Origin of the sequence: Arthrobacter sp. B2a2-09 (assembly GCF_027587375.1) — a bacterium.
Classification (GTDB): domain Bacteria; phylum Actinomycetota; class Actinomycetes; order Actinomycetales; family Micrococcaceae; genus Arthrobacter.
This window is the reverse complement of the sequence record NZ_JAMXIC010000005.1, coordinates 1-57,671: the sequence shown is the minus strand read 5'-3', so window position 1 is coordinate 57,671 and position 57,671 is coordinate 1. Positions and strand designations below refer to the sequence as shown.

The following is a 57,671-nucleotide window of genomic DNA, read 5'->3' as shown; positions in this document are numbered from 1 at the left end:
TGGACTTGCGCACAGGCAGGACCCACCGCGGATCCACCACTGTGGAACTGATGCCTTGGGATCCGAGCCGGGACGCGACGTCGAGGGCGAGCTCGGACATCGCGCCGACGCTGACGATCAGGACATCGTTCTCCGTGGAGCCTTCGGGACGACGCGCCAGCACGTCGACGCCGTCGGAAAGCCGTTCGACCGCTTCGATCTCGCTTCCCACGCTGCCCTTGGAGAAGCGCACCACGCTGGGTGCGTCAGCGATGGCAACCGCCTCGCGGAGCTCTTCCCGCAGGCGGCTGGCATCCCGCGGAGCCGCGAGATGCAGCCCCGGAACGATCTGGACCATCGCCATGTCCCACATGCCGTGGTGGCTGGCCCCGTCCGGGCCCGTCACACCAGCACGGTCCAACACGATCGTCACGCCAGCTTTGTGCAAGGCAACGTCCATGAGGAGTTGGTCGAAGGCGCGGTTAAGGAACGTGGCGTAAACGGCGACCACCGGGTGCAGTCCGCCGAAGGCCATACCTGCGGCCGAAGTGAGGGCGTGCTGTTCGGCGATGCCGACGTCGATCACTCTTCGCGGGTGCCGTTCCGCGAACTTGTGCAGTCCGACAGGGATCAGCATGGCCCCGGTGATGCCTACGATGTCTTCGCGTTCATCGGCAATGTCCGCGATTTCCTCGGCGAACACCGACGTCCAAGAACGCGCTCCACCGGCTTCGGTGGGTTCGCCGGTCTCGGGATCGATGATCCCGACGGCGTGGAACTGGTCCGCCTCGTTGGCGAGGGCAGGTGCGTAACCGTGGCCCTTTTCGGTCATCGCGTGGACGATCACGGGGCCGCCGTAATTGCGGGCAGTAGTGAGCGCGTGCTCAAGGGCACGCATGTTGTGGCCGTCGACAGGGCCGATGTACTTCATGCCGAGGTCTTCGAACATGCCTTGCGGAGCCCACCAATCCTTGATGCCCTTCTTCATGGCATGCAGGCTCTTATAGGTGAACTGGCCGATGGGTCCGCCGCTCTGCAGTTTCTTCTTCCACCAGTCCAACACCACCTCGTAAGTGGGCGCCGCGCGGAGGGAATCGATCGTGGGGCGAAGGGAAGCGAGGTAGTCTGCCACGCCGCCAACGGTGGGAGCATAGGAGCGCCCATTGTCGTTGACGACGATCACCACGCGGCGTCGCTTGTCCGCGGCGATGTTATTGATCGCCTCCCAAGCCATCCCGCCCGTCAGGGCACCGTCACCAACGACGGCGACAACGCAGCGATCGCCCTCACCGGTCAACTGGCGGGCCCGGGAGATACCGTCAGCCCAGGACAAGGAAGAGGACGCGTGGGAGCTTTCCACGATGTCGTGCTCGGACTCGGCACGATCGGGGTAGCCGGACATGCCCCCTTGCTGCCGGAGGGTGCTGAAATCCTGCCTGCCGGTCAACAATTTGTGGACGTAGGACTGATGGCCGGTATCGAAAACGATGCTGTCACGCGGCGAATCGAAGACCTTATGGATCGCCATGGTGAGTTCCACCACGCCAAGGTTCGGTCCTAGGTGTCCACCCGTTTGAGCGACGTTGGTGATGAGGAAAGTCCTGATCTCGCCTGCAAGCTGCTCCAACTGCTGGCTGGTGAGCTTGCTCAGGTCCTGCGGGTTCCGGATTGTCTCCAAGAGTCCCAACGGCCCCTCCTTAGGGTGATTGACGTGCTATACAACTCTAACGCCTTGGCCGGAACCAAGCCGCAGGAAAGGCTACAGCCCCGGCCGGTCGATGACCAGCCGGGGCTGTAGCTTGCCTTTTAGCTCAGGCGGAGCCTGTGCTGGTTTCGGCTAGTGTGCCGAAATTTGGCGCAAGACGTACTGCAGGATGCCGCCGTTGCGGTAGTAGTCCGCTTCGCCCGGGGTATCGATGCGCAACACGGCATCGAAGGACTTGGTGCTGCCGTCCTCGGCCGTTGCCGTGACCTTGAGCGTCCGCGGCGTCGTGCCGTCGTTCAGCTCGGTGACGCCCTCGACGGAGAACGTTTCCGTGCCGACCAGGCCCAGCGACGAAGCGGATTCGCCGGCCGGGTACTGCAGCGGGAGGACGCCCATGCCGATGAGGTTGGAGCGGTGGATGCGCTCATAGCTTTCGGCGACGACAGCCTTCACGCCCAGCAGCGCGGTTCCCTTGGCAGCCCAGTCACGGGAAGAGCCGGAGCCGTACTCCTTGCCAGCCAGGACCACCAGCGGGGTGCCGGCTGCCTGGTAGTTCTGGGCAGCGTCGTAGACGTAGGCCTGGGGGCCATCCGCCTGGGTGAAGTCGCGGGTGAAGCCACCCTCGACGCCGTCGAGCAGCTGGTTCTTGATGCGGATGTTCGCGAAGGTTCCGCGGATCATGACCTCGTGGTTGCCACGGCGTGAACCGTAGGAGTTGAAGTCCTTGCGCTCCACGCCGTTGGCCAGGAGGTACTGCCCTGCCGGGGTGTCCGACTTGAAGGAACCGGCCGGGGAGATGTGATCGGTGGTGACCGAGTCGCCCAGCTTCAGCAGAACGCGGGCACCGGCGATGTCCGTTACCGGTTCCGGCTGCGCCTTCATGCCTTCGAAGTAAGGGGGCTTCCGCACATACGTGGACTTGGCGTCCCAGGCGAAGGTGTCGCCTGCCGGGGTGTCAAGTGCCTTCCAGCGGTCGTCGCCGTCAAAGACGCCTTCGTAACCGCGGGCGAACATTTCCTTGTCGATCGAGGAATCGATGACCTTCTGGACCTCGACGGGGTTCGGCCAGATGTCCTTCAAGAAGACATCGTTGCCGGCCTGGTCCTGGCCAAGGGGATCGGCGTCGAAGTCGAAGTCCATGGTGCCGGCCAAGGCGTAGGCGATGACCAGCGGCGGGGAGGCAAGGTAGTTCATCTTGACGTCCGGGTTGATGCGGCCTTCGAAGTTGCGGTTGCCGGAGAGGACAGCCGTGACGGAAAGGTCGTTGGCCTGGATGGCCTCGGAGATTTCGGCGTCGAGCGGTCCCGAGTTGCCGATGCAGGTTGCGCAGCCATAGCCCACGATGTAGAAGCCGAGCTTCTCCAGGTAGGGAGTCAGGCCCGACTTCTCGTAGTAGTCGGTGACAACCTTGGATCCGGGAGCGACCGAAGTCTTGACCCACGGCTTGGAGGTGAGGCCCTTGTCCACGGCGTTGCGGGCAAGCAGCGCGGCAGCCAGCATCACAGAGGGGTTGGACGTGTTGGTGCAGGACGTGATCGAAGCGATCGAAACGGCACCGTGGTCCAGCTCGAATTCGCGGCCGTCAGCTGTTGTGACGCCCACCTTGTTCGACGGACGGCCGTTGGACTTCGGGCCGTGTGCGTGCGGGGCTACGTCGGCCAGGTGCGTCGCGGAGGCGGTGAACGACGGCGAGTCGGAGGCCGGGAAGCTCTCGTCAATCGCTTCGTCCAGGCTTCCGTCGGCCAGGTCTTCCTTCACGTAGTTGCGCAGGTCCTCGCGGAACTGGGCCTTGGACTCCGTGAGGATGATGCGGTCCTGGGGACGCTTCGGGCCCGAGATCGAGGGAACAACCGTGGACAGGTCGAGCTCGAGGTACTCGGAGAACTTGATCTCGTGCGACGGGTCGTGCCAGAGGCCCTGCTCCTTCGCGTAGGCCTCGACCAGGGCGACGTTCTGATCGGAGCGGCCGGTGAGGCGCAAGTACTCGAGCGTGACGTCGTCGATCGGGAACATTGCTGCCGTGGAGCCGAACTCCGGGCTCATGTTGCCGATGGTGGCGCGGTTGGCCAGCGGCACAGCCGCAACGCCTTCGCCGTAGAACTCCACGAACTTGCCGACCACACCGTGGTTGCGCAGCTGCTCGGTGATGGTCAGGACGACGTCGGTGGCGGTAGCGCCCGCGGGGATGGAGCCCGTGAGCTTGAAGCCCACAACGCGCGGGATCAGCATGGAGACGGGCTGGCCCAACATGGCAGCCTCGGCTTCGATGCCGCCTACGCCCCATCCCAGCACGCCCAGGCCGTTGACCATGGTGGTGTGGGAGTCCGTGCCGACGCAGGTGTCGGGGTAGGCGCGGAGGACGCCGCCAATTTCGCGGGTCATGACGGTGCGTGCCAGGTATTCGATGTTGACCTGGTGGACGATGCCGGTTCCCGGGGGAACAACCTTGAAGTCGTCAAAAGCAGTCTGGCCCCAGCGCAGGAACTGGTAACGCTCGCCGTTGCGCTGGTATTCGATCTCCATGTTGCGCTCGAGGGCGCCGGAGTTGCCGAAGACGTCGATCTGCACGGAGTGGTCGATGACCATCTCAGCCGGAGCCAGCGGGTTGACGCGCTTGGGGTCGCCGCCGAGGTCCTTGATGGCTTCACGCATGGTGGCAAGGTCAACCACGCAGGGAACCCCGGTGAAGTCCTGCATGATGACTCGGGCCGGGGTGAACTGGATCTCGGTGTCCGGCTGGGCATTCGGATCCCAGCCGGCCAGGGCGCGAACGTGGTCGGCCGTGATATTGGCGCCATCTTCCGTCCGCAGGAGGTTTTCAAGCAATACTTTAAGGCTGAACGGAAGGCTGTCTGCGCCCTCAACGGAGTTCAACCGGAAAATTTCATAATCGGTGCCGGCTACATTCAGTACGCCTTTGGAACCGAAGCTGTCCACAGTGCTCATGGCAGGACTCCTCTCGCAACAGCTTTCATCTTTGTCGCGTGGTTGACCGCTAGCTAGTTAGGCAAACCTAAGCTGAGCGACTGCCGGCCGGTGGAGAAGTGAAGCGCGACGTAGGACTTCTCCACCATCGTAGTGGCGGCTATGCCGCGGGCACCAGCAACGCAACGGTCTCCAGGTGATGTGTGTGCGGATACAGGTCAAAGGCCCGGAGGGATTCAAGGCGCCACCCGCCGTTCCGGAAGTACCCCAGATCACGCGCGAAGGAGGCCGGATCACACGACACATAGGCGATTGCCCGCGGCCCGGACTCGATGAGCTGGCTGATCACGGCTTTGCCCGCACCAGCCCGCGGCGGGTCGATCACCAAGGCGTCGAAGCTCCGGGGGCGCTGCCGGAGGACACGTTCCACCCTGCCCTGGACAATTTCCACGTGGGTCTCTCCATGCAGATTCTTGCGGGCGTCCCGGCTGGTCCCGGGCGATCCTTCGACGGACAGCACCGAACCGGTGATCCCCACCGCATCCGCCAAGGGCGCCGTAAACAATCCGGCTCCCGCGTAAAGATCGGCGACGGCCGATCCCGGAAGGAGGTAGCCGCCGTCGTGCAGGAATCCCGTCACCGCGCCCACCAGGGTCCCGGGGGCATCCTTGTGGATCTGCCAGAACCCTTCTCCCGTCACGCGGTATTCGTGACCGGCGGCCGATTCCTGGACCCACGTCCTGCCCCGCAGCTGCAGGACTTCTCCACGGACGGAGTCGAAGCTGGCCACTGATACTTCATGCGGGAGCTGGCCCAGGATCCGGTTGAGGCGCCGGGCATCGGTACCTTCTTCCGGGGCGAGAAGGACGAGCGGACGCGATCCGTTGGCAGGCGCGGCCACTTCCACCCGCGAGATCCCCCGCAGATCGATGTCCCAGAGCCGCAAGTCGTTAATGCCCGGCACTGCCAAGGGCATCTCGTGGACCGGAATGACGACGTCGGAGCGGTGGGCATGCATCCCCAGCCGGCCATCGGGGGTGACGGCAAAGCTGGCGCGGGTCCGCCAGCCGAGCCCTGTATCGCCGCCGGAGCCAGAGTCACCAGCGGCCGCCGGCTCCACTTCGACATTGAGTTCGACGCCGGCGAGCCGCTTCAGCTGCTCGGCGAGGACTTCGGATTTGAGCAGTCGCTGCCGTTCCAGTGTCACGTGCCCGAGTTCTGCGCCGCCCACGGGCGGACCGCCCTTGCGCCAAGCGGCAAGGGAATCGGCGAGTGGCCAGAAATGGCGTGTCCGGTCGTCCGACGCTTCCAGGACGTCGACGACGTCGGCACGCCAGAAACGGGAAGACTCTCCCGCGTCGGTCAGCCGGATCCGCACCTTCTCCCCCGGGATGCCGTGCCGCACAAAAATGACCCGGCCTTCGTGCCGTGCGACAAAGTGGCCGCCATGGGCGATGGGGCCAAGGTCCACCACCAGCTCCGTGGCAGCTCCGTCCTGGGCCGTGGGCGAGCTGGATTCGGTGTTGCTGGGGTGGGTCATTAGGTATCCTGCAATGCCTTTGCTTCTTCGGAGGACTTCAATTGCCATGGAACGCTGGCCACCATGACGCCGGGTTCAAAGTGAAGCCGGGCCTTGATGCGCAAGGCGGTCTGGTTGTGGACGAGCTGTTCCCACCACTTGCCGACGACGTACTCCGGGATGTAGACGACGATCAGGTCGCGTGGGGAGTCGCGGCGCATGTTCTTGACGTAGTCCAGGATGGGCGTGACGGTTTCCCGGTAGGGGCTCGCCAAGACGGTCAACGGGACCGGGATGTCCAGCTTTTCCCAGGCCTCGACGGTGTGCGCCGTTTCCGCGTGGTCGATGTCGACGATGATGGCGTCGAGCCGGGACGGCCTCGATGCCCTCGCATAGGCGAGTGCGCGCAGCACCGGTTTGCGGACATGGGACACCAGGAGCACGGCATGAACCCGGGTAGGCAACGCGCGCGGGGAAGAGTCCTCGTCAACGGCCAGTTCCTTGGCCACATTGTCGTAGTGCGCCCGGATGCTCCACATGATGAGGAACAGCACGAACATCGCCAGGAGGGCGATCCAGGCGCCCTGTTCGAACTTGGTGATCAGCACGATGGTCAGCACCAACGCGGTCATTCCAAAGCCGACCATGTTGATGGTGCGGGACTTCACGATCCTGCGGCGGACCGCCTTGTCCTGCGCAAGCTTGAGTTGCCTGCCCCAGTGCCGCACCATGCCCAGCTGGCTCATCGTGAAGGAAATGAAGACGCCAACGATGTACAGCTGGATCAGCTTGGTGACATCGGCGTTGAAGGAAATGATGAGGACCAGGGCCCCGGCCGCAAGGGCCAGGACGCCGTTGCTGAAGGCCAGGCGGTCTCCGCGGGTCCGAAGCTGGCGGGGCAGGTAGCCGTCCTGGGCGAGGATGGAACCCAGGACCGGGAATCCGTTGAACGCAGTGTTGGACGCGAAGACGAGGATGACGCCGGTGGCGGCGACAACAATGTAGAACGGGATGGACCCGGCGCCGAAGATGGTCTGTGCAATCTGGCTGATGGCCGGGTTCTGGATGTAGTCATCCGGGAGCGGTTGGCCGTGCAGGAGGAATTCCTTGGCCGGATCCAGCACGATGTGGACCTTAGTGGCGTTGGCAAGGTAGATGATGCCCGCGAGCATGGCCGAGGCGATGACTCCGAGCAGCAACAGCGTGGTGGCCGCGTTCTTGCTCTTGGGCTTCTTGAAGTTCGGCACACCGTTGCTGATGGCCTCCACACCGGTCAGGGCGGCAGCGCCGGAGGAGAAGGCCCGCAGGAGCAGGAACGCCCCTGCCAGGCCCACGAGGCCCTGGTCGAATCCCTCTTGCGGGACGATGGTGAACGCCGCCGAGGGAGCCTGGCCGAGTTGGCCGGTGGCCGCTTGGAAGATACCCACGGCCGTCATGCCCAGGATGGAGAACATGAAGATGTAGGTGGGAACCGCGAAGACACTGCCGGCTTCCTTGATTCCGCGCAGGTTCACCAGGGCCAGGATGACGACGCCGACTGTGGCGATGAGCGCCTGCTGCCCATGCCAGGCCGGGATCGCGGTGGTCAGGTATGCCGCTGCGGAGGACATCGACACAGCGACGGTGAGGACATAGTCCACCAACAACGCGGCCGCAACGGTCAGGCCCGCGAACTTTCCCAGGTTGACGTTTGCGATTTCGTAGTCGCCGCCACCGGAAGGGTAAGCGTGAACGTTCTGCCGGTACGAGGCAACAACCGTGAGCAAGACCACCATGACTGCGAGGCCGACCAGTGGCGAAATGGCCACGGCACTCACGCCCGCGAGGGCCAGCGTCAGCAGGATTTCGTCGGGGGCGTACGCCACAGAGGACAGGGCGTCCGAGGCGAAAATCGGCAGCGCAATGCGCTTGGGAAGCAGGGTGTGGGCCAGGCGGTCGTTCCGGAACGGCCGCCCCACCAACACCCGCTTCGCGGCGTTGAGAATTGTCAGCACTCCGCAAAGCTACTCTGAATCGAACGCGATGTCATGACGGCGGACTGGCTTCCGCGACTTGCCCCGGTAGAGTCTTACCGAGCGGCATGCATAAGAGTGAAGGAGAAACCGTGGCTCACTTTGTGATCATGGGTTGCGGACGAGTAGGCGCAACGTTGGCGCACACCTTGGAAGACGCCGGCCATTCGGTGGCGATCATCGACCAGGACGATCGTGCCTTCCGCCGTTTGCGCAGCGGATTCACCGGCAGGAAAGTCACGGGCGTCGGCTTTGACCGGGACACCCTCAAGCAGGCAGGTTGCGAAGAGGCGTACGCCTTCGCCGCTGTCTCCAGCGGTGACAATTCCAATATCCTCGCCACCCGGGTAGCCCGTGAAACCTTCCATGTTTCGCATGTTGTTGCCCGGATCTACGATCCCGGCCGCGCCGAAATCTACCAGCGCCTGGGCATCCCCACGGTAGCCGCCGTGCGCTGGAGCGCGGACCAGGTCCTGCGCCGGATCCTGCCCGAGCAACACTTGGCAGGCGATTACCGCGAACCCTCCGGTCGGCTGGTTTTGTCCGAAGTCGACCTCAACGAAGGCTGGATCGGGCACCCGTTGACTGCCATCGAAGCAGCATCCGGAATCCGTATCGCTTTCCTTACCCGCTTTGGTGAGGGCGTCCTGCCCCAGGCCGGAACGGCGTACCAGGAGGGCGACACCGTGCACGCCATGTTGAATCTGGACCGCAGCGCCGAGGTGGCGCGCGTCCTCGCCAGCGCACCCGCCAAGGAGTCTGAGTGAAAGTCGTTATTGTCGGCGCTGGCAGCGTCGGTTCATCGATCGCGCGGGAATTGCTCGCCCACAAGCACGAGATCATGCTGATCGACCTCAAACCGGAGGTCATTGGGCGCAGCGGCCTCCGCGGGGCCCGTTGGCTGGTGGGCGATGCGTGCGAATTGAGCACGCTGCAGGAAGCGAAGTTGGAAGGGGCCGACGTCGTCGTGTCCGCGACCGGCGACGACAAAGTCAACCTTGTGGTGTCCTTGCTGGCCAAGACCGAATTCGGTGTGGGCCGAACGGTGGGCCGGGTCAATAATCCCAAGAACGACTGGATGTTCAACGATTCCTGGGGCGTCGACGTCGCCGTCAACACCCCGCAGCTCATGACGGCGCTCGTGGAAGAAGCCGTGGAAATCGGTGACCTCGTCCGCTTGCTGACCTTGCAGACTGGTGTGTCCTCGCTCGTGGAATTTACGGTTCCGCACGACTCGCACATCATCGGCAGCACTGTGGGCGGCATCGAATGGCCCGAAGACGCCACCTTGGTGGCGATCCTCCGGGACCATGCGCCCATCACACCGAGCCGCGACGACGTGATCGACGGCGGCGACGAACTGTTCTTCGTCACGACCATTGCGGCCGAAGACGGCCTCAGGTCCCTGCTCTCTCCGTCCGCCGCGGACCATGGTTCAGTTGACGTCGAGGAAGAGTTTTCGGATCAGTCCGACGACGACGGTTTCGACGGCTGAGTATCACGGACCGGCTTCTGGCCCGGCGCCGGCCGGGTCAGGAGCCACGCAATCCAGAGACCCAGGATGTACAGCGGAGCGCCCATGATCAGCCTCATGGTAGCGAGCGCGGCGAGGCCCGGCTCACCCATGAAATACAGGGGCACCTGGACCACAAGCCGTAGTGCCAGCACCGCAATGACCACCCACGTTCCGATGACATAGGCCCGCAAACGCTCCGGTTTCTTCCGCCATTCGAAGCCTTCGTTGCGGACGAAGCCGAACAGCAGGCCGGCGATCGGCCACTTGAGCAGGATCGACAGCACCATTCCCACGATGTAGGCGACATTCGTGTAGAAACCCAGGACGTAGAAATCCTCGGCCTTGCCGGTGGTGTTCGCGAGCCAAGCGGAGATGGCGACGCCGGCGATCCCGGCAAGCGCCTGGGTCAACGGGCGCCGCTGGACCAGCCGGACCACGGTGAAGACGGCTGCCGACGCGAGAGAGGCAATCAGGGAGGCCGGAAGGTCGCGGGTGACCATGAAAGCGATCAGGAATACGAGGCCCGGCACGATGCTTTCGGCTATCCCCTGAACACCCCCGGCCGATTTGAGGATGTCCACGTGCCCGTGGCTGTTGCGTTGGAGTCCGGCTTTTTCGGCGTAGCCTGCGGCGATGTCCGCAATGCTTGGCCCCTGGGTGCCCTGCCGGGAATCCTCTGCCGGGCCAGGCTTTTCCTGCGCTGGCTTTTCCTGCGCTGGCTTTTCCTGCGCAGGCTTTTCGTGGGGGCCGGATCCGTTGGCGACGGTCATTGGTGCTCCTGCCGGGAGAGGATTTCATAGCGCGGATTGAACATGGTGGGCATCCCGTCCCGCGGAGTGACCATGCCTTCGAGCCGTAGGACAGTCCCGGGTTCGATGCCGGGCACCTTGCGGCGCCCGAGCCAGATGACGCGCAAGCGGGTCAACGGACCCGTGTCGCCCCTGTGCGCAATCCGATCGACGACGATCGCCGAGAAGTGTGCTTGCTCATTGGCGGGCTGGTAGGTCACCGACTCGATGAAACCCGTGCAGTCGACTCGGCCCCGCACGGGGAGCTCAGTGAGGGGCCGGGACGCCGGGCTGCCGGGGTCGGCAGCGGCGCGAGCCGCTTTGTCAGCCAATCTGGGTGATCTCCGGGCCGCGTTCGGGTTGCTGAAGCTCCGGCGTTTCATGGGGAGCACCCTGCTGCCCGGGGGCTACGGCGTCCTTGGGCAGCTTCAGCTGAAGCAGCTCACGGGGCGGCATGGGGTTGTCTCCGCGAATGACCACAACCTTGCGGAAGAGGTTCTCCAGTCCTTCGGCCGCGTCCCGATCCAAAGCGGCGTGGCCGCCGATGACACCACGGAGGAACCAGCGGGGTCCATCCACGCCCATGAATCGAGCAGCCCGGAAGCCACGCCCGCCGTCGGCGGATTCGGTAGGAAGTTTGGCGACGAGTTCCGTGCCGAAGGTGCCGACGATTTCTTCGACTTCGCCTCCTTGGCTGGACACGGACTGGCCGATTTGTTCGCGGATCTCGTCCCACAGCCCTTCGGAACGTGGAGCGGCAAACGCCTGGAGCTGGAGGCTCGAGCCATCGAGGTCCATGGTGACCGCCACTACCCGCTGGGTTGCCTCTTCCACCTCGAGGCGCAGTTGAAGGCCCTCGGAAGGTTCGATCAGCAGGGCGCCAAGATCCACGTAGCCATCTTGGCTATCAATTTCGCTGGCATCCAATGGCCCCCTGGACAGACGGAAGTCGCCCTTGGCGGCTCCACTGGCTACCGTGCCGGCGTCCTGCCGCGACGCCGTGGCATCGGCCTGCTCAGTGCCGTTGTCTTGCGGCTGCTCAGCCTTGGACTTCTTTCCGCGCCCAAAAAGCATCGGGTTGTCTCCTTAGTAGTGGTCTATCCCCCCAGTAAACCGCAGACTGCCCGTCAACTCGCGGGCAGCATGACAATCAGCTCCGTACGGCGCCGATTGCCCGAGGGTTGTTGCTAGCTCACGGCCGGCGCGAAGCCTCCGGTGGATCCAAAGCCGCCGGTGCCGCGCGAGGTGTCGGACAACTCTTCCACGGAAACGAACTGCGCATACTCGACACGCTGGATCACCATTTGAGCAATTCTATCGCCGCGCTTGAGTTCGATTGCCTGGTTTTTGTCCGTATTCAAAAGCGTCACGGAAATTTCACCTCGATAGCCCGCATCAACCGTCCCGGGAGCGTTCACCACCGTGAGTCCGTGCTTGGTTGCCAGCCCTGATCGGGGGTGGATCAGTGCGACAAAGCCATTTGGCAGGGCGATTGAGACGCCCGTAGGAACGAGCTTCCGCTCTCCCGGAGCGAGCGATACGTCCGCGCGGGCGCGCAAGTCTGCGCCGGCGTCACCGGGGTGGGCGTACGACGGCGCTTCCAAACCGGCGTCGAGCATTTTCAGTTGGACCTGAAGGGTCGGCGCACCGTATTCGGCGGAGGTGTCTGCTGGGTTGGCTACTGCTGTCTCGTGGCTCACAGTCACATATTCTATCGTCCGCGGGATACTGCCCCGGTTGCGGTCGCAGGGCGGTCGCAGGGCGGTCGCCGGGCAAGGGCGCGTTAATTCCGGGGGCCACAGTCCCGATAAGCTGGTGGTATGCCTGAATCGACTGCTTCCGTACCCGTGCCGCACCATTCCTCAAGTGAAACGGGCGTCCTGTTTACGGAAAAGCTGTGGCCTTCCGCCTGGATTTGGATTGTCGTGGTCGGCTTCTCCGCCGCGGGCATCCTGATGTTCGCGCCGATCAGCATCACCGCGGGCATTATCGCCGCGCTGGTTCTCTTCGCGATCATGACCACCATGCTGGTGTTGTCCACTGCCGCGATTGTGGTGGACCGCGACACCGTCCAAGTGGGACGCGCCAGCATCCAGCGCGAGTTCGTCGGCGCTGTCACCGCATTCCGCAAGGACGAAGCCACCGCAGAGCGCGGTGTCCGCCTCCATGGACTGGCGTTCCTGTGCCTCCGCGGCTGGATAGATCCCGTGGTGCGTATCGAAATCACCGACCCGGCGGACCGCACCCCTTACTGGCTGACGTCCACGCGCCGCCCCGAAGAACTCGTGGCAGCGCTGTCCAAACCGGCTGCCGCCTAGGGCCGCCCCTTAGGCCCGCCCCGCCTCATTTGCCTGCCCCGGGGATCAGAACAGTTCCCGCGGCTAGCTTTCGCATTCCTTGCAGTAAAGATGCCCGTCCTTCTCCCGCGCAATCTGGGAGCGGTGCTTAACCAGGAAGCAGTTGAAACAGGTGAATTCGTCCGCCTGCGGAGGCAGGACGCGGACCAGCAGCTCTTCGCCAGACAAGTCCGCCCCGGGGAGCTCGTAGGCATCAGCCAGATCAGTCTCATCGATGTCAACAGCCGATGATGACTGTTTCTCGGTGCGATGCGACTTGAGTTCCTCAATCGAGTCCTCGGTGTCTTCTTCCGTCTTCCGAGGGGCATCGTAGTCCGTTGCCATGGTCCCTTCTTCGTTCTCCCTGGTGTTTCACGCAGGCCTTGCGGCCCTGTCGACCAGAACCTGCTCCGGTCTAAGGATGTAACGCGGCAAGCCACATTTTTGTGCCCGATACCGGGCAGATTGTCCTCCCGGCAGACTCGAATGTCCATACCCCCAACGGTGGTCTCCTGCGTAGGTGACTGCCGGAAAATCGCGGAATATCGCGGCGCGCCCTTTGTCCTAGTAGGAAAAGGTCCTACCGGGTGGCAGAGTTTCGAATGTCAGATAGGCCATGGTGGAGGATTTTATGCGGGATCTACGGCTGGTTGGCGTCCACGACGACGGCGGACATCTCCTGTTGAGCGGTACCGGCGGCGAGATGTTCCAGCTTCCGATTGATGAGGCGTTGCGGTTTGCAGCGAGCCGGACACCTGCCCAGGTGGCCGCACGCGCCTCCATCACGCCCGTCGCCATGTCCCCCCGTGACATTCAGTCACGTATCCGCAGCGGCGCTACGGCCGCGGAGGTGGCGGAGCTGTCCGGGCTGCCGCTCGCCAACGTGCAGCGGTATGAGGGTCCCGTTCTTGCCGAGCGCGAGTACATCGCCCAGCAAGCCCGCAAAGTCGAAGTCGCCGCCCCGGCCCCCGGCCAGGACACCTACCGCGCAGCATTCGGCGACGACCCCGCAAGCCTGGGCGAGATGGTTGCACACCGGCTTAGGGCCCACGGGATCGATTCGTCTGCGGTGGAGTGGGATTCCTGGCGTCGGAGCGATGGGGCGTGGACCGTCGTCGCACGCTTCGAAACAAAGCCGGGCAGCCTGGAGAGCATCGGCGAAGAGCCACCCGCGATGTGGACGTTCCATCCCGCCCGCAAAACCATCCAGAATGCCAACCGCTGGGCCCAGCAGCTCAGCGAACTGGAACCCCTTGATGGCCCTGTACCGCCCCGACGACTCGCGGCCGTCTCTGACCGGCCCTTTGATTTTGAGGCCGACGCCGGGACCGCCGCCCGTGCGGCCGCCGCCGCAGCCACCAAGGAAGCCGATGGGCTCCTTGACATGCTGCGCTCACGTCGCGGACAGCGGCTGGGACTTGACGAAGACAGCGATGACGCCTTGGCCCTGCTTCTGAGCAGCGGCGTTCCGGCTGCGCATCCGCGGCCCGGCGACACCGAAGACGGACCCGCGGACCAGGAATCAGCTGACAAAGAGTCACAAGACACAGACACGGACGAGCAGGTAGAAGCCGAATCCGCCCCCAGCCGCCGTGACGCACGTGCATCCATGCTGTCCCGGTTGAGCTTGGCCCCGAAGCATGACGACAAGGAAGACGACTCCCTCCATCTTCACGATGGCGTCAGCACGGATACCCGGGAAATTACGGTGATCCCAAGTCCCCTGCGCCCCGTGACGCTACTGCGCGGCAGGAACGACAACGACGCGCAGACCGGCCAGGACGAGGCGCCAACCCAGGGACCAGCTTCACCGCGAGCCGGCTTGGACGAACTTCTCGGCGGAGGCCCCCGGCGGGAACGCGAAGAGCCGAAGCCCACCCCTTCTGGCCAGAAGGATGAAGAATCTTCCGATGCGGCGCCGGCCGAGCGTCAACCGTCACGGCCCAAGCGCTCCAGCATCCCGAGCTGGGATGACATCCTCTTCGGAACGCGCGGGGACTAGGCAGTTTTCAGTTCGCAGCAGCTTCAGCTGGCGCCGTGCCAAAGGCAAGCGTCGACGTCGAACGGCAGCAACTGATCCCGGCTCGCCATGAGGTTGGCCCCGTGTGCCGTGACCCTGCGCATGTAGTGGCGGCGGCATAGGGTCTCGTATCCGACGACGGGTTGCGATGCTTCGGCTCGCTCCGGAATAGCCTCCGCTCGGTCGGCCTCCATTCCACCGTCCATGGCGACGTCGCCCACCACGACCTGCTCGCCTTCGACCACCATGATGCCGTCCACCGTCCGCGCATTGTGTGTTGCCCGGCGGCCGCACCAACAAAGCGCTTCAACCTGCAGGACCTGGACCCTGTCCGCGAGCTCCACGAAACGCTGGGATCCAGGGAACAGCCGCGTGCGGAAGTCCGACGTGATTCCGAAAGCGAACACGTCAACGCCCATCTCATCAACCACGCGCGCCAACTGTTCCACTTGCTCCGGCGAGTAGAACTGGGCTTCATCACAGATCAGGTAGTCCACCTTGAGGCCCGTCGTCCGGCGTCGGACAACTTCGTCCCAGAAATCGGTAGCGTCAATGACCTCCACCGCGTCCGTCTGGAGCCCGAGCCTGCTGGAGATGACGGAACCGCCGGCGCGGTCGTTGCAACTGAAGCGGACCCCGCCCCGGCCGCGGGCACGGTGGTTGTAGTCCATCTGCAAGGCAAGGGTGGACTTGCCGCAGTCCATGGTTCCGGAAAAGAAAATGAGCTCAGCCACGGCGGCCTTTGGGACCTCCGGCCTGGAAGCAGAGCAGCGGAACTTCGCGCTCCGCCTTGGTCAGCGAACCGTGTTGCCCCACCACTTCCAAGGCCGTGGGGCGGACGCGGCGGACGTCATAGAGCGCCAAAGTGTCCCGGGCGGCGATCATGACATCTCCGATCCGGGGCGAAACCTCCGGTCGCAGGACCCCGAAGAGCCCCGCCTCAAGGGCCTGCTCACGGGTGAAGGCCCAGATCCGGTCGCCGAAGCGGGCGCGCCAGGCATCCAACAGGGCATCCCGGTGAAGCTCTCCCGCGTCGGGTTCCAGGTACAGGTGGACCATGCGTGGCTCGCCTGCCGTGTGCCGGACCCCGGCAATAAGGGCGGGATCGGCGGAGTAGTCGATGCGCTGCGACTCCGGGACGTCAAGCATTCCATGGTCGCCGGTGAGCAGGATGGTTGTCCCCGCGGGCAGTGAGGCAGAGAGCCTCTTGACCGTTGAGTCGATTTCTTCGAGCTGGTGCTCCCAGCGATCGGACTGGCAGCCGTAGCGGTGCCCGGCCTTGTCCAGCTCGTTGACGTAGAAGTACATGAGCGAACTGGTTCCCGCGGCCATTTCCTCCCCCGCCGCTGCCGTTCGGGCGTGGAGCGAGCTGCCACCCACGAACCGGCTTCCGCGGAGCGCCGCGCGGGTCATCGGTGACGCGCCGAACTGGGGCAGGCTCACTGTGACGACGTCGGCGTCGGCAGCCACTCGTTCGAAAATCGTCGGGAACGGCTGCCAGCGCAGGGGGTCGACTCCAGCGTCCCAATTGCCGAGCAAGTTGACTACCTTGTCCTGGGCGGGATCCAGGACGTCATAGCCCACCATGCCGTGTTCACCCGGCGTACGGCCGGTTCCCAGGCTGGCCAAGGACGATGCCGTGGTGGAAGGAAAGGCTGAATCAAGCCACACCGGAACGGCTCCCTGCCCCGAATTCGCAATTGACCTCAGAAACGGGGTGTGGGCTGCCTTCTGCTTCAGAAGATTGCGTCCCAGGCCATCAGCGAGAACCACGCAGACGCGTTGCGATGCAGGCAATTGCAGTTTGTTCTCGAAGCCGGGCAGGCCCATGCTCGCTGCGGCGCTGGTGAAGACCTCGGCGATCGATTTGCTGCCATACAGCGGCGCGCCGGGAAGCTCAGGGACGGTGCTGGAAACAGGGACGGTGTCCTGGGCGACGGGTTCCGACGTCGTCATCAGCGCTGGTGCCCGCGGCTCAGCCTGTTGCCGAAGACGCCCGAGCGGAGTCGCGGACCGGAGAGGGTACCCGGGTGGACTGCAGGCCCGGGAGCGCCAGTGTTGACAGCCCGCAGTGCGCGGGCAAAGATCTTCGCGTCCTGGACGGCCCTGGGTCCGTCGGCCTCGGAGCTGATCCGCAGCACGATGTCCTCCTGGGAAATGGTGCCCGTGTACCCATGGTCGGCTTCGCACTGGGGATCGCCGCAGCTCGCGGGTCCCACATCCAGGCGTTGGCCACCGGACCAGGCAATCGAGAGGGTCAGCTCCCTGACGGGGTCGCTTGGAGTGTAGTTCTGCGGCTGCGCATACATGTAGCTGAGGACCACCGAGCGGATCTGTGCCACGGGCACGGACTCCGTGGAAATCTGGGCAACGATCTGCTCGCCGGCTTCGTCAAGCTGCTGGTCGTCGACGTGGGTGATCACCAGCATGTCCTCGGTGAGGACCAGGACCGTGATGTGCCGCCGGACCTCGGCACGGTCGAAATGCGTTTCCAAATGCACCAGGTGCGCAAGGCAATCACGCCCGTCCAAGGCGTCGGCCACAACATCGGCAACAAGGACAGGATAGAAACCTGCCCGCTGAAGTGCCTGGTCCAGGCTCTGCCCCTGCGAGCTGTGGTTGTGTGCTGCATGGTGCCCGGTGGTAGCCGGACCGGACGGAGGCGTCGGGGACTTCGAGCTCATTCCCCCATTTTCACAGATCGGCTGGGGACTTCATAACCGTCCGGCCCTCGTAGGGTCAACTGTCCGGTCAGCTGAGCATCGCACGGCGCGCGCTGTCGGTACGCTGTGCGGCGTTCCCGATCCATACCTCGGCGGCAAGGATTTTCGCGCCCCGGGTCCCGGCCAGGACGGGATTGAATTCCACCAGGGCAATCTCGGGGTGTTCATCCTTGAGGCGGACCAGCCGTGCGCCGAGGTCTTCGAGGGCCGCCACGTCCACCGCGGGCAGCCCTTGGTAGCCGAATAGTTTCAGCGAAGCCCGGGGTGCCCGGATGAAGTCGTGGAGGTCGGCGGCGGACAGCGGGGGCACCCGGTGCGCCCAATCGTCCAGGAGGTTCACTGCGTCTCCCGCCAAACCGAAAGAAACCACCGGCCCCAGGAGTGGATCCTCGATGGCGCGGAACGTGCAGCCCTGCCCGACGGAAACCATGGCCTGCACCTCGATGGCGGATGAACCGTAGGGCTCAAGGGTGCGACGCATCTGCGCGATGTTGCGCCGCAGCGAGTCCGCGTCCTCGATGTCCAGCCGCACACCACCGAGGTCCAGGCGGTGCCGGAGGGCAGGATCCGTGGTCTTGAGCACCACCGGCCAGCCGAGCCGTTCGGCGGCGGCTACCGCTTCGTCGTCACTCTCGAACACAGTGGACGGCACCACGGAAATGCCGTAGCGGACCAGCAGCGCGGCCGCTTCGCCGTCGTCGAGCCGGACCAATTGTTCCCCCGGGACAGAAGACAAGAGCCGTTCGATGTGTTCGCGGGTACCTTCTCGGTCGCAACCCGCAGGCTCCACGAACATGCCTTGATCCCGGTCCAGCCACTTCGCGTAACGGACCACTGCCGCCAAGGCCGCCACCGCACTGCCCGCGCTGGAGTAGCAAGGAAGGGACGGACCGGACTCACCATTTGGGGCGAGCAATCCATCCAGTTGCACGGAACTATCAAGGATTCCCGTGAAAGCCGCCACGACCGGCTTGCCGGCCTCTGCCGCGCATTCGGCGAGCACTCCGGCGATCGCTTCCATCGTGAGGCTGCGGGACGGCACCATGGCCGCCACCACCGCATGCACGGAATCGTCCGCAAGATTCTCGCGGAGGCTGCGCCGCAACCCCTCCAGCGCAGCGGACTTCCCCGTATCCAGGTCTACGTCGGTGACAATCCTGTCGACGACGAGTCCCTGGGGCGCCGCGTTGTCCGCCACGACCTTCCCGAAGGCCGCGGAATTGCTATAGACGGCGAGCGCCGGACCCTTGGGCAAGGGCTGGCTGGAAACGATCTGGGCCACGTCCATGAGCTGCTCGATGGTTTCGACGGCGATGACCCCGGCCTGGCGCATCATCGCGTCCAGGGCCGCCACAGGCGCCAGCGTGGTCCTGACCACGTGCCCCGGCGGAAGGCGCAGCCCGGTGACATCCGATTTGGCAACAATGACCGGTTTGCTGCGCGACAAGCGGCGGGCCAGTCGGGAGAACTTGCGCGGATTGCCGATCGACTCCAAGTAGAGCCCGACGGCGACGGTATCCGGATCGTCTTCCCAGAACTGCATGACGTCATTGCCGGAGACATCGGCGCGGTTGCCGGCAGACAGGAACGAGGAAAGGCCCAGGCCCCGGCGGCTCGCTGCCGCGTAGACGGAAACGCCAATGGCCGCGGATTGCGAAAACAGCCCCAATCCCCCGCGCCTGGGCAGGCTCGGGGCCATCGACGCATTGAGGGAAACGTCCGGGTTCGTGTTCACGATCCCCAAAGACTCGGGACCGATCACGCGCATCCCATAGGACCTGGCCCGGCGCACCAGGTCCCGCTGCCTCCGCAGCCCCCGTTCGCCGTCGTCGGCATACCCGGCGGTGGCGACAACCAGCCCTTTGACCCCTGCCGCCCCGCACTCGTCCACAACTTTCGGCACTTCTTCGTATGGCACTGCGATGATGGCGAGCTGCACCGGTCCGGGGACGTCGGCGATCCGGGCGAAGGACTTCATGCCGGCCAGTTCGAAAGCCTCGGGGTTGACCGCATAGACCGCGCCAGTGAAGCCACCCTCCAGGATGTGTTCAAGCAACTGGTGCCCGACCGTTCCCCACCGGCGGCTGGCACCCACCACAGCGATCGACGACGGCGCCAGCAAGTCCCGTACGCTGCGGGCCTCGGCGCGGTGTTCCCGGGATTCCATGACGGCCAGGGATTTTTCGGTGGGGTCGATGTTGAAGTCGACGCTGACGACGCCGTCGTCGAATTTGCGCACAAGCTCGTAGCCGGCATCGGCGAAGACCCGGAGCATTTTGCGGTTCTCCGGCAGGACCTCGGCCGTGAAGCGGCGGATGCCGTTCTCCCGGGCGGCCGCCGCCAAGTGTTCGAGCAGGATAGAGCCGATGCCCCGGCCCTGCTGGACATCGGAAATGTTGAAGGCCACTTCGGCCTCGGTGGGATCACCAAGCCGGTCATATCGGCCGACGCCCACGATCTCTCCGCCGATGGTGATGACGAACGCCACCCGGTCCCTGTGGTCCACCTCGGTGAAGCGGCGCAGTTCCTTGCTGGAGAGCCTGGATTTGAACGAGAAGAACCGCATATAGATGGAAGTCTCGGACTGCGCGGTGTGGAAGGCCTGGAGCGCGTCGGCGTCTTCGGGTGAGATAGGTCTCAAGTGGGCCGTTCCGCCGTCGCGAAGCACGACATCGGCCTCCCAATATTCCGGATATACGCCGGCGCCGGGCTGATCCACCATAGGCTTAGCCTAGCTAAGTCTTCCGCAGTACACGTTTAAGGATCCACCGACTCCATGGCACGCAGCCAAAGTCCCTCCCGCGCAAACGCGGCCTCGGCCGCCGTCGACGGGGACTTCACTGAGAACATCATCGATATCGACGTCACTTCCGAAATGGAAGGCTCCTTCCTGGAGTACGCATATTCGGTGATCTATTCCCGCGCGCTCCCCGATGCGCGCGACGGCCTCAAACCCGTCCAGCGACGCATCTTGTACATGATGAGCGACATGGGCCTGCGCCCGGACCGCGGGCATGTGAAGAGTGCCCGCGTGGTGGGCGAAGTCATGGGAAAGCTGCACCCACACGGTGATGCGGCCATCTATGACGCCATGGTGCGCATGGCACAGGACTTCTCGCTGCGCTTGCCCCTGATTGACGGGCACGGCAACTTCGGTTCGCTCGACGACGGCCCGGCCGCACCGCGTTACACGGAGGCCCGGCTCGCCGCGGCCGCGATGACGATGACCGAGCACCTCGACGAAGACGTGGTGGACTTCGTCCCCAACTACGACAACCAGCTCACCCAGCCGGATGTCCTGCCCGCGGCCTTCCCCAATTTGCTGGTCAACGGCACCACGGGCATTGCCGTCGGCATGGCCACCAACATGGCTCCCCACAACCTCGTGGAAGTCATCGCGGCCGCCCGGCACCTCATCGCCAATCCGGACGCCACGTTGGAAGACGTCATGCGGTTCGTGCCCGGCCCGGACTTGCCAACAGGCGGCCGGATCGTGGGGCTGGACGGAATCCGTGATGCCTATGCCACGGGACGCGGTTCGTTCAAGACCCGCGCCAAGGTGGAGATCGAGCAGCTGACCGCGCGCCGCACCGGCCTGGTGGTGACCGAACTCCCCTACATGGTGGGTCCGGAGAAGGTCATCGAGAAGATCAAGGATGCCGTCAACGCCAAAAAGCTGACTGGCATCAGCGATGTCATGGACCTCACTGACCGCAAGCACGGGCTGCGGCTCGTGATAGAGATCAAAAACGGCTTCAACCCCAACGCCGTGCTGCAACAGCTCTACCGGTTCACGCCGATGGAAGACTCCTTCGGCATCAACAACGTGACCCTGGTGGATGGGCAGCCGCAGACCTTGGGCTTGCTCCAGCTCCTGCAGGTGTACGTCGGCCACCGCATTTCCGTTGTACGCCGTCGCACAGCCTTCCGGCTGGGCAAGAAGAAGGACCGCCTCCACCTGGTGGAGGGCCTGTTGGTCGCGATCGTGGACATCGACGAGGTCATCCAGATCATCCGTTCCTCGGACGAGGCAGCTGCGGCCCGCGAACGGCTGATGTCCATCTACGACCTGTCCGAGATCCAGGCCAACTACATCCTCGAGCTTCGCCTGCGCCAACTGACCAAATACTCGCGCATCGAACTCGAAAAGGAGCAGGAAGAACTGCGCCGGGAGATCGCCGAACTCGAGGCGATCCTGGCGTCCGATGTGCTCCTGCGCGAGCTCGTGTCCGGAGAATTGGCCGAAGTGTCCGAGAAGTACGGCACCCCGCGACGCACGGTTCTCCTCGAGTCCGAGGCTGTTTCACCCACCGTCGCCGCGGCGCTCGCAGCAGCCGTCCCGGCCGGCAAGGGCAAGGCCGCCGCGCTTCCACTCGAAATCCCCGATGACCCCTGCTGGGCACTCCTCAGCGCCTCCGGCCAGATCGCCCGGACCTCCAACCAGGAGCCACTGGCCGAATCCGGCCCGCGGAGCAAGCATGACGTCTACCGCTCCGTGGTCAAGACGACTGCGCGGGGCGAAATCGGCGCCGTCACCTCGCAAGGCCGCATGCTCCGGGTACAGGTCATGGATATGCCGGCGCTGCCGCCCATGTCCGGCCTGCCCAATCTTGCCGGGGGTGTCGCGGCGAAGGACTTCATCACCCTGCTCAAGGGCGAAACGCTCGTGGCGTTCGTGCCGCTGGATGCCGTGTTGGCCATCGGAACGGTCCAGGGCGTGGTCAAGCGCGTCCAGCCGGACTACCCGTTGAACCGTGAAGACTGGGAAGTCATTGCGCTCAAGGACAAGGACACTGTGGTTGGCGTGGAGCCTGCACAGGACGACGACGTCGACCTCGTCTTCGTGACCCGGCTTGCGCAGCTTTTGCGTTTCAGCGCCTCTGCCGTTCGGCCGCAGGGCCGCACCGCGGGCGGCATGGCGGGTATCAAGCTTGCGGACGGCGACGAGGTCATCCACTTCGGCACGGTGCGCGCCAACGACCCCGCCGCCGTCGTCGTGACGATCGCGGGCAGCAACGGCGCGCTGCCGGGGACTGCTCCGGGCACGGCGAAGATCACCGCGTTCGAGGAGTATCCGGCCAAGGGCCGGGCCACGGCAGGCGTACGGGCCCACCGTTTCCTCAAGGGTGAAGACACACTGCTGCTCGGGTGGGCGGGTCACGGCCCGGCGAAGGCGTCATCCAGCGCCGGCGTTGCCCGTGCCCTCCCACAGGAGCATGGCCGCCGCGACGGCTCCGGCGTTCCCCTCTCCCAGCCCGTGGATGCCGTAGGTGCGAGTATGGCGTGGGAAGAAGGGAACGCCGAGGAAAATTGACCGGAAGCAGCTGTTGAAGGCTTAGTCCCGAATGCGCTTTGTCCTGACTGAGCTGAGCTACATCGTGGCTGAGCTACATCGTGGCGATGCTGATGATATTTCCTTCCGAATCGAGGAACCAGGCTCCCCTTTCGCCGTCCGGCATGGTGGCTACGCCGTTTTCGGTTTTCAAGCCCGGGAAGTCGTATTCTTCGAAAACGACTCCGCGGCCCCTGAGATCGGCCATGTCCTGGTCCAGGTCCGTGCTCTGGAATCCCAACTGGGTGTTCTTCGCGGTCCCGGCATTGGGCGTCTCGTAGAGCAGGAAGGCCGTGCCGTTGGCGCACTTGTACGTCAGGTTGTCTGTGGCCTCCGGGTTATCCGGTTCGAGGCCGAGCTTGTCGCGGTAGAAATCGCGGGCGCGGGCGATATCGCTGGCAGGGAGCACGCCGGCGACGTTTAGATCCTTTAGCATGGCAGTTTCACTTTCCAGGCTTCCCCAGCAGCTAACTTTACTCCTGATCGGGCTGATCAGACCTGGGATGGGTCCCTCTCCGGGTAGTGTGACCGGATCGGGAATTCGAGCCCTAGACTACTGCCATGCCGATCATTCCCGATGACAAGGACTGGACCTGGGTCCTGTCCACGCCCTGTCCCGAATGCGGCTTCGACGCCGCCACTGTGACCCCGTCCACCGTGCCGGGGACAGTCCTGAACATGCTGCCGCGCTGGCGGGCCGTTCTGCGCCGGGAAGACGCATCAACGCGCCCGGACGAACACACGTGGTCGCCCTTGGAGTATGCCTGCCACGTACGGGATGTCTTCAGCCTCTTCGACCAGCGCCTGAACCTGATGCTGCGCGAGGACGACGCCCATTTCGCCAACTGGGACCAGGACAAGGCCGCGATCGACGGCGACTATGCCAATACGGACCCCGCGGAAGTGGCTGCGCAGCTGGCCGCCGAGGGCACTCAAATTGCCAACTCCTTCGCCGCTGTCCACGAAGATGAGTGGCCCCGCACCGGGGTCCGCAGCAACGGCTCCACGTTCACCGTGCTGACGTTTGCGCAGTACTTCCTGCACGACGTCGTCCATCACCTCCACGACGTGGACGGCTAGGCGCTGCAATGTCGTGGAAAGACACGCGGGCAACCCGTCTCTTCAATATTGACCTGCCTATCGTCCTTGGCCCGTTCGGTGGCCTGTCATCGGTGGAGCTGTCTGCCACGGTCAGTGAGGCCGGCGGGCTGGGTTCCTACGGCCTCTACGGATACGATGCGGAGCGGATTGCCACCACGGCCCGCGAACTCAGGGAGGCCACCGGGAAACCGTTCGCACTGAATCTCTGGCTCCCCATCGAGGGCGAAGAGCCGCCAACCGTGGACGCCCCGCAGTTCGCCGCCTACGTGGATATCCTCCGGCCGTATTTCGAGCTTGTGGGTGTGGAACCACCCACGCAACCGGACACATACCTGCCCGATCTGCACGAACAGATTCAAGCGGCCGTCGACGCCCGCCCGGCCGTGCTGAGCTTCGTGTTCGGTGTTCCGTCTGAGGCTGTCATCGAACAGGCCCACCGGAACGGCATCGTGGTGGTGGGTACTGCAACCACCGTTGACGAAGCCGTGGGCTTGGATGCCGGCGGCGCTGACGCCATCGTCGCCACGGGCATGGAGGCCGGCGGACATCGGGTTTCCTTCCTGCGCGCCCCGGAGGACTCGCTCGTTGGAACCATGGCCCTGGTGCCCCAGGTGGTGGATGCCGTCTCGGTTCCAGTCATCGCCGCAGGCGGTATCTCTGATGGCCGCGGGGTCGCTGCCGCGTTGGCACTTGGCGCGGACGCGGTCCAGATCGGTTCAGCCTTTCTGGCCACGCGCCAGTCAGCCATCAGTCCGGCGCACCTGGCCGCGATGCGCGGACCCGACGCCGCCCACACGGTCCTGACCCGTGCCCTCAGCGGCCGCTTGGCACGCGGCATCCCCAACAGGATCATCGCGGAGCTCGCCGATCCTGCCACCCATGCCCCGTTCCCGATCCAGAACTGGCTGACGGGCAAGTTCCGGCCCGCCGCTGCGGCACAGGGAATCCCGGGCCTGATGTCGCTGTGGGCAGGCCAATCGACACCGCTCATCCGGGAGGACGACGCGCGGAAGCTCGTGGACAATATCGTCGAGTCCGTGGACGCCACCTTCGGGCGACTCCTCGGCTAGTTTCCGTGCACCAGTGCCGGGAGGGCCGACGGCGAACCCAGGTCCAGCCGGACGTCTCCCCCGGCGATGTCGGCCGGGTTGTGGGTCACCAGGACCACTGTGACGTCCTTCAGCCCCATGCGCAGCTCCGCCATCATCAGGCGTCCGGCCTCGGCGTCGAGATGGGCCGTCGGCTCGTCCAGGAGGAGGACAGCTGCGCCGGTCAGGAGCGTGCGCGCCATGGCGAGCCGTTGGCGTTCACCGCCGCTCAGGAACGAACCCGAGGGACCTATGCGGCTATTAAGGCCAGCGGGAAGCCCGGACACCAATCCGGAAAGCCCGACGGCGCCCAAGGCCTTGTACATGTCCGCCTCTGAAGGCTTGCGGTCGGCCGGGCGGGCGAGCAGCAGGTTGCCTCGGATTGTGGAGTCGAAGAGGTGGGCTTCCTGGGGACACCACGCGGCATTCCCGCTGACGTACGCACTCCCGGATGACGCGGGCAGGAAGCCAAGCAGCACGGAGAGCAAGGTGGATTTCCCCGAACCGGAGGGCCCCGTGACCGCGAGCCATCGTCCGGGGGCCGCTTCGGCGCTGAGCCCGCCGAAGACGGGCGCGCCGCCGGGCCAGGACGCTTCGAGGCCATCCAGCAGCAGCCCCGCAGAGCCGTCGGGTCGCTCCGGCAGCGTCAACACGCCGCCGTCGGCTTCTGAGGCGTCAAAGGCTCCGGACTGGGCGATCCGCCGCAATACGGCGGCTAAAGCCGGACCCTGCCGCACAGCAGACGCTACCGCCCCGTATGGTTCCGCGAGCGCGAGCTGAACAAGGACGATGACGGCCAGCACAGCCGGCGCAACAGTTCCGGTTTGCACCGACGGTGCGGCGAGAAGGCCCGCCCCCAGCGCTCCCAGGGTGCCGGCAAGCACGGTCAATCCCTGGCCTATACCATCAGCCCACGCGGAACGCTGTGCGGCTGCGGTGGCGGCGTTGTCCCTCAGGGTCAAGGACGACAGAACTGTGCCGGCCACGCCATTGGCGCTGAGCTCCGCGCGGGCGTCGAGGGCTGCGGCAACGTCGCGCAGCACGAGTGAGCGCAGTTGCTGCTCTGAGCGCGCCGCGTTGCGGTCCGCCACCAGGGCAAGAAGAGGAGCCAGGACGAGGCCAACCACGGCGCTCGCGACCACCGCCGGCACGGCGGCGGGAACCAGAAGCGCCGAGGCGACCACTGCAGACACCGCGACGGCAAGGGCGGAGAGCGGCGGCAGGACAACGCGTGGCAGTACGTCCCGCAGCGTATCGACGTCGTCCACCACCGCTCCGAGGACATTGCCGCCCTGCAGGAGCTGCCGCAAGGACAGCGCCCGGGCGCTGAGAGTCGCCCAGAGCGCGCCCCGGAGCTTTGTCATCGCGGCGAAGACGGTGTCGTGCACGACGAGCCGTTCGGAGTACCGCAGCACCGCCCGGCCAATGCCGAAGAACCGGACGCCCACGATCGCTCCGAGCAAGTACAGGATGGGCGGTTGTTCGCTGGCCCGGATGATGAGCCAGCCGGACAGCCCGGACAACGCCACGGCAAACAGGGCGGCGAGCGCCGCGATCAGCACGGCACCGGCAAACTTGTAGCGGACGGGTGCAAGGATGCGCGCGAGGGCCCTGAGCGTGGCGATTGCGGTGGGGGGTTCAATTCCCCCGTCCGGGGTGCTTCCGGGGTTCGCGTCCCGCTGGACCTGAGCTGGCGCGGGTGCGGCGGATTCCAGGCTCACGGGGCCGGCTTGCTCCTGCCCAGTCCTTCGATCGATCTCTCCGCCGTCGATCCCCCCGCCGTCGACGTTCACGCCGTCGACCTTCACTACGTTGTCCGCCAGTTTCCGGGTCGCGGCGTCGTGGGCAACCAGGATGACAGTCGCGGACCCTCGCAGCCCCGCGATTGCCGAACGGATGGCGTCCGCGGACGCGACGTCGAGATGCGCGGTGGGTTCGTCGAGCAGCAGGACAGTGGCACCCGCGTCGAGGCGCGCCAAGCCGCGGGCCACGGCCACCCGCCGCACTTCGCCAGGGCTCAACTCGGCGGGATGCTTGAACGCGAGGTGCTCCGCGGCAGCCTGCTCGAGGCAACGCATGGCCCCCGCGATGTCCGTATCGGGCGTGGACCCGGGGTCCATCGACGCAAGGGCCTGGGACGCGAAGTCCGGGTTGCCGCCGTTCAGGTAAAGGACGATCTCGTCCAGCACGGAACCGGCAACCATGACGGGATGCTGCGGCACCCAAGCCACCACACCGGCGCCCAGGCCGGTAACGGAACCCTCGATGGTTGCCTGCGGACCGTCGCCGATCGTACCGGCGAGGACACCAAGGATGGTGCTCTTGCCCGAACCGCTGCGGCCGTCAAGGGCCGTGATCCGCCCCACTGGAGCCTTGAAGTCGATGGGCCCGACGGCGGGAGTCCCCCTTCCCGCATATCTCACCGTCAGTCCGGTGACCACGACAGCGCCGGAAACTTCGGTGCCGGAAACATCATTCAGCGGACGGCCCGCCGGCGACTCCAGCACGGCGTTGGCTGCGGCCAACGCCTCACGCCCGTCGTCGCTGGCATGGTGGGCTGTGCCCAGCTCGCGCAGGGGAAGATAGCAATCGGGGGCGAGGATGAGGGCCAGCAGGCCTGCTTCCAGGCCCATGTCGCCCGCCACGAGTCGCACGCCGATGAAGACGGCCACGACGGCGACGGAGATGGTGGCTATCAGCTCCAGGGCGAGGGCGGACAAGAAGGCAGTCCGCAGGGTTCCCATGGTGCGCGAGCGGTATTCCTCGGAGAGGTCCTCGAGGGCTGCGCGCTGTTCGCCCGCCCGGCCCAGTCCCACCAGCACCGGAAGTCCCTTGGCCAACTCCAGGATGTGCCCCGAGAGCTTCCGCAGCGTGGATTGGGCTTCGTGGACCCTGTCCTCGGTGTGGCGGCCGATCAGCACCATGAACAGCGGGACCAGCGGCAAGGTCAGCACCACAACCACGGCACTGACCCAATCCGCGAAGAGGATCCGCACGCCGAGGAGCAAAGGCAACGCGGCGCAATTGACCAAGGCGGGCAGGAACTGGGTGTAGTAGTTGTCCAGTGCATCAAGTCCGCGGGTCGCGAGCACGGCCAGACCGCCATCGTTCACTTCGCCGACTCGTCCCGCAGCCCCGGCGCCGAGGGCGCGCCCCAGCAACCTGGACCTTAGCTCTTCCTTGACCCCGAGGGCCGCCCGACGCGCCGCGACTCCCTGGCCCCAGACCGTCAGCGACCGCAGGACCGCACCGGCGGCACCCCAGAGGAGTCCTTCGCGCCACCCCATGCCGCCCGCAGCAAGTCCGGACAACATCCCCGCGATCGCCTGCGCAATCAGGACCAGGGACAAAGCCTTGAGTGATGACAGCAAGCCAAGGACGTACAAGGCGGATCGGGTGGCGGGTCCGGCCGGCAGCTGGGGCTTCATCCGTTACTCGCTGGCGTCGCGGGGTGCGCGTTTGGCAGCTGGTCCGCCCGGCGCCGCATGACCGACCAGGACCTTCGCCGCGATAGCCGGCAGGAAACCATGTGCGGCCGGAATATGTGCGGCGCTCACCCGCCGCCGGAACACCCAGTAGGTCCAAGCCTGATACGCGATGACGAGGGGCAACCCGACGGCGGCCACGATGCTCATCAGCCCCAGGGTGTACGCCGAGGACGAGGCGTTGGAAATGGTGAGGTTGAAGGCCGGGTTCAGGGTGGAGGGAATGACCACAGGGAAGGCCGCACCGAAGATGGAGGCGGTGGCACACACCAGGAACGCACCCAGGGCTCCGAAGGCCTTGCCCTCGGCTCCCTTGCGGGCGAGTACCCACGCCCCTGCAGCTGCCAGGACTCCGAGGATCACGAGGATCCACGTCAACGGCTTGCCGCTGAGGAGCTGGACGGCCACCATCCATGCCAGCAGCGGCAGCAATGCGAGCGGGGCAAGCCGCACAAACCAGCGGCGCGCACGGTGGCGTACCTCGCCGTCGGTCTTCAGGGCCAGGAACGCCAGGGCGTGCACCAGGGCGAACGCGACGACGGCGAAACCGCCCAGCACGGCGTATCCGCTGAACCAGGCAAACGGTCCGCCCTGGCGGTCGCCATTCGCGTCAATCGGCAGCCCGGTGGTGGTCAAAGCGAGGGCAGCGCCGATGCCGAATGCGGCCGTGAACGAGCCCAGGGCGATGGCCCAGTCCCAGACGGTCCGCCAGCGCGCGGTGTCTACTTTGCCCCGGTACTCGAAAGCCACCGCCCGGAAGATCAAGGCCACCAGGACAATCAGCAGCGGCAGGTAGAGGGCCGAAAACAGCGAGGCGTACCAAAGCGGGAAGGCCGCGAAGGTGGCACCAGCCGCGGTCAGGAGCCACACTTCGTTTCCGTCCCACACCGGGCCGATCGTGTTCAGTAGCACCCGGCGATCGGTGTTGTTCCGGGCGAAGAGCTTCATGAGCATTCCGACGCCGAGGTCGAAGCCCTCCAGGAAGAGGTAACCCGTCCACAGCACGGCGATGGCCACGAACCAGACGGTTGGCAACAGTTCCATTCGAAAGATCCCTCTGCTTCCTAGTAGGCAAATGCCAGGACGTCGTCGCTGTCGCCGGGCTGGCCCGGGGCGCCGGGGGTCCCGCCGTCGTCGTCCTTCTTTTCCTTCTTTTCGCTGCCGCGAGCCTCAGCGAGCTCCGGCATCGCGGACACCACGCCTCCGCGGGCGTATTTGACCAGCAGCCGGACTTCCACCACCAGCAGGACCGCGTAGATGGAGGCCAACACCACCAATGAGGTGATGAGCTCAGCGGCGGAGACGCCCGGTGAAACTGCCGCGGCCGTGAACATGAACACCTGGTCGACGCCGCTCGCGTCAGGATTGGGCGCGACGACGAACGGCTGCCGGCCCATTTCGGTGAAGATCCAGCCGGCGGCGTTGGCGCCGAAGGGAGCCAGGATGCCGAAGACTGCCAGGCGCATGATCCAGCGGGATTGCGGCACCATGCCCTTGCGAGTCACCCACAGGGCAAGCAACGCGGCAAGAGCGGCGATGCCTCCGAAGCCGATCATCATGCGGAAGCCCCAATAGGTCACTTCCATGACGGGTACGTACTGGATTTCCTGACCGGCCCGATCGCCGTACAGCGGATTGTTCGGTAGGTGGGTGCCGTACTTGGCCTTGTACTCGTCCAGGAGGCTGTTGACGCCCTTTACCTCTGTGTTGAAATCGCCCTTGGCCAGGAAGGAGAGGATGCCGGGGACCTCGATCACGGCCACGATGTCGTTGCAGTTCTTGGAGCCGAGGTTGCCGATACTCAGCACCGAGAATCCGGTGCCGTCGTGGCAGGCGGCCTCGGCCGCGGCCATCTTCATGGGCTGTTGTTCGAACATCAGTTTGCCCTGCAAATCGCCCGTGATGGCAGTGCCGGCGAAAGAAATCATGGCGACGACGGCGCCGATCCGCAGGGAGTTGATCCACACCTTGTAGTCGGCCTTGTCCCGTCCGGGAACGTTGGCTTCGCCCGCGATGGCCCGGCCGTCCGCTCCGACGGTGTCAATGCCATCGTGGCGGCGGCGCCAGAGGTGGTACCAGGCGATGCCCAGAAGGAACGCACCGGCGACGGCCAGCGCGCCGAAGAGCGTGTGAGGCACGGCCACCATGGCGGTGTTGTTGGTGAAGACCGCCCAGGCGTCCGTCATGACGGGACGCCCGTTGACCATCGTGACGCCGACGGGGTGCTGCATCCAGGAGTTGGCCACGATGATGAAGTAGGCCGAGAAGACCGAACCGATCACGGCGATCCAAAGGCAGGCGAGGTGGACACCGCGCTTGAGCTGCTTCCAGCCGAAGATCCACAGCCCCAGGAAGGTCGATTCCACAAAGAACGCCAGAAGCGCTTCCAAGGCCAGGGGCGCACCGAACACGTCGCCGACGAATCGGCTGTATTCGCTCCAGGCCATGCCGAATTGGAATTCCTGCACGATGCCCGTGGCCACGCCCATGATGAAGTTGATGAGGAAGAGCTTGCCCCAGAACTTGGTCATCCGCAGGTATTCAACCTTGCCGGTGCGGTACCAGAGGGTCTGGATGACGGCCACCACAAGCCCCAGCCCGATGGTCAGCGGCACCATCATGAAGTGGTAGACCGTGGTGATTCCAAATTGCCAGCGTGCGATTTCCAAGGCGTCCATGGCTGTCCTAATTTATCCGGCTGCCCGCTATGCGGCGTCCATTTTCTACGTTGCGTAGAAACTACTTCTTCTACACAGTGTAGAACAAACCCCTGCGATGTCCCCACCACTCTTCCAGTGGCGTAACAGTGCCGCAAGGACACGCCGCGCCGCATGTTCTACCTCACGTAGAATCGCCGCCTGAAAAGCGGTAGATTGAGGGTGGAATGTTGGATCATCGCACTTCCCCCAGCTCAAGCAAGGGGCAGGGAAGTGCGGAAAGTAGGGATGCATTGATGGCAAGTCTTGGCGAACTGGAACGGGCGGTCATGGATCTCCTCTGGGCGGGCCAGGAGGCTGCGACAGCCAACAAACTTCGTGATCTGCTGGCGCAGGATTCTGCCGCCACAGATGGCATTGCAGGACACCAAGGCAAGGACCTCGCAGTCACCACAGTGCTGACGGTCTTGTCCCGCCTTGAGAAGAAGGGCCTCGTGGAGCGCGAACGTGGCACCCGCCCGCACCGCTACCAGGCTGTTTCCAGCCGTGCCGACCACACGGCGGACCTCATGCATGAGGCCCTGGGCTCCGCCCCGGACCGCGAAGCCGTACTGGCACGGTTCATTGGTTCCGTGAGCGAGAGTGAAGCCGCCACGCTGCGCAAGCTGCTCGGCAAAAACTAACCACCCATGTTCTGGACCTCATATTTTCTGGCGGTCCTTGCTTTGGTGCTGGCTTGGCCAGTTCCGGTCCTCTTGTCGCGCGCCGAATGGCCGGCACGCGCACCCTTCATGGCCATGGTCCTCTGGCAAGCCATCGCACTCGCCGGTGGCCTGTCCATGATCGGAGCCATGCTCGTCTACGGGCTTGAGCCCATCGGCGACAACCTCATTGCAGGCCTGCGTTCCTTGGCCGGCATGGTGCTTCACAACGAGCCCACCACGGCGCTGGGCTTCTGGCACTTGTTCGCTTTGTCCGCCGCGGCGCTGCTGAGCGCCCATCTCGTGTTTACCCTGCTGCTCACCTACGTCAAGATCGAACGGCAGCGGCGGAGGCACCGCGAACTCCTCGCGCTACTAGCCTCACCGTCCGACGACGGCCCTGGCACGGTGGTCATCAACCACGAGTCCCCCGTTGCATACTGCTTGCCCGGCGGCGCAAGGTCGGTGACCGTACTGTCCGACGGCCTCATGGCCGCCCTGGAGCCTGCCGAGCTGAGGGCCGTGCTCATCCACGAAAATGCCCATCTCTCGCAACGCCACGACCTTCTTCTGTGGGCCTTCGCGGCGTGGCGCCAGGCACTGCCCTGGTTCCCCACCACGCGACTCGCCCAGGTGGCGGTCAACTCCCTGATCGAGATGCTCGCCGATGATGTGGCGCTGCGCACCGAGAGCAAGGGAACGCTCATCAAGGCGATCGCGATCGTGGCCAGCGGTTCCGCGCGTCCCGTGGAGCGATTCGGCCCTCCCGGAACAAGCGAGCGGGACTCTTCCCCCGAAGACAGCTCGCTGAGTGGCACCGGCGGCGCCGATTCCCCGCGCACGACGGCGTCGCGCGTCAGCCGGCTGCTCTCACCCAAGCCGCCACTTCCGGCAGCTCAGCGTGCCTTGGTCCTCGCAGCGTCGGCCATGTTGCTCGCGGTGCCGACAGGCCTGCTGATTGTGCCGGGTTTTCTGGGCTGAACGGGGCACGACAGGCCCGCCTAACCCAGGAACACCGGATCAGGCGTCGATGCGTTCCCGGTCCAGGTCCGCAGCGCCGGCAATAATGAAGTCCTTGCGCGGGGCGACGTCCGATCCCATCAGCAGGTCAAAGGTGTCCTCCGCCATCTTGGCGTTCTCGATCCCCACCTTGCGGAGGGTACGGTGGCGCGGATCCATGGTGGTCTCGGCGAGCTGCTCGGCGTCCATTTCACCCAGGCCCTTGTAGCGCTGGATCGGCTCTTTGTAGCGCTTGCCTTCCTTGGCGAGCCTGGCCAGCAGGACGTGCAGTTCGGCCTCCGAGTACGTGTAGATCATCTCGTTGGCCTTCTGGCCCGCGTTGACGACTTCCACCCTGTGCAGCGGCGGTACAGCCGCATATACCCGGCCCTCGTCGATCATCGGACGCATGTACCGGAAGAACAACGTGAGCAGCAGCGTGCGGATGTGCGCGCCGTCGACGTCTGCATCGGTCATCAGGATCACCTTGCCGTAACGGGCGGCGTCGATGTCGAAGCTCCGGCCCGAACCGGCACCCACTACCTGGATGAGGGCCGCGCACTCTGCGTTGGAGAGCATGTCCCCCACCGAGGCTTTCTGCACATTCAGGATCTTGCCACGGATCGGCAACAACGCTTGGAAGTCCGAGGAGCGCGCCAGCTTGGCGGTGCCAAGGGCAGAGTCACCTTCCACGATGAACAGCTCGGAGCGTCCGACGTCGTCCGTGCGGCAATCTGCCAGCTTGGTGGGCATCGACGACGTTTCCAGCGCATTCTTCCGGCGCTGTGTTTCCTTGTGGACGCGGGCTGAGATGCGGGACTTCATCTCGCTGACGATCTTCTCGAGCAGCAGGGCGGACTGGGCTTTGTCGTTGCGGTTCGCCGAGTTCAAGCGCGCCGTGATTTCTTCCTCGACCACCTTGGCAACGATCGCCCTGACAGCCGAAGTGCCCAGGATTTCCTTGGTCTGGCCCTCGAACTGGGGCTCTGCCAAGCGGACCGTCAGCACTGCCGTCAGGCCGGCCAGGATGTCGTCCTTCTCAATCTTGTCGTTGCCCGCTTTGAGCTTGCGTGCGTTCGTTTCCACGGCCTTGCGGAAGGTCTTCAGGAGTGCCAGCTCGAAGCCTGCCTGGTGCGTGCCGCCCTTAGGCGTGGCGATGATATTGACGAAGCTTCGCATGGTGGTTTCGTAGCCGATCCCCCAGCGCAGCGCGATGTCCACTTCACAATCGCGTTCCACTTCGGCGATCTTGCTGTGCCCGTTTTCGTCAAGGACCGGAACGGTCTCCTTGAACTTGCCCGCACCGTGGAGCCGCCAAATATCAGTGACGCCCGAATCCGCGGCGAGGAAGTCGACGAACTCGGAAATGCCGCCGTCGTGATGGAAGATCTCTTGGTGCGGCCCGTTTTCGCCGGGCGTACCGGGGAGCCGGCGCTCATCGCAGACGGTGAGCTTGAGGCCCGGAACAAGGAAGGACGTTTGGCGGGCGCGCGCCGCGAGATCCTCGAGGGAAAACTTCGCGTCCGGGGTGAAGATTTGCCGGTCTGCCCAGTAGCGGATGCGGGTACCGGTAACGCCCCGTTTGGCTTTTCCGACGACGTCGAGCACCGAGCCTTCGACGAACGGTTCGAATACCGACGTCGGGCTGGGCTTCGAACCGATGTCCTTGAATCGTCCGGGCTCGCCCCGGCGGAAAGACATCTGGTAGGTCTTGCCGCCGCGGTCCACCTGCACGTCAAGACGGGCAGAGAGCGCGTTCACCACGGACGCGCCAACGCCGTGCAAACCGCCGGAAGCCGTGTAGGAGCCGCCACCGAACTTTCCGCCTGCGTGCAGTTTGGTGAAGACAACTTCGACGCCGGTGAGCCCGGTCTTGGGTTCCAGGTCCACCGGGATGCCGCGGCCGTCGTCGTGGATTTCCACCGAATTGTCCGCGTGCAGGATGATCTGGATGTCGTGCCCGAAGCCCGCCAGCGCTTCGTCCACTGAGTTGTCGATGATCTCCCACAGGCAGTGCATGAGCCCGCGTGAGTCGGTGGAGCCGATGTACATGCCCGGACGCTTGCGGACCGCCTCCAGGCCTTCCAAGACTGAAAGGTGCCGGGCGTTGTATTCAGAACTCGGTGCCACGGGCGGGGCGCTCCTTCGGGGGTGTAACAGAGGCAAAAAACACTCCTCCTAGGCTAGCCGCCCCGAAGCCAAGACGAGCGCTGCCACTCCCAAATCGTGCTGGACGCCACTTCCCGGTGTTACGAACATGTGATACGCGGACAGCGAACGTGACCCATCCTTGCCATGGTTTTGCTTCGAATGCTGGTTATATGGATACACAGAACTACTAAGGAGGCCGACCATGACAACAGCAGTTGCAGACCGCACACTCAATGCACTCGACCGGTGCGATCGTTGCGGAGCCCAGGCATATGTCCGCGTTGTACTCGAGTCCTCCGGCGGTGAGCTGCTCTTCTGCGGCCACCACGCACGTGCAGTTGAGGCCACGCTGCGGCCGATGACCTCGGACTGGCATGACGAGACGGCTCGCCTTCAGGAGAAGGAACCCGTCCTGGCCGACTAGCCATCACTGGCTGGCCCCAGCGGCCCGGCTGACAAAATTTCACAGAGACACCAAGGCCCCTTCCGGACGGAGGGGGCCTTGGTGCGTTAAGCGATGCCTCCCGTGCCTAGGCGATGCCTGCGTCCCGGCGCGGTCTTTCCTGCCTGGCTCGGGCTACGTCGGCAGCGATCTCCTTTTGCCCTTGGGCATCAAGCCCGGCCACGACCCCATCGATGTCCCTGTCGGGCCGGTTCTGGCTCAGTTTGGCCTTCGCTTCGATTCGGCTGATCACCAGCTCGATGCCAACGATGGCACGCAACTGGCCGGAGACGTAGCGGTCCGGCGCGTCGTCCACGGACCACGGCCGCTCGGAACGGGCTTCGTTGAGGTCGGTGAGCCGCCTGACATGGTTCCCGAGCCACACCGCATCATCATGGACGGCAAGCTTGCCGTATACGTGCGCCGTGGAGTAGTTCCACGTCGGGACGACGCGTCCATGCTCTTCCTTCGATGCGTACCAGGAAGGCGAGATGTAGGCGTCCGCGCCCTGGATGATCACGAGTGAATCTCCGATCGCCGGCTCGGACCATTGGGAGTTGCTTCGGGCGAGGTGTCCGTGGAGCGCGCCGTGTGCACCGATCGAGGGATCGTAGATGAGCGGCAGGAAAGTCGCGAGGAGGCCCTGCGACGTCATCGTGACCAGATTTGCCGCACCTGGCCGTGTCAGGAGGTCACGGATGTCGTCAGGACCGGCTGCGAAATGCGCTGGAATGTACATGCGATCTATTCTTCCTACTTTTGTGACGGGCGGTCTTGGTGTTGTTGGTCCTCAGCGACCCTGTTCCGCGGGCTGCGGATTGAGTCGGACCCGGACGGCGACGCCTGCGCAAACGATGACGGCCAGGCCGCCGACGATCGTGGTCCAGCCCAGGGATTCGCCGAGCAGCAACCCCGCCCAGCAAATGCTCAGCACGGGCTGGATCAGCTGTACCTGGCTGACCCTGGCCATGGGGCCGATGGCGAGGCCCCGGTACCAGGCGAAGAAGCCGAAGAACATGCTGACGATTCCGAGGTATCCAAACGCAGCCCACTGGACCGGTGAGGCTGACGGTGGCTGCTGGGACATGGAGAGTGCTGTCAGGCCGGCCATCAACGGCAATGCCAGGACGAGCGCCCAAGATACGGTCTGCCATGCGCCGAGTTCGCGTGCGAGCAGGCCACCTTCCGCGTAACCGATGGCCGCAGCAATGACAGCACCGAGGAGCAGCACATCCGCCCAGTTAAGTTGCCCGAGCGCACCCGACTGCGCTGGTTGGCCGGGCTGGGCTGGTTGGCCGGGCTGCGCCATGGCGAAAGCTATGGCCACAACGGCACCGACGGCTGTGACCAGCCAGAAAGCGATCGGCGGATGCTCACGCCCGCGGAGGACTGCCGCAGTTGCCGTCGCTGCAGGGAGCAGGGCGATGACGACGGCACCGTGGCTGGCCGGCGCCGTCGTGAGTGCGAATGAGGTGAGTAGCGGGAAGCCCACAACAATCCCGGCGGCGACCACAGCGAGCCGCGCCCATTGCCTACCTCGGGGAAGGCGCTGCCTGGTGAGCGCGAGGGCGAATGCCGCGAGTATCGCCGCGACGACGGCACGGCCGGAGCCGATGAACAGGGGCGACAGGCCACCAACCGCCACTCGGGTGAAGGGAACAGTGAACGAGAACGCCGCTACTCCGAGGAGGCCCCACCAAAGGCCCGTGGCTGTTCGGGACGGTATCACTGGGCGAACAAGCGTAGTAGCGCTACTATTGTCTCTCATGAACAACGATAGCAGTTCTCGAATTGCGATGCGACTGCGGGAATGGATCGCCGGTGCGGCCCCGGGATCCCGGCTACCGTCCACCCGGTCACTGGTCGCCGAGTACCAGGCCAGCCCCGTGACGGTGCAGAAAGCCTTGCAAGCGCTCACTTCGCAGGGCCTGATCGAGAGCCGGCCCGGCGTCGGCACCTTCGTGCGGGCCGTCCGGACAGCACGCCCCTCGGATTACGGCTGGCAAACTGCAGCGCTGCGTGCACCGCAGGCCCCTCCCCGCTCAGCCCCCACCACAATGCGCGACACGTCGAACGCCACTATTGCCTTCCACTCCGGATACCCGGACCGGGAACTCCTCCCGGAGCGGCTTGTGCGGGCCGCTCTCGCCCGGGCGGCCCGGGGTGACGCTGCCTTGTCCCGGCCTCCGGCGCCGGGGCTTCCCGAGTTGCAGTCCTGGTTCGCGCACGAACTCGGCAACGCGACGCCGGCCGGACTCACCCCGCCAACACCGAGCGACGTCATCGTGCTGCCAGGAAGCCAAGGCGGCCTCAGCTCCATCTTCACCGCGTTGGTGGGCCACGGGCAGCCGCTGCTCATGGAATCCCCGAGCTACTGGGGAGCCATCCTGGCCGCGACGCAAGCCGGAGTCCGCATCGTCCCGGTGCCCAGCGGGCCGGATGGGCCGGACCCCGAAGAATTAGCCAGGGCCTTTGAGGAGACGGGCGCACGGCTGTTCTACGCCCAACCGAACTTTGCCAACCCCACTGGAGCGCAATGGTCCGCCCGTCGGGGCGAAGAAGTCCTGGACGTCGTCCGGGAGTACGGCGCGTTCCTCGTTGAGGACGACTGGGCCCACGACTTCGGCATCACTTCGGCCCCCGTTCCCATCGCCGCACGTGACGACTCCGGCCACGTGGTCTATCTACGCTCCCTCACGAAAAGCGTTTCGCCTGCCATCCGCGTTGCCGCCGTCATCGCGCGCGGCCCCGCCCGCGAACGAATCCTTGCGGACCGCGCGGCCGAATCGATGTATGTCAGCGGATTGCTGCAGGCTGCGGCACTCGATGTCGTCACCCAGCCGGCCTGGCAGACGCATCTGCGCAGCCTCCGCCATCAGCTCCAGTCACGCCGAGACCTCCTTGTCTCAAGCCTGCGCGAGCACGCCCCCCGGGCCCACCTCAGCCTCATCCCCCAGGGAGGGCTGAACCTCTGGGCACGCTTGCCCGACGGGACGGACCTCGAAAGGCTGACCCGTGACTGCGAGAGCGCCGGGGTGATGATCGCTGTCGGTACCGAGTGGTTCCCGGCCGAACCGGCGGGTCCGTTCATCCGGCTCAACTACGCAGGACCCAACCCCTCCGCCTTCCCGGAAGGTGCCCGCATCCTCGGCCAGGCACTCGAGCGGAACAGCCCCTAGATGCAAAAAGTGGACCCCTGGGAAATCCGGGGGTCCACTTTTTGACGGGCTGTGCCTGTTAGGGCAGGGCGTCCATTGCTTTAGTCAAGGTAGTCGCGCAGAACCTGCGACCGCGAGGGGTGGCGCAGCTTGGACATCGTCTTCGATTCGATCTGACGGATGCGTTCGCGGGTGACTCCATAGACCTTGCCGATTTCGTCTAAAGTCTTCGGCTGGCCGTCGGTAAGGCCGAAGCGCATCGCGACGACGCCTGCTTCACGCTCGGACAGGGTGTCAAGCACCGAGTGCAACTGTTCCTGGAGGAGGGTGAAGCTCACGGCGTCAGCTGGTACAACGGCTTCGGAGTCCTCGATGAGGTCGCCGAATTCGGAGTCGCCGTCTTCGCCAAGCGGGGTGTGCAGCGAGATGGGCTCGCGGCCGTACTTCTGGACTTCAACGACCTTCTCGGGAGTCATGTCCAGTTCGAGGGCCAGTTCCTCAGGCGTAGGTTCGCGTCCAAGGTCCTGCAGCATTTGGCGCTGGACGCGTGCCAGCTTGTTGATGACTTCCACCATGTGCACCGGAATGCGGATGGTGCGGGCCTGGTCCGCCATGGCGCGGGTGATGGCCTGGCGGATCCACCACGTGGCGTAAGTGGAGAACTTGAAGCCCTTGGTGTAGTCGAACTTCTCCACTGCACGGATCAGGCCCAGGTTGCCTTCCTGGATGAGGTCCAGGAACAGCATGCCGCGGCCCGTGTAGCGCTTGGCCAGGGAGACCACGAGGCGCAGGTTGGCTTCGAGCAGGTGGTTCTTGGCCCTCTTGCCGTCATGGATGATGAACTCGAGCTCACGCTTGAGCTTCGGGTCCATGGAGCCGTCATCAGCGTTGATCTTCTCTTCGGCGAAGAGGCCGGCTTCAATGCGGAGCGCAAGGTCTACTTCCTGCTCCGCGTTCAGCAGGGCAACCTTGCCGATCTGCTTCAGATAGTCCTTGACGGGGTCGGCCGTCGCGCCGGCAGACATGACCTGCTGGACCGGTGCATCGTCGTCGTCGGCATCCGAGTAGACAAAACCGGAACCGGTCGCGGCAGGCTTCTTGCCCTCTTCGCCTTCTTCGACTTCCTCCGTGAGCTCTGCTTCGTCGGGAGCGGCGGCGTCAAAATCCTCGACTTCTTCGGAGTCCTCGTCGGCGCCGGCGGACTTGTTGGCTGCTTCGGCAGCGGCCTTGGCGCCGGGCTTGGGCCCGCGCTTCTTGGGTGCCGGCTTCTCTGCACCTGCAGTCGAAGCATTGGCAGTACGCGTTGCCGCACGCGTCGTAGCTGTAGCCGCCTTCTTTTCTTCGGCGGACAGTTCGGCCAGGGCGGCGGGTTCCTTCTCAGCGGAAGACGGGGTCACAGAAAACCTTTCTAGCGGCGGTCTGTGGAATCACCATAGGGGCAACACCACTATGACCCTGTCAAGTCCGCTGTAACATCAAGTGCCATCGCCGACCGCAGAGTCTTTAGGTAAAACTCCCGACGGCGCCTTAATGTTCCCTGAATTCAGGGGACGTTTACGGCACTTGAAACACGGACCCAACCGGGTCTCGGCAACCATTGTCTCACGGTTTTGGATTCCGGGGGTCGATATCCGCTACCGTGCGGACAATTACGTGCCGCACGGATTTCCCGCAATGTCACGCTACGGAGTCGCCTCATGGCTTCGCGTCACGCCGCCCCCTCACCGAACTTCCGCCACGCGGACGACTTGCTTTTGGCCCAGCCGCACACGGTGCCGCGCCGCACCACCTCGGCAAGTAGTTCCGCGAGTCGATAGCCCTGTTGTTCAGCGTCCGCCTGCGAAAGGAGTTCGGCGGCGAACGAACCGCTCCCCCGGCACCACTGAATCCATCCCCGGATCGTAAGCGTTGCAGCACGTGCCTCCCCACCGCCGTGCCGGGAGAGCATCGCCAGAACCTGGTCCAGGCTCGTCAACCGCTTCCAGTCGGGGTTCTCCGGGTAGAGGCCAAGCAGCACGTCTCCGTAGCTCAAGGCACTGACATCCGTGGCTGCAGTCCGCGATTCCCTGGCTCCGGCGGCCCCCTTCCCTTCTGGCGGCTTACGTCCTGCTGGCGGCGGGGAATGGAGACCGGGCGGAATGTCCAAGGGATCCCCTTCGTCGCCCTCATGGCCAAAGAAGCGGAAGGCCTCCGCACCGCCGCAGGCGACTGCCTTCCCCGCAGCCGCCAGAACCACCACGGCGTCGCGCCATGCAGGAACCCGCAGGCTAGCCCGGAGGAACGCCGCAGCCTCGTCGTCAAATTCGTCTGGATGGCTGGAATCGAGGACCCTCGTCCACACATCCAGCATTTCTTCGAACGCCTTCCTGCTCCGCCACCGCCGGAGCAACTCCTCAAGCATGGCGCCTTCCGCACGCATGAATTCCGGATCGAGGACCGGCTCGTCACCCGGCCCCGGCAACCGTGGCGATTCCCTGACATTGCTCCCCCTGAACACCATTTCCGCGTTGAGCCGGCTGTCCAGGATCTGGTCCACGGGACGCCCGGGAAGAGGACAGCATTCCAGATCGGTGCAAAACGCGCTTCGCCAGTAGTCCGAGCCAATGAACCAGGCATCCCGCAGCGCCAAGCCACGGCGGGCCAGGACGAGGTCCAGGGCCTCCAGCAGCGGCAGCTGGCCTCCCACAACGCCGGCGTCGTCCCAACCGTCGTCGCTGAAGACTGCCAAAAGTACGCCGTCAGCGTCATGGTCCGCTTCCAGATACTCACCGATCCTCCGTGAGTACGCGGCGAGCACGTGTTCGGATCTCTCAGGCGGAAGGTCCACGCGGAGGGTGGCGCCAAGCGTCAGCCCGCGCAGGGTGATGGCCACGAGGCTCTCCTTCGGCCAGAGTCCCAAGGCGTGGGGAATGAAGCCGAGGATGTCCTCGGGCCGGGAGATGGTCACACGGTTGTCTGCTGTCATGAATCCAGCATCGGCATCAATAATGGGAGACGGCAGGCCTCAATTGCCCTATGTGGACAAAGGTTTCAGTAAGCGCCTGTGGAGGAACACCGCCGCTCCAGGGCCACGGCGTGGAGCCCTACTGCTTCGCGAGCCGTTCGCGGCGCAATTCCACGCGGCGCCGTCGCTGGTTTGCCAGCGACACGAGGAGCGGGGGGACGTGTACGCCCTGGGCCGCCATCTGGCGGCGTACTTTGCGACGGGTCATGACGATCAAAACCGTACCCACGAGCAGGAACAGGAACTGCACGCTCAAGGCGATGCGGAAGGACGCCAGGCCGTACAGCTCCCCGCCCGAGAAACCGCTGGTGTGGAGGATGTCGAGGATGAGCCCTACCAAATAGATCGTCAGGAGCGCCGCGACGAAGCCGCCCACGTTGACGATGCCCGTGGCAGTACCGATCCTGTGGGAAGGGTTGAATGTCCGGGCAAAATCGAAGCCGATCATGGACCCGGGGCCACCGATGGCCAGGGCGACCACCAACAAGGCCAGCAACCAGAGGGGCGCCCTGCTCGGCAACAGCAGAACCGCAGCCCATGCAAGTGCGGTAGCCGCCGTAATCAGGAGGACCATGGCCGAGCGCCGCATCGGGTGCCTCGCCACGAAGGTTCCAAACAAAGGCCCCACGAGAATGCTGGTGACCACGAAGAGTCCCATCAAGGCGGACACGGTGGCAGCGTTCAGGCCCTGCGCCGATACCAGGAACGGGTAGCCCCAGGACATGGCGAAGACGTTCCCGCTGAACTGGACAGTGAAGTGGCACCAAAGCCCCAAGCGCGTCCCGGGCTGCCGCCATGCACGCGCCAGGGTCACACCCGTGGCGCGTAGCCCTTGGCCGCTCTCCCGGGGCGGATGGCCCGGCGGAACGTCCCTAAGCAAGGCGAGGACAAGGACGACGGCGAGCGCAGACAACGAGCTCAATGCGAGGAACGCCGTATTCCAGCCTGCCGAATGAAGGACCAGCGCGAACGGCACCACACTGATGAGCTGGCCGAGCTGGCCCGACATTCCCGTCAGCTGGGTGACGAGCGGAACCCGTGCCGGCGCGAACCAGATCGGCACGAGGCGGATCACGGAGACAAAGGTCATGGCGTCGCCGGCGCCGACGAGCACCCGGCCGAGCACGCCGGCCGGAACGGCGTCTGCATAAGCCAACTGGAGTTGCCCGAGGCCCATGAGCACGGCACCGCTGGCAATCATCGCGCGCGAGCCAAAGCGGTCAACCAGGAGCCCGACCGGTATCTGGAGGCCAGCGTAGACCAGCAGCTGAAGCACCGTGAAGAAGGAAATAGCCGCTGCGCTGGCATGGAACCGTTCGGTAGCCTCCAGTCCGGACACACCAAAGGATGTGCGCTGGGCAACTGCCACGAGGTAGGCAAGCACCCCTATCGTCCAAATGAGCCAGGCGCGGGGTGCGTTCACCCTTCCATTATGCCCGGGGCTGCATTAAAGCTGCTTTATGGGCGCGCATCTTTACGTGCGAGATACGCCTCAACCGCCGCTCCCAGGTCCTCGGCGTTGGGCAGTTCGTCGTTCTCGTCGGCGAGCAGGGAACGGCGGACTGTCCCCTCGGCCTTGTCGTCATAACGGGACTCCAGCTTTGAAACCACCTGCTGGACGTCCTCGGATGCTTCCACCTGTTCGGCGATCTGCCTGCCCACTTCCCTGCCGGCCTCACGAAGGCGGTCCGTCGGCAGCATGAGGGATGTGGCAGCCCCCAGGTATTCAAGTCCCGCCACCGCTGCCGGCGGGTACTCGGCATCCGCCAGGTAGTGCGGAACGTGGATGACGTATCCAGCCACTTTCCGCCCGGCTTCGATCAGCCGCAATTCCAGGATGTGGCCAATGGCCGCAGGAACTTCGACAGTCGGCTTCCAGGTGGAAATGCCCTCGATGAGCTCCGGACGGTTTCCGTGCACCGTTACGCCGACCGGCCGGGTGTGCGGGACCGGCATGGGAATGGAGTGGATCCAGGTGACCAGGTTAACGTCGAGTTTTTCCACGATCCCGACGACGGCGCGCGAGAAACGCTCCCACTGGAGGTCAGGTTCAAAACCGGCAAGCAGCAGGAATGGCTCGCCTAAGCCGTCATTCAGCTTGTAGAGCGCCAGTTGAGGGGCTTTGTAGTCCTCCAGATGGTCTTCGACAAAGCTGATGTGGGGACGGCGCGTGCGGTAGTCGATGAGCTGGTCGGCGTCGAACACAGCCACGGTTTCGACTTCGAGTGTATCGAGCAGTTCCCTGTTGATCTGCTGGACCACGTGGCCGGCATCAGCGAATCCCGTGAAGCCCATCAGCATGTTGAGGCCCCTGATATCCGGGCTGTGGAAGAGCTCGATGTTGCTCGCGTAGAGCGACTCGGGGTCAAGGAGTGAGCCGGAAATCCGTTCAAACACGGCATGTTCCTTTCGCAGTTTCAAGTTTCAGGAGGAGCAGGCGGCTGCACACCGCGGCAGTTGCCTCGGCGGCCGGCCACGCTCCATGTATTGGTACAACGCCTCGAACCGGCCACGCATTCCTGTCGGCCGTTGTGCTGCAACTCTCATTTAATTGCTTTCCGGCGCGGCAGACAGACTACGATCGAGACGTGCCGCCGTGTGCGGACCCAAGCAACCACGGACGTTGTCACAAGCGGACAACTGACGGGTACCAGGGCCGGGCGCCTAACATGCAGCCCGGCCAAGCCATGCAGAGAGAGATGAGGACAAATCCTCGTGGTGAACACTACAGACATCACCCTTGGCACTATCGCCAAGGACCTGAAGAAGTCGCCCAGCGACGCACTCGTGATAGCCGTCGGGCAGGGGGAAAACGGCCCGGTACTGCTCGCGAACCCGCTGGGGGCGAAGGCCGCAGAAACCCTCGCGGCCTCATTGGGCCTCCTCGGCATCACGGGAGCAGCCGATCAGGTACACCGTCTGCCGGGTCTTCCGGAGACCGGTTCGGGCGTCCTCGTCCTGGCAGGTGTCGGCAAGGTCGCCGACGACGCCCTCCTCGCCGAGGAAACCCTGCGCCGGACTGCAGGATCCGCCGTCCGCCAACTGGCCGGTTTGTCCTCCGTGACACTGGCCCTCCCGACGGCGTCCCTCGCCGACGTCGCGGCCGTCGCCGAGGGCGCCGTGCTGGGTTCCTATTCCTATACTGAGCACCGCTCCAGCAAAGACGGCCTCAAGGATCCAGTCGGCAAGGTCCTGATCCACACGGCGTTTGACGGCAAGGACGTCCAGCCCGCGCTCGACCGGGCATTGCTCGTGGGACGCGCGGTCAACGCCACACGCACCCTCGTCAACCAGCCGCCGAGCCACCTTTACCCGGAGTCCTTTGCCGAAGCTGCCAAGGAACTCTCCAAGGGACTGCCGGTCAAGGTCACCGTGTGGGACGAGAAACGCCTCGAAAAGGACGGTTTCGGTGGAATCCTGGGCGTTGGAAAGGGTTCAACCCGCCAGCCGCGCCTCGTCAAGGTGGAGTACGCCCCGGCCAAGGCCACCAAGAAAATCGCACTTGTTGGCAAGGGCATCACCTTTGACACGGGCGGCATTTCCATCAAGCCTGCCCTTGGCATGGGCGACATGAAGAGCGACATGGCGGGCGCCGCCGTCGTACTTAATACTGTCCTGGCCGTAGCGGGACTCGGGTTGCCCGTCAAGGTGACCGCGTGGCTCTGTATCGCCGAGAACATGCCCTCGGGCGCTGCACAGCGCCCGGCAGACGTCCTCACCGTGTACGGCGGCAAGACGGTCGAGGTCCTCAACACCGACGCCGAGGGACGCCTGGTCATGGCGGACGGAATCGTCGCGGCCAGCCTCGAGCAGCCGGACGCGATCATCGACGTCGCGACACTGACGGGCGCCCAGCTGATCGCCCTCGGCAACCGCACTGCCGGTGTCATGGGTTCCGACGCCGTCACGGGCGCCCTCAAGTCCGCTGCGGACCGCGCGGGCGAACTCGTCTGGCCGATGCCGCTGCCGGAAGAACTGCGGGCCAGCCTCGACTCGCAGGTGGCGGACATCGCCAACATCGGCGAACGCCACGGTGGAATGATGACCGCGGCCGTGTTCCTGCGCGAGTTCGTCGGCAAGGACGCCGAGGGCAAGCAGATCCCCTGGGCACACGTCGACATCGCCGGCCCGTCCTTCAACAACGGCAGCCCCTACGGCTACACGCCTAAGCAAGGCACCGGTTGCACCGTCCGGACGCTGCTCGCCTACGTCGAAGACGTGCTGGCGACGGCCTAGGCAAGTCCCCAAGTGGGGCCGGTTGATGACCGGCCCCACGGCCCGACGTGAGTCTGGCCACAAGCGCCCCACAAAAGCCTCGGCAGGGTGGAGCATGGATAAGTGGTTCGCTAAGGTGAACCACGGTAGTCACAAATGCAAGAGAACTTCGGTGCTGGCATAATCGCGGCAGTACAAGTTCCAAGACCAGATGACGCGTAGTCGCGTGTCATCGCTCACGCGAGGGAGCGTCCTAGTGGCCGATCAGGCAACTGCGCAAGAATTCGACATCCTGGTACTCGGTGGCGGCAGCGGCGGCTACGCCACAGCTCTGCGTGCCGTTCAGCTTGGTTTCACCGTTGGTCTCGTCGAGAAGGCAAAGCTCGGCGGCACCTGCCTGCACAACGGGTGTATCCCCACCAAGGCGCTGCTGCACTCGGCCGAACTGGCCGACCACGCACGCGATTCCGCCAAGTACGGCGTCAACGTCACGTTGGACAGCATCGATATCACTGCCGTGAACTCTTACAAGGACGGAATCGTCGCCGGTAAGTACAAGGGCCTGCAGGGACTCATCAAGTCCAAGGGCATCACGGTCATCGAAGGCGAAGGCAAGCTGCAGGGCACCGACACCGTCGTCGTGAACGGCACAGCCTACAAGGGCAAGAACATCGTCCTGGCCACGGGTTCCTACTCCCGCTCCCTGCCCGGCCTGGAAATCGGCGGCCGCGTCATCACGTCCGATGAAGCGCTGACCATGGACTACATCCCCAAGAGCGTCATCGTCCTCGGCGGCGGCGTCATCGGCGTCGAATTCGCTTCTGTGTGGAAGTCCTTCGGCGTCGACGTCACCATCGTTGAAGGCCTCCCCTCCCTCGTTCCCAACGAAGACACCGCCATCGTCAAGAACCTTGAGCGCGCCTTCAAGAAGCGCGGCATCAAGTTCAGCACCGGCGTCTTCTTCCAGGGCGTCGAGCAGGACGACAACGGCGTGAAGGTAACGCTGGTAGACGGCCAGACCTTCGAAGCCGATCTCCTCCTGGTTGCCGTGGGCCGTGGCCCCGTCACTGCCAACCTCGGTTACGAAGAAGCAGGAGTCACCATCGACCGCGGCTTCGTCATCACCAACGAACGCCTGCACACCGGCGTCGGCAACGTCTACGCCGTCGGCGACATCGTCCCCGGCGTCCAGCTCGCCCACCGCGGGTACCAGCAGGGCATCTTCGTCGCGGAAGAGATCGCCGGCCTGAACCCGGTGGTCGTCGAAGACGTGAACGTCCCGAAGGTCACCTTCTGCGAACCTGAAATCGCTACCGTTGGCTACACCGAAAAGGGTGCCAAGGAGAAGTTCGGCGAGGACCAGGTCCAGACCCAGGAATACAACCTGGCCGGCAACGGCAAGAGTTCCATCCTGGGCACCAGCGGCATCGTGAAGGTCGTCCGCCAGAAGGACGGCCCGGTCGTCGGTATCCACATGATCGGCTCCCGCATGGGCGAACAGATCGGCGAGGCACAGCTGATCGTCAACTGGGAAGCACATCCGGAGGACGTGGCCCAGTTCATCCACGCACACCCGACGCAGAACGAGACCCTGGGCGAAGTCCACCTCGCACTGGCAGGCAAGCCGCTCCACGGCTAAGTCTTTACGCAAGACACCCGGTCCTGCGCCCGCACGAACTGCGGGCGCAGGACCCAGCAGGCAACACTCATCCGCACTAAAGATCAATAAGGAGAACGGGGACGACATGTCTGAATCCGTTAACTTGCCCGCCCTTGGTGAAAGCGTCACCGAAGGCACCGTCACTCGCTGGCTCAAGCAGGTTGGTGACCGAGTGGAAGTCGACGAGCCCCTGCTCGAAGTTTCCACCGACAAGGTAGACACCGAAATCCCGTCTCCTATTGCCGGCATCATCGAAGAAATCCTCGTAGCTGAAGACGAGACCGCCGAAGTCGGCGCTCCCCTGGTTCGGATCGGCAGCGGCAGCAACGGCGCTGCAGCGCCCGCAGCCGCACCTGCGGTAGAAGCACCGGCAGCCCCGGCACCAGCGCCGGCCCCTGAAGCAGCACCGGCTCCTGCAGCCGAAGAAGCCGCAGCCCCCGCAGCAACTTCCGGCCCGGCATCTGGTCACGACGTGACTCTCCCCGCCCTGGGCGAAAGCGTCACCGAGGGCACCGTCACCCGCTGGCTCAAGGCCGTCGGCGACACCGTCGAGGTGGACGAACCGCTCCTCGAGGTCTCCACCGACAAGGTCGACACCGAGATCCCCTCCCCCGTGGCCGGCACTTTGCTCGAGATCCGCGTCAACGAGGACGACACTGCTGAAGTCGGCTCCGTTCTTGCTGTCATCGGCTCGGGCGCCCCCGCCGCAGCAGCCGCCGCTGCACCGGCACCCGTGGCAGCAGCACCCGCCGCGGCAGCACCTGTTGTTGAAGCCGTACCCGCCCCGGCACCTGCGGCCCCAGCACCTGCAGCAGCACCGGCTGCCGCCCCCGCAGCTCCGGCACCGGCTGCCGCACCCGCAGCGTCTTCCACCGAGTCCGGCTACGTCACTCCCCTCGTCCGCAAGCTGGCCAACCAGAACGGTGTCGACATCACCACCGTGACGGGCACCGGCGTCGGCGGCCGTATCCGGAAGCAGGACGTGCTCGCCGCGGCCGACGCAAAGAAGGCAGCAGCCGCCGCTCCGGCGCCGGCGTCCGCAGCCCCCAGCAAGCCTGCTGCCGCCCCTGTGGTGGCTTCCTCGCTGCGCGGGACCGTGGAGAAGGCTCCCCGCATCCGCCAGGTCATCGCCCGCCGCATGCGCGAGTCCCTCGAAACCTCAACGCAGCTGACCCAGGTGCACGAGGTCGACATGACCAAGATCGCCAAGCTCCGCCTCAAGGCCAAGGGCTCCTTCGAGGCCCAGAACGGCGTCAAGCTGACCTTCCTGCCGTTCATCGCCAAGGCCGTGGCCGAAGCCTTGAAGCAGCACCCCAAGCTGAACGCGGCGTACGACGAAGACAAGCAGGAAATCACCTACCACAACGCGGAACACCTCGCGATTGCGGTGGACACGGACAAGGGCCTGCTGGTCCCGGTCATTTCCGACGCCGGCAACCTGAACCTTGCCGGCCTGGCCGGCAAGATCGCCGATGTCGCCGGCCGTACCCGCCAGGGGAAGATCGGTCCGGACGAGCTGTCCGGCGGTACCTTCAGCATCACCAACATCGGTTCTGTCGGCGCGCTGTTCGACACGCCGATCATCAACCAGCCCCAGGTGGGAATCCTGGGCACCGGCGCCATCGTCAAGCGTCCGGTCGTGGTTGCCGACGAGAACGGCGATGACTCGATCGCCATCCGCTCCATGATGTACCTGTCCCTGACGTACGACCACCGCTTGGTTGACGGTGCCGACGCAGGCCGCTTCCTGCAGACCCTCAAGGCCCGCCTTGAGGAAGGTTCCTTCGAAGCTGACCTGGGTCTCTGATTCCAGTAATCGCGTGACGGGAAGGTCCCGACGGGAAACCGTCGGGACCTTCCCGTTTTTCATGCCCGGATATTGCCCCGTGGCTTTGCTACGGCTCGTAGAAGATTCTGGCTAAGCTGGAGCCATGACTATCCTCTTCAACGTCCTGCTGTTCTTGCACATCGTCGGCGCAGCCATGATCGTGGGCTACTGGATCGCCACCCTGAAGCAGCCGACTGTCCACCCGCGCCAGCGGGACGGCGCATTCGTCCAGCTGATCACCGGTATTGCGATGATGGGCATCCTGCCCATGCTGCCCGACGCCAACCCCAACTACTTCAAGCTCGGCATCAAGTTCGCCATTGGCCTCGCAGTCGCAGTTCTTGCCGTCATCGGCTCGCGCAAGGTCAAGAAGGGCGAACCGGTCTCTACCGGCCTGGCCCACGGCGTCGGCGGCCTGGCATTGATCAATATCGCCATAGCCACGATCTGGCAGTGATCCCGGCGGTCACAATCCTCTGAGAGCGGACAAGCGGTGCGCCGCCGTCGTCGAATCCCTAGGATTGAACCCGGCGGCATCCGGCATCCGGGTGCCAATCGCAACGACGCTGAGGAGTGGACATGGCAACAACACGCACCGCACACACCGTATGGAACGGCAACCTGATCGAAGGCGCCGGCAACACCACCCTGGACAGCTCCGGACTCGGAACCTTCAACGTCACCTGGAAGGCCCGCGCAGAGTCCGCAGAAGGCAAGACCAGCCCCGAAGAACTGATTGCCGCCGCACACTCGGCATGCTTTTCGATGGCCTTCAGCAACGGTGTGGCAGGCGCAGGCTTCACGCCTGAAGAGGTCAACACGAAGGCCGACGTCACCTTCCAGCCAGGCGAAGGCATCACGGGCATCCACCTGACCGTGAGCGCACGCATCCCCGGCGTCTCCGAAGAAGAATTCCAGCGCCTCGCCGAAGACGCCAAGGTCAACTGCCCGGTTTCCCAGGCACTCCGGGCAACCCCGATCACGCTGGATGCCACGCTCGCTTCCTAGCGGCAACACGTCCGAAACCTGTCCAAAAAGCGAGTCCCCGCCTTTCCTTCCGGAAGGGCGGGGACTTCGTTTTTGTGGACCTCCAGCTAGCCCTTTTGCGGCCTCGCGGGCAACGCAGCCGGGCGGACCTTGCGGTAGCCTTCGCGCAGCGGTGGCCGGTCCGTGGGTAGCTCCTGGACCATTTCCTTGAGCGCGCCGATCCCGTACTCCAACTGGGGATCGGTGCCGGCCGCATAAGCGTGGGGCGGGAACACCACTTCGATGTCAGGCTCAACCCCGAAGTTCTCCACGCTCCAGCCGATCCCGCCGGAGAACCACGTGGCATAGCGCGGCTGGGTCACGCCAGTGCCGTCAGCCAGGGAGAATCGGTTGTCGATGCCCACGACGCCGCCCCAGGTCCGGGTGCCGATGACCGGGCCGATGCCGCGGAGTTTGGACACCTGCGTGATGATGTCGCCGTCGGACCCGGCGAATTCGTCGGTGAGGATAATGACCGGGCCGCGCGGGGCGTGATGCGGGTAAGTACGCGGCTTCTCGCCGCGGGGCATGCTCCAGCCGGTGACCTTGCGGCCGATCAGTTCAGCCACGAGCTGCGAGGTGTGGCCGCCACGGTTGCGCCGTACGTCAACAATCAACCCGTCCAGCGCGGTCTCCGTGTCGAGATCCCGGTGAAGCTGCGCCCAGCCGTTGGCCATCATGTCTGGGACATGCAGATAGCCGAACTTTCCGTCCGAGGCCTCGCGTACGGTGCGCCTGTTGGCGTGCACCCATTCCTGGTACCGCAGGCGTTCCTCATCCTTCACCGGAACCACGGCAATCCGCCGCTGCTGGCCTGCCGCCTCGCCGTGCCCGCCGCCATTCAAGAGCGTGAGTTCCACCGTCCGGCCCGCGGCGCCCACCAGTTGTTTGGCCGGAGTTCGGTCTGCGGAGAGCCCGACGCCGTCGATCGCCAGGACAACGTCGCCCACCTTCGCGTCGGCTCCTGGCCGCGTCAGCGGCGAGTTGGCCAGGGGGTCGGAAGAGTCTCCGGCGAGGATGCGCGTGATCTCCCAACCAGCCTCCATAAGCTTGAGGTCGGCACCGAGCCTACCCTGTCCGTTGCTCCCGGGTTCGCCCACCGCCGCCGGACGCACGTAAGCGTGGGACGTGCCGAGCTCACCGTGCAGTTCCCACAGAAGGTCCACCAAGTCGTCGTGCGAGCCCAGGCGTTCGACGACGGGACGGTACCGTCCGTGGACCGAGTCCCAGTCTTGTCCGGCCATGTCTTCGGTCCAGAAGAAGTCCCGCTGCAGCCGCCATGCTTCGTCGAATGCCTGTCCCCACACAGCCAACGGATCCACGACCACCCGGATCCGGTTCAGCTCAACCTTGACAAGCTCGCCGGATTCTTCTTCAGCCTTGGCGTCAGACGGTACGGCGATAACCTGCTTGTCGTTGACGAAGACCAGTTTCTTGCCGTCTCCGGACAGGCGGTAGCGCTCAACCGCGGAGGCGAGTGTGACCTGCTTCTGCTTCGAAAGCTCGTAACGGACCAGTGCCGGAGCGGGTGCCTTGTCCTGCACCGTGCCACGGCCATCTCCCGTAACGCCTGAGAGCGGGGTATCGAGCCACAGCAGTGCGCCGCTGGAGGCCGAAAGCGCCGAGTAGTTGCCCTGTGGCACCGGGACGCCTATGACACGCAACGGGAGTCCCTCACGGTCCACACGGACCGTGGCGGTCGTCCCAGCAGCATCCCCCGTGCCGTCCTTCGCGCCGTCCGTCCCTGCGGGTAGGGCGTTCGCTTCATCCTCGTCCAGCAGATCCACTACCGGGCCGAAAGGAGATGGAGTGGCTGCAGCGAGTGCGATGAGGTAGGGCTTGATGGGGCTGGGGAAAGACAAATCAAAGGCATGGCCGTCGTAGACCGGATCAAAGCTGCGGTTCGAGAGGAACGCCAGGAATTTGCCGTCGGGAGTAAAGGCGGGCGATTCGTCGCAGAAGCGGCCGTCGGTGACATCCACAATGTCTTCCGGGTTGGTGGCGTTGACCATGCGCAACTTGCTCCGCGAGCCGAAGGACGTCACAGGCTCGGACCATGCGAGCCATTGCGAGTCCGGCGACCACGCGAGGCCGTCAATGCTGCCGTCCCCCACGCTGACAAGCAGCGACAAGGTGCCGTTGGCCGTATCGGCCAGGTAGACGTCCCCGAACGCAGTACCCACGGCAAGCCATCGGCTATCGGGACTGGCTTCGAGGGCGCTTGGACGGGCCGCCCTTGGGAAATCGATCCTCAGGAAATCGCTCCGTGACTCTTCCGCTCCGCCGCCCGCGGCGCTAGCCAGGACAGTCTCAGTGTCCGCGGAAGCCGGAGCGGATTCCGCGTGCGGCAGCCGAACCCCGGACGTCACGGGCTGTCCCGCAATGGCTGATGCCGAGACGGGGCGGGGCAGTTGCTCGGCCCCGGACTCTTCAGATTCGCGTGGCGCCGGTACGGCGTCTTGGACTGGCGCTTCGACGGCTGGCCGGGAAAAACGCGGGGCAATCCTTTTGATGTACAGGGAATCGACGCCGTCGTGGTCCGCTACATAGGCAATGCGACCGTCAATGAGGGGCCGGGGAAGCCTTGCCCGCACGCCGGGAGTCGCTTCGACCACCCGGGACGGTCCGTCTTTGTGGCGCAGCCAGTGGATGGTTCCATGGGACTCCACCGCGCTGGCTGAACCGGCCGCGTTGGGGAAGACTTCGCCCAAGTGGGCGGCAACTTTGAGGGGTGCGGGCCGGCGCGACTGGGATGCCGAGCCCAGGCTGATGTCCAGCCGTACCACCTCGGCGTCGGTCTCGAGCGTCGGCAGGATCCACAACTCGCCTGCCGATTCGAAGATGACCCGCTTGCCGTCGCTCGCAGCGTGCCGGACGTAGAAGTCCTCGTGATCGGTGTGCCGGCGCAGATCCGAACCGTCCGGCTGCACCGAGTAGAGATTTCCGTAGCCCTCGTGGTCCGAGAGGAAGGCGATTCGTCCACCTACCCACAGCGGGTCAGCGAGGTTTCCGTCGAGCTTGGGAACCAAGCGCGCGAACTCGCCGTTCCCGTCGGCGTCGATCCACAGTTTTCCAGCGGTACCGCCGCGGTACCGCTTCCACCAGGCAGGCTCGCGGGAGAGCACGCTGGCGAGGACCACGGGACGCTCGTCCCCCACTTCCGGGCCGAACGCCAGCGATTCGACCGGGCCGAAGGGAAGCTCGACGGCGGGGCCACCGTCCAGCGGCAAGGCGTAGGCATGCGTGTGCCGCCCTTCAGCCTGTTCGAAAGCCGTGGTGACTACAACGTCGCCTGAGGAGGTGAATCCCTTGACCCGGGTGGTGCTGTGGCCGAAGTAGCTCAACTGCCGGTACCCGCCGCCGTCGACCTCTGCTGTCACCACCTCGGGAGCGGGCCCGACGATCGTCGTCCAGACGAGCCGCTTGCCGTCCGGGGTGAAGCGGGGATTGCGTGCAGGGAGCTGCTGGGCGGAAATCCGCCAGGCGCGGCCTCCGGCCACGGGCGCAATCCAAATGTCGTCTTCGGCCACGAAAGTGATCAAATCACCGTGTACATGCGGGAAACGGAGGTAGCTGGAGGAGGTCATTGTTCGATCATAGTCAAAGGAGAAGCGAGCCCTTTGAGGCCTGCCGTAATGCCGAAGTGACGCTTGCCATGATGTGATGAGGCATGCGAATCGTGATTTCGGGTGCTTCAGGATTCATCGGAACCGCGCTCTCCGCGCGTCTCCTCGGCAGTGGGCACGACGTCGTCCGGTTGGTTCGCCGTCCGCCCGCAGGAGCCGGCGAGGCATATTGGGATCCTGCCGCGGGGCAGCTGGATGAGTCGGTACTCGACGGCGTAGACGCCGTGGTCAACCTCTCCGGGGCAGGCATCGGGGAGCGCCGCTGGACCAAAGCACGGGTGCGGGACATCATCGACTCACGCTTGCGTACAACAAAAACGCTCACGGCTGCCATGGCACGGCTGGGAACTCCGCCCGGAACGTTTCTGAGCCAGTCGGCGTCGGGTTACTACGGCTCGTCCCGTACCGGCCTGCTCCGTGAGGACGCGGGGCCAGGCAAAGGCATGCTGGCCACTCTATGCGTCGATTGGGAGGCCGCCGCCCACACGGCACCTGCCGGCGTACGAGTGGTGACCCCGCGTACCGGTGTGGTCCTCAGCCCTGATGGCGGAGCGTTGGGGCCGCTCCTTCCGTTGTTGAAAATGGGCGTGGGCGGACCGCTAGGAAACGGCCGGCAATATTGGCCGTGGATTTCCCTGGTGGATGAAGTTTCAGCATTCGAACACCTGATTAATTCCTCGCTTGAAGGTCCCGTCAACGTGTGTGCCCCGGAAAGCGCCGATGTCAACGCCATCGTTGCGCAACTAGCGGCAGCCCTGCACCGGCCGGCGTTCCTACGCGTACCTGCCCCCGCCCTGCGCCTCGCCCTCGGTAGCCATCTGGCAGAGGAACTTGTCCTTGCCAACCAGCGCATGGAACCGGCGAGGCTGATGGACTCAGGCTTTGCCTGGCAGCACCCCGCTCTGGCGGACGCCGCCCGATGGGTGGCAAGCGGCGGCAAGTGATTGCCTGAGCCTGCTCAAGCCTGCTTTGCCAGGATCTCCGTGATCCTCCACGCGTCCTCGCCACGCAGGAGAACCACCCTGAGTTCCTGTGGTTCGCCCTGGGGTTGCGCACGGACAACCTTCCCCGAGGCGTCCCGTTCTGCATAGGCCGAGGTCGCCAGCGTGACAGCAACGGTTGCACGGTCCGGGCCGGGAGTGCCCTCCACGCTCACGCTAATCAAGCTGGTGGAAAAGCCCGCGAGAACCAAGCCGGCGTGGGTCAATGCGTCCCTGACTTTTCCATCCGAGGAAGCAGCGGCCGAGCCCTGCACATTGACGTGGTCTAGTAACTCGAACCTGCCTGAACGTAGCGCCGTGTCCCGGATCGCCGATAGTCCCCTGACGGCTTCCCCGGGGTTTTGGGATCGGATCTGGGCTAGCACCGACGCAGGAACTTCGTCGAGGACGGTTCCCTGTTGAGTATTCACCGGCATGCCTGGCTCGTTCGCGCTTCGCTCTTCCTGGCCAGTCGTCGACGGCGGGCCAGACGCCTGCGGCCCGGCTCCCGGTCCACGATCGCCGGCCCACCACACTGTGCCACCCCAAAACACTGCGGTTACTGATCCGGCGCCCACAACTATCCCGAGGGCGAGCACAAAGGACGCCGCCCGCCGTCGTGCGGAAACCGGCGCAACCGCACGCCGGTGCCTGTGTCCCACCCCCGACGGGCGGAGGCGACTGAAAAGCGCCGCGATGCGGGCGCGCTTTGAGCGGGGATCAGAAGCCCGACGCCGGGTCATCAGTTCCGGAACCACCGTCGCATGCACCGAAACGGAAAGGTCCACGGCTTCCGGCGCTGCGCTCCTGTAGACGGCAACACCCAATTCGGCCGCGGAAGGCCGCCGTTGCCCATCGGGATGAAGCCCGGCCTCGATGGCAACGGCCAGAGCGGTAGGGACCGCGGGCACCAGCAATGTCAGAGGCGGCCTGCGGGCCGCAATGTCCGGAGCTGAACCGGTGAGGCAATACCAGCCAAGGGCGGCGAGGGCGTAGGTATCGCGCTGCGGCTGGAGTTCTGCGGCGCCCCGGACAATCGGACCGGGATCGACGAATCCGGGAGTGCCGGAGTCCGGGACCCCCGAAGCGTCGCCCACCACGCGGGAAACGCCCATGTCCGAGAGGAGCGGCTTCCCTTGGGCGGTGAAGAGCACATTCCCGGGCGAAACATCGGAATGTGTCATGCCCTGGCGATGCAGATAGGCCAAGGCCTGCGCCAGGGGCGTCAGGATAGTCACCGTCTCACCCACGCCAAGACGCCCCCTGCTGGACACCAACTGCCCAAGCGATCCCCCGGGGGCGTAATCCATGACCACGCCCAAGCCGCCGTCGAAGGACCCTGCCAACTCAACGACGCCACGGACCTTGACGAGGTGTTCGTGGTCCAGCCTGGACAGAAGCCGCACCTCACGGAGCATGGAAGACTTGGCCTCGCCTGGCTCCATCCTCTCCGGTTTTCGGCCGAGGCACTTCACGGCGAAGTGGTTCCCCGACCGCCGCTCCGTAGCGAGCCACACCGTGGCGCTCCCGCCGCGGCCCAGCTCACGGACCGGAACAAAGCCCGGGATCACAGGCTCGGAAGGTTCAATCCCCTGGAAGGGCATGGCTTCATCGTGGCCCTGACCACCCTCGCCGGGCGAAAAAGTCTCCATGCCTCAACAAATACCGGAAATCGCGGATTGCCGCAGAAGTTATCCACAGGCCAGGGCCCGGAGGCTCGCAAGCAGCCGAGTACGACTGAGAGCTTGGCCACAAAATCATGGCCTGCGTCCAGCGGGGTCTAAGCTTGTCCCCATGACTCTTGAGTTCTCACAGCTGGGTCTTGCCCCGGATTTCGTTGACTACATGCAGGGCTGGGATATCCAGCGCGAACTCCACAACAAGGTTGTTGCCGGCGAGAAACCCAGTACCGTTTTGCTCCTTGAGCATGCCGCGGTCTATACAGCAGGCAAGCTCACCGAAGACCACGAGCGCCCGTTTGACGGCACGCCCGTTGTTCCCGTGGATCGTGGCGGCAAATTGACCTGGCACGGGCCGGGTCAGCTCATCGCCTACCCCATCCTCAAGCTGAAGAACCGCGCCGGGATCCGTGACTACGTCGAGCGCCTCGAAGCCGTCATGATCGCGATCATGGAGGACTACGGGATCAAGGCCACACGGGTCAAAGGCCGGGCAGGAGTCTGGGTCCTCGCCGATGACAAGGGTCCGGACCGCAAAATCGCCGCGATCGGCATCCGCGTCCTGGACGGCGTCACCATGCACGGCGTCGCCATCAACTGCAGCAATGACCTCGCTCCCTACGCACAGATCATCGCGTGCGGCATCACCGACGCCAGCGTCACCACCATGTCCATCGAGACCGGCAGGACCATCAACCCGGCCGACATTGCCGAGCGCTTCATTGAAGAGTTCCGCAAGCACGAAGAAGCACTCGTATCCAGCCCCGAAGGAGCACTCCAGTGACCCTGGCACCTGAAGGCCGTAAGCTGCTGCGCGTTGAACAGCGCAACAAAGCCGTCCCGGTCGAACGCAAGCCCGAGTGGATCAAGGCCAAGGTCCAGATGGGCCCGGAATTCGTGGGCCTGAAGAACCTCGTGAAAAAGGAAGGCCTGCACACCGTCTGCGAGGAAGCCGGCTGCCCGAACATCTTCGAGTGCTGGGAAGACAAGGAAGCGACCTTCCTGATCGGCGGCTC

The 57,671-nt window shown here is 64.8% G+C and carries 44 protein-coding genes and 1 pseudogene (1 of these 45 running past the window's edge); 19 read left to right on the top strand and 26 right to left on the bottom strand.

Annotated elements, in window-relative coordinates; genetic code table 11:
- From dxs to NFJ07_RS07200, 4 genes are all read right to left on the bottom strand, one after another.
- Positions 1 to 1,666, bottom strand: partial view of a 1-deoxy-D-xylulose-5-phosphate synthase gene (gene dxs, locus NFJ07_RS07215; protein WP_269993442.1) — the 5' portion only. The gene continues 308 nt to the left of window position 1, outside the view; the window shows 1,666 of its 1,974 coding nt (coding positions 1-1,666); its start codon is at positions 1,664 to 1,666; its stop codon lies beyond the left edge, outside the window.
- Positions 1,667 to 1,816: 150 nt separating this feature from the next.
- Positions 1,817 to 4,630: an aconitate hydratase gene (locus NFJ07_RS07210; protein ID WP_269993441.1), complete on the bottom strand. Its 2,814-nt coding sequence runs from the start codon at positions 4,628 to 4,630 to the stop codon at positions 1,817 to 1,819.
- A 139-nt stretch (positions 4,631 to 4,769) separates the two neighbouring features.
- Complete coding sequence (locus NFJ07_RS07205; RefSeq protein WP_269993440.1) at positions 4,770 to 6,149, bottom strand: class I SAM-dependent RNA methyltransferase; 1,380 nt, start codon at positions 6,147 to 6,149, stop codon at positions 4,770 to 4,772.
- Positions 6,149 to 8,122, bottom strand: coding sequence for an APC family permease (locus NFJ07_RS07200; protein ID WP_269993439.1), 1,974 nt, complete (start codon positions 8,120 to 8,122; stop codon positions 6,149 to 6,151). Before NFJ07_RS07200 ends, NFJ07_RS07205 begins: the two co-directional genes overlap by 1 nt.
- A gap of 110 nt (positions 8,123 to 8,232) precedes the next feature.
- Here NFJ07_RS07200 and NFJ07_RS07195 point away from each other — a divergent pair, with 110 nt between their 5' ends.
- A complete protein-coding gene (locus tag NFJ07_RS07195) occupies positions 8,233 to 8,907 on the top strand; it encodes a potassium channel family protein (RefSeq protein WP_184739106.1) in 675 nt (224 codons plus the stop codon).
- Positions 8,904 to 9,635, top strand: a complete 732-nt coding sequence (locus NFJ07_RS07190; protein WP_269993438.1) for a potassium channel family protein — start codon at positions 8,904 to 8,906, stop codon at positions 9,633 to 9,635. Before NFJ07_RS07195 ends, NFJ07_RS07190 begins: the two co-directional genes overlap by 4 nt.
- Here NFJ07_RS07190 and NFJ07_RS07185 read toward each other — a convergent pair.
- The 4 genes from NFJ07_RS07185 to dut all read right to left on the bottom strand — a co-directional run bounded on the left by NFJ07_RS07185 (position 9,605) and on the right by dut (position 12,144).
- Complete coding sequence (locus NFJ07_RS07185) at positions 9,605 to 10,426, bottom strand: DUF3159 domain-containing protein (RefSeq protein ID WP_269993437.1); 822 nt, start codon at positions 10,424 to 10,426, stop codon at positions 9,605 to 9,607. The two genes, NFJ07_RS07190 and NFJ07_RS07185, sit on opposite strands and share 31 nt — an antisense overlap.
- Positions 10,423 to 10,776, bottom strand: a complete 354-nt coding sequence (locus NFJ07_RS07180) for a hypothetical protein (protein ID WP_269993436.1) — start codon at positions 10,774 to 10,776, stop codon at positions 10,423 to 10,425. Before NFJ07_RS07180 ends, NFJ07_RS07185 begins: the two co-directional genes overlap by 4 nt.
- The gene (locus NFJ07_RS07175) at positions 10,769 to 11,518 is read right to left on the bottom strand and encodes a DUF3710 domain-containing protein (protein WP_269993435.1); all 750 of its coding nucleotides are present in this window, start codon (positions 11,516 to 11,518) and stop codon (positions 10,769 to 10,771) included. Before NFJ07_RS07175 ends, NFJ07_RS07180 begins: the two co-directional genes overlap by 8 nt.
- 113 nt (positions 11,519 to 11,631) lie before the next feature.
- Complete coding sequence (gene dut, locus NFJ07_RS07170; protein ID WP_269993434.1) at positions 11,632 to 12,144, bottom strand: dUTP diphosphatase; 513 nt, start codon at positions 12,142 to 12,144, stop codon at positions 11,632 to 11,634.
- A gap of 120 nt (positions 12,145 to 12,264) precedes the next feature.
- On the opposite strand from dut, the gene NFJ07_RS07165 reads away from it, so the two are divergent.
- Positions 12,265 to 12,762: a DUF3093 domain-containing protein gene (locus NFJ07_RS07165; RefSeq protein ID WP_269993433.1), complete on the top strand. Its 498-nt coding sequence runs from the start codon at positions 12,265 to 12,267 to the stop codon at positions 12,760 to 12,762.
- Between the two features lie 63 nt (positions 12,763 to 12,825).
- Here the strand turns inward: NFJ07_RS07165 and NFJ07_RS07160 are convergent, their stop codons facing one another.
- Positions 12,826 to 13,125: a DUF4193 domain-containing protein gene (locus NFJ07_RS07160; protein ID WP_078105507.1), complete on the bottom strand. Its 300-nt coding sequence runs from the start codon at positions 13,123 to 13,125 to the stop codon at positions 12,826 to 12,828.
- A 286-nt stretch (positions 13,126 to 13,411) separates the two neighbouring features.
- Between NFJ07_RS07160 and sepH the strand changes: the two genes are divergently transcribed.
- Complete coding sequence (sepH, locus tag NFJ07_RS07155) at positions 13,412 to 14,782, top strand: septation protein SepH (RefSeq protein WP_269993432.1); 1,371 nt, start codon at positions 13,412 to 13,414, stop codon at positions 14,780 to 14,782.
- 23 nt (positions 14,783 to 14,805) lie between these two features.
- Here the strand turns inward: sepH and NFJ07_RS07150 are convergent, their stop codons facing one another.
- The 4 genes from NFJ07_RS07150 to NFJ07_RS07135 all read right to left on the bottom strand — a co-directional run bounded on the left by NFJ07_RS07150 (position 14,806) and on the right by NFJ07_RS07135 (position 20,245).
- Positions 14,806 to 15,534 (bottom strand): thymidine kinase, encoded by a 729-nt coding sequence (locus NFJ07_RS07150; protein ID WP_269993431.1) that lies wholly within the window; start codon positions 15,532 to 15,534, stop codon positions 14,806 to 14,808.
- Positions 15,527 to 16,756 (bottom strand): alkaline phosphatase family protein, encoded by a 1,230-nt coding sequence (locus NFJ07_RS07145; protein WP_269993430.1) that lies wholly within the window; start codon positions 16,754 to 16,756, stop codon positions 15,527 to 15,529. The genes NFJ07_RS07150 and NFJ07_RS07145 overlap by 8 nt, the downstream gene beginning before the upstream one ends.
- Positions 16,756 to 17,484, bottom strand: a complete 729-nt coding sequence (locus NFJ07_RS07140) for a DUF5998 family protein (RefSeq protein WP_269993429.1) — start codon at positions 17,482 to 17,484, stop codon at positions 16,756 to 16,758. The genes NFJ07_RS07145 and NFJ07_RS07140 overlap by 1 nt, the downstream gene beginning before the upstream one ends.
- Positions 17,485 to 17,551: 67 nt before the next feature.
- The gene (locus tag NFJ07_RS07135; RefSeq protein ID WP_269993428.1) at positions 17,552 to 20,245 is read right to left on the bottom strand and encodes a bifunctional acetate--CoA ligase family protein/GNAT family N-acetyltransferase; all 2,694 of its coding nucleotides are present in this window, start codon (positions 20,243 to 20,245) and stop codon (positions 17,552 to 17,554) included.
- 54 nt (positions 20,246 to 20,299) lie between these two features.
- Here NFJ07_RS07135 and NFJ07_RS07130 point away from each other — a divergent pair, with 54 nt between their 5' ends.
- Positions 20,300 to 22,837, top strand: coding sequence for a DNA gyrase/topoisomerase IV subunit A (locus NFJ07_RS07130; RefSeq protein WP_269993427.1), 2,538 nt, complete (start codon positions 20,300 to 20,302; stop codon positions 22,835 to 22,837).
- A 73-nt stretch (positions 22,838 to 22,910) separates the two neighbouring features.
- Here NFJ07_RS07130 and NFJ07_RS07125 read toward each other — a convergent pair whose 3' ends face one another.
- The gene (locus NFJ07_RS07125) at positions 22,911 to 23,291 is read right to left on the bottom strand and encodes a VOC family protein (RefSeq protein ID WP_269993426.1); all 381 of its coding nucleotides are present in this window, start codon (positions 23,289 to 23,291) and stop codon (positions 22,911 to 22,913) included.
- Between the two features lie 125 nt (positions 23,292 to 23,416).
- Between NFJ07_RS07125 and NFJ07_RS07120 the strand changes: the two genes are divergently transcribed.
- Positions 23,417 to 23,935, top strand: coding sequence for a DinB family protein (locus NFJ07_RS07120; RefSeq protein ID WP_269993425.1), 519 nt, complete (start codon positions 23,417 to 23,419; stop codon positions 23,933 to 23,935).
- 8 nt (positions 23,936 to 23,943) lie between these two features.
- Complete coding sequence (locus NFJ07_RS07115) at positions 23,944 to 25,026, top strand: NAD(P)H-dependent flavin oxidoreductase (protein WP_269993424.1); 1,083 nt, start codon at positions 23,944 to 23,946, stop codon at positions 25,024 to 25,026.
- Here NFJ07_RS07115 and cydD read toward each other — a convergent pair.
- From cydD to NFJ07_RS07100, 3 genes are read right to left on the bottom strand one after another with little or no spacing between them, the layout of a single operon-like run.
- A complete protein-coding gene (cydD, locus tag NFJ07_RS07110; protein WP_269993423.1) occupies positions 25,023 to 28,472 on the bottom strand; it encodes a thiol reductant ABC exporter subunit CydD in 3,450 nt (1,149 codons plus the stop codon). The two genes, NFJ07_RS07115 and cydD, sit on opposite strands and share 4 nt — an antisense overlap.
- A 3-nt stretch (positions 28,473 to 28,475) precedes the next feature.
- On the bottom strand, positions 28,476 to 29,573 hold the full coding sequence (gene cydB, locus NFJ07_RS07105) for a cytochrome d ubiquinol oxidase subunit II (RefSeq protein WP_269993422.1): 1,098 nt from the start codon (positions 29,571 to 29,573) through the stop codon (positions 28,476 to 28,478).
- 20 nt (positions 29,574 to 29,593) lie between these two features.
- Positions 29,594 to 31,207 (bottom strand): cytochrome ubiquinol oxidase subunit I, encoded by a 1,614-nt coding sequence (locus tag NFJ07_RS07100; RefSeq protein WP_269993421.1) that lies wholly within the window; start codon positions 31,205 to 31,207, stop codon positions 29,594 to 29,596.
- A gap of 275 nt (positions 31,208 to 31,482) precedes the next feature.
- Between NFJ07_RS07100 and NFJ07_RS07095 the strand changes: the two genes are divergently transcribed.
- Both NFJ07_RS07095 and NFJ07_RS07090 read left to right on the top strand, forming a co-directional pair.
- Positions 31,483 to 31,869, top strand: coding sequence for a BlaI/MecI/CopY family transcriptional regulator (locus NFJ07_RS07095; protein ID WP_078105520.1), 387 nt, complete (start codon positions 31,483 to 31,485; stop codon positions 31,867 to 31,869).
- Between the two features lie 6 nt (positions 31,870 to 31,875).
- Positions 31,876 to 32,868, top strand: a complete 993-nt coding sequence (locus NFJ07_RS07090) for a M56 family metallopeptidase (protein ID WP_269993420.1) — start codon at positions 31,876 to 31,878, stop codon at positions 32,866 to 32,868.
- 39 nt (positions 32,869 to 32,907) lie between these two features.
- Here NFJ07_RS07090 and NFJ07_RS07085 read toward each other — a convergent pair whose 3' ends face one another.
- A complete protein-coding gene (locus NFJ07_RS07085) occupies positions 32,908 to 35,016 on the bottom strand; it encodes a DNA gyrase/topoisomerase IV subunit B (protein WP_269993419.1) in 2,109 nt (702 codons plus the stop codon).
- Positions 35,017 to 35,239: 223 nt separating this feature from the next.
- Between NFJ07_RS07085 and NFJ07_RS07080 the strand changes: the two genes are divergently transcribed.
- Positions 35,240 to 35,461 carry a DUF7455 domain-containing protein gene (locus tag NFJ07_RS07080; RefSeq protein ID WP_059389114.1) on the top strand — a complete coding sequence of 74 codons (222 nt, stop codon included), beginning with the start codon at positions 35,240 to 35,242 and terminating at the stop codon, positions 35,459 to 35,461.
- Positions 35,462 to 35,567: 106 nt separating this feature from the next.
- On the opposite strand, the gene NFJ07_RS07075 is transcribed toward NFJ07_RS07080, so the two are convergent.
- Both NFJ07_RS07075 and NFJ07_RS07070 read right to left on the bottom strand, forming a co-directional pair.
- A complete protein-coding gene (locus NFJ07_RS07075) occupies positions 35,568 to 36,218 on the bottom strand; it encodes an FMN-binding negative transcriptional regulator (protein ID WP_269993418.1) in 651 nt (216 codons plus the stop codon).
- A 51-nt stretch (positions 36,219 to 36,269) separates the two neighbouring features.
- Positions 36,270 to 37,247, bottom strand: coding sequence for a DMT family transporter (locus NFJ07_RS07070; protein ID WP_269993417.1), 978 nt, complete (start codon positions 37,245 to 37,247; stop codon positions 36,270 to 36,272).
- On the opposite strand from NFJ07_RS07070, the gene NFJ07_RS07065 reads away from it, so the two are divergent.
- Positions 37,246 to 38,658, top strand: a complete 1,413-nt coding sequence (locus tag NFJ07_RS07065) for an aminotransferase-like domain-containing protein (protein WP_269993416.1) — start codon at positions 37,246 to 37,248, stop codon at positions 38,656 to 38,658. The two genes, NFJ07_RS07070 and NFJ07_RS07065, sit on opposite strands and share 2 nt — an antisense overlap.
- 80 nt (positions 38,659 to 38,738) lie before the next feature.
- Here the strand turns inward: NFJ07_RS07065 and NFJ07_RS07060 are convergent, their stop codons facing one another.
- The 4 genes from NFJ07_RS07060 to NFJ07_RS07045 all read right to left on the bottom strand — a co-directional run bounded on the left by NFJ07_RS07060 (position 38,739) and on the right by NFJ07_RS07045 (position 44,038).
- On the bottom strand, positions 38,739 to 40,034 hold the full coding sequence (locus tag NFJ07_RS07060) for an RNA polymerase sigma factor (RefSeq protein WP_269993415.1): 1,296 nt from the start codon (positions 40,032 to 40,034) through the stop codon (positions 38,739 to 38,741).
- 311 nt (positions 40,035 to 40,345) lie between these two features.
- Positions 40,346 to 41,602: a DUF4192 domain-containing protein gene (locus NFJ07_RS07055; protein ID WP_269993414.1), complete on the bottom strand. Its 1,257-nt coding sequence runs from the start codon at positions 41,600 to 41,602 to the stop codon at positions 40,346 to 40,348.
- A gap of 118 nt (positions 41,603 to 41,720) precedes the next feature.
- Positions 41,721 to 43,064, bottom strand: a complete 1,344-nt coding sequence (locus NFJ07_RS07050) for an MFS transporter (protein ID WP_269993413.1) — start codon at positions 43,062 to 43,064, stop codon at positions 41,721 to 41,723.
- A 35-nt stretch (positions 43,065 to 43,099) separates the two neighbouring features.
- Entirely contained in the window at positions 43,100 to 44,038 is a 939-nt protein-coding gene (locus NFJ07_RS07045) for a proteasome assembly chaperone family protein (protein WP_269993412.1), read from the bottom strand.
- A 318-nt stretch (positions 44,039 to 44,356) separates the two neighbouring features.
- On the opposite strand from NFJ07_RS07045, the gene NFJ07_RS07040 reads away from it, so the two are divergent.
- From NFJ07_RS07040 to NFJ07_RS07020, 5 genes are all read left to right on the top strand, one after another.
- Entirely contained in the window at positions 44,357 to 45,877 is a 1,521-nt protein-coding gene (locus NFJ07_RS07040; protein ID WP_269993411.1) for a leucyl aminopeptidase, read from the top strand.
- Between the two features lie 235 nt (positions 45,878 to 46,112).
- Positions 46,113 to 47,495 (top strand): dihydrolipoyl dehydrogenase, encoded by a 1,383-nt coding sequence (gene lpdA / locus NFJ07_RS07035; RefSeq protein ID WP_269993410.1) that lies wholly within the window; start codon positions 46,113 to 46,115, stop codon positions 47,493 to 47,495.
- A gap of 106 nt (positions 47,496 to 47,601) precedes the next feature.
- Positions 47,602 to 49,323, top strand: coding sequence for a 2-oxoglutarate dehydrogenase, E2 component, dihydrolipoamide succinyltransferase (sucB, locus tag NFJ07_RS07030; protein WP_269993409.1), 1,722 nt, complete (start codon positions 47,602 to 47,604; stop codon positions 49,321 to 49,323).
- A gap of 124 nt (positions 49,324 to 49,447) precedes the next feature.
- The gene (locus NFJ07_RS07025) at positions 49,448 to 49,801 is read left to right on the top strand and encodes a hypothetical protein (RefSeq protein WP_269993408.1); all 354 of its coding nucleotides are present in this window, start codon (positions 49,448 to 49,450) and stop codon (positions 49,799 to 49,801) included.
- Between the two features lie 122 nt (positions 49,802 to 49,923).
- Positions 49,924 to 50,352: an OsmC family protein gene (locus NFJ07_RS07020; protein ID WP_184739048.1), complete on the top strand. Its 429-nt coding sequence runs from the start codon at positions 49,924 to 49,926 to the stop codon at positions 50,350 to 50,352.
- An 86-nt stretch (positions 50,353 to 50,438) separates the two neighbouring features.
- Here the strand turns inward: NFJ07_RS07020 and NFJ07_RS07015 are convergent, their stop codons facing one another.
- On the bottom strand, positions 50,439 to 53,957 hold the full coding sequence (locus NFJ07_RS07015) for a S41 family peptidase (RefSeq protein ID WP_269993407.1): 3,519 nt from the start codon (positions 53,955 to 53,957) through the stop codon (positions 50,439 to 50,441).
- Between the two features lie 83 nt (positions 53,958 to 54,040).
- Between NFJ07_RS07015 and NFJ07_RS07010 the strand changes: the two genes are divergently transcribed.
- Positions 54,041 to 54,940: a TIGR01777 family oxidoreductase gene (locus NFJ07_RS07010; RefSeq protein ID WP_269993406.1), complete on the top strand. Its 900-nt coding sequence runs from the start codon at positions 54,041 to 54,043 to the stop codon at positions 54,938 to 54,940.
- Positions 54,941 to 54,954: 14 nt separating this feature from the next.
- Here NFJ07_RS07010 and NFJ07_RS07005 read toward each other — a convergent pair whose 3' ends face one another.
- Positions 54,955 to 56,628, bottom strand: coding sequence for a serine/threonine protein kinase (locus tag NFJ07_RS07005; protein WP_269993405.1), 1,674 nt, complete (start codon positions 56,626 to 56,628; stop codon positions 54,955 to 54,957).
- Between the two features lie 142 nt (positions 56,629 to 56,770).
- Here NFJ07_RS07005 and lipB point away from each other — a divergent pair, with 142 nt between their 5' ends.
- Both lipB and NFJ07_RS06995 read left to right on the top strand, forming a co-directional pair.
- Positions 56,771 to 57,439 (top strand): lipoyl(octanoyl) transferase LipB, encoded by a 669-nt coding sequence (gene lipB / locus NFJ07_RS07000; protein WP_269993404.1) that lies wholly within the window; start codon positions 56,771 to 56,773, stop codon positions 57,437 to 57,439.
- Positions 57,436 to 57,671: pseudogene (locus NFJ07_RS06995) on the top strand (lipoyl synthase); the annotation flags it as partial. The gene lipB and the pseudogene NFJ07_RS06995, both read left to right, overlap by 4 nt.

What these genes read in the sequence shown, in the direction of transcription:
- NFJ07_RS07210 (WP_269993441.1), bottom strand. Translation starts at nt 4,630, where the DNA reads ATGAGCACTGTGGACAGCTTCGGTTCCAAAGGCGTACTGAATGTAGCC.
- NFJ07_RS07205 (WP_269993440.1), bottom strand. Translation starts at nt 6,149, where the DNA reads ATGACCCACCCCAGCAACACCGAATCCAGCTCGCCCACGGCCCAGGAC.
- NFJ07_RS07185 (WP_269993437.1), bottom strand. Translation starts at nt 10,426, where the DNA reads ATGACCGTCGCCAACGGATCCGGCCCCCACGAAAAGCCTGCGCAGGAA.
- NFJ07_RS07175 (WP_269993435.1), bottom strand. Translation starts at nt 11,518, where the DNA reads ATGCTTTTTGGGCGCGGAAAGAAGTCCAAGGCTGAGCAGCCGCAAGAC.
- NFJ07_RS07165 (WP_269993433.1), top strand. Translation starts at nt 12,265, where the DNA reads ATGCCTGAATCGACTGCTTCCGTACCCGTGCCGCACCATTCCTCAAGT.
- NFJ07_RS07160 (WP_078105507.1), bottom strand. Translation starts at nt 13,125, where the DNA reads ATGGCAACGGACTACGATGCCCCTCGGAAGACGGAAGAAGACACCGAG.
- sepH (WP_269993432.1), top strand. Translation starts at nt 13,412, where the DNA reads ATGCGGGATCTACGGCTGGTTGGCGTCCACGACGACGGCGGACATCTC.
- NFJ07_RS07145 (WP_269993430.1), bottom strand. Translation starts at nt 16,756, where the DNA reads ATGACGACGTCGGAACCCGTCGCCCAGGACACCGTCCCTGTTTCCAGC.
- NFJ07_RS07140 (WP_269993429.1), bottom strand. Translation starts at nt 17,484, where the DNA reads ATGAGCTCGAAGTCCCCGACGCCTCCGTCCGGTCCGGCTACCACCGGG.
- NFJ07_RS07135 (WP_269993428.1), bottom strand. Translation starts at nt 20,245, where the DNA reads ATGGTGGATCAGCCCGGCGCCGGCGTATATCCGGAATATTGGGAGGCC.
- NFJ07_RS07130 (WP_269993427.1), top strand. Translation starts at nt 20,300, where the DNA reads ATGGCACGCAGCCAAAGTCCCTCCCGCGCAAACGCGGCCTCGGCCGCC.
- NFJ07_RS07125 (WP_269993426.1), bottom strand. Translation starts at nt 23,291, where the DNA reads ATGCTAAAGGATCTAAACGTCGCCGGCGTGCTCCCTGCCAGCGATATC.
- NFJ07_RS07120 (WP_269993425.1), top strand. Translation starts at nt 23,417, where the DNA reads ATGCCGATCATTCCCGATGACAAGGACTGGACCTGGGTCCTGTCCACG.
- NFJ07_RS07115 (WP_269993424.1), top strand. Translation starts at nt 23,944, where the DNA reads ATGTCGTGGAAAGACACGCGGGCAACCCGTCTCTTCAATATTGACCTG.
- cydD (WP_269993423.1), bottom strand. Translation starts at nt 28,472, where the DNA reads ATGAAGCCCCAGCTGCCGGCCGGACCCGCCACCCGATCCGCCTTGTAC.
- cydB (WP_269993422.1), bottom strand. Translation starts at nt 29,573, where the DNA reads ATGGAACTGTTGCCAACCGTCTGGTTCGTGGCCATCGCCGTGCTGTGG.
- NFJ07_RS07100 (WP_269993421.1), bottom strand. Translation starts at nt 31,207, where the DNA reads ATGGACGCCTTGGAAATCGCACGCTGGCAATTTGGAATCACCACGGTC.
- NFJ07_RS07095 (WP_078105520.1), top strand. Translation starts at nt 31,483, where the DNA reads ATGGCAAGTCTTGGCGAACTGGAACGGGCGGTCATGGATCTCCTCTGG.
- NFJ07_RS07090 (WP_269993420.1), top strand. Translation starts at nt 31,876, where the DNA reads ATGTTCTGGACCTCATATTTTCTGGCGGTCCTTGCTTTGGTGCTGGCT.
- NFJ07_RS07080 (WP_059389114.1), top strand. Translation starts at nt 35,240, where the DNA reads ATGACAACAGCAGTTGCAGACCGCACACTCAATGCACTCGACCGGTGC.
- NFJ07_RS07075 (WP_269993418.1), bottom strand. Translation starts at nt 36,218, where the DNA reads ATGTACATTCCAGCGCATTTCGCAGCCGGTCCTGACGACATCCGTGAC.
- NFJ07_RS07065 (WP_269993416.1), top strand. Translation starts at nt 37,246, where the DNA reads ATGAACAACGATAGCAGTTCTCGAATTGCGATGCGACTGCGGGAATGG.
- NFJ07_RS07070 (WP_269993417.1), bottom strand. Translation starts at nt 37,247, where the DNA reads ATGAGAGACAATAGTAGCGCTACTACGCTTGTTCGCCCAGTGATACCG.
- NFJ07_RS07055 (WP_269993414.1), bottom strand. Translation starts at nt 41,602, where the DNA reads ATGACAGCAGACAACCGTGTGACCATCTCCCGGCCCGAGGACATCCTC.
- sucB (WP_269993409.1), top strand. Translation starts at nt 47,602, where the DNA reads ATGTCTGAATCCGTTAACTTGCCCGCCCTTGGTGAAAGCGTCACCGAA.
- NFJ07_RS07025 (WP_269993408.1), top strand. Translation starts at nt 49,448, where the DNA reads ATGACTATCCTCTTCAACGTCCTGCTGTTCTTGCACATCGTCGGCGCA.
- NFJ07_RS07020 (WP_184739048.1), top strand. Translation starts at nt 49,924, where the DNA reads ATGGCAACAACACGCACCGCACACACCGTATGGAACGGCAACCTGATC.
- NFJ07_RS07015 (WP_269993407.1), bottom strand. Translation starts at nt 53,957, where the DNA reads ATGACCTCCTCCAGCTACCTCCGTTTCCCGCATGTACACGGTGATTTG.
- NFJ07_RS07010 (WP_269993406.1), top strand. Translation starts at nt 54,041, where the DNA reads ATGCGAATCGTGATTTCGGGTGCTTCAGGATTCATCGGAACCGCGCTC.
- NFJ07_RS07005 (WP_269993405.1), bottom strand. Translation starts at nt 56,628, where the DNA reads ATGGAGACTTTTTCGCCCGGCGAGGGTGGTCAGGGCCACGATGAAGCC.
- lipB (WP_269993404.1), top strand. Translation starts at nt 56,771, where the DNA reads ATGACTCTTGAGTTCTCACAGCTGGGTCTTGCCCCGGATTTCGTTGAC.